General features: G+C 72.9%; 51 protein-coding genes (2 of these 51 running past the window's edge). 23 read left to right on the top strand and 28 right to left on the bottom strand.

The genetic code is table 11. The features are described from left to right. On the bottom strand, window positions 1–189 hold the 5' portion of the coding sequence (locus tag ACGFIE_RS18900; protein ID WP_363683159.1) for a site-2 protease family protein. It extends 609 nt beyond the left edge of the window; the window shows 189 of its 798 coding nt (coding positions 1–189); its start codon is at window positions 187–189; the stop codon falls past the left edge of the window. After that, a complete protein-coding gene (locus ACGFIE_RS18895; protein ID WP_030337978.1) occupies window positions 189–389 on the bottom strand; it encodes a hypothetical protein in 201 nt (66 codons plus the stop codon). Before ACGFIE_RS18895 ends, ACGFIE_RS18900 begins: the two co-directional genes overlap by 1 nt. A 303-nt stretch (window positions 390–692) precedes the next feature. On the opposite strand from ACGFIE_RS18895, the gene ACGFIE_RS18890 reads away from it, so the two are divergent. The 3 genes from ACGFIE_RS18890 (at window position 693) to ACGFIE_RS18880 (ending at window position 4,803) form a co-directional block, all read left to right on the top strand. Beyond that, window positions 693–2,678, top strand: coding sequence for a bifunctional adenosylcobinamide kinase/adenosylcobinamide-phosphate guanylyltransferase (locus tag ACGFIE_RS18890; protein WP_393296206.1), 1,986 nt, complete (start codon window positions 693–695; stop codon window positions 2,676–2,678). Continuing rightward, on the top strand, window positions 2,668–3,441 hold the full coding sequence (gene cobS / locus ACGFIE_RS18885) for an adenosylcobinamide-GDP ribazoletransferase (protein ID WP_393296204.1): 774 nt from the start codon (window positions 2,668–2,670) through the stop codon (window positions 3,439–3,441). Before ACGFIE_RS18890 ends, cobS begins: the two co-directional genes overlap by 11 nt. Window positions 3,442–3,507: 66 nt before the next feature. Further along, window positions 3,508–4,803 (top strand): DUF2314 domain-containing protein, encoded by a 1,296-nt coding sequence (locus ACGFIE_RS18880; RefSeq protein ID WP_393296202.1) that lies wholly within the window; start codon window positions 3,508–3,510, stop codon window positions 4,801–4,803. 179 nt (window positions 4,804–4,982) lie between these two features. Here the strand turns inward: ACGFIE_RS18880 and gcvT are convergent, their stop codons facing one another. After that, window positions 4,983–6,179 carry a glycine cleavage system aminomethyltransferase GcvT gene (gcvT, locus tag ACGFIE_RS18875; protein ID WP_393296200.1) on the bottom strand — a complete coding sequence of 399 codons (1,197 nt, stop codon included), beginning with the start codon at window positions 6,177–6,179 and terminating at the stop codon, window positions 4,983–4,985. Between the two features lie 162 nt (window positions 6,180–6,341). Here gcvT and ACGFIE_RS18870 point away from each other — a divergent pair, with 162 nt between their 5' ends. Then, window positions 6,342–7,916, top strand: coding sequence for a leucyl aminopeptidase (locus ACGFIE_RS18870; protein ID WP_363683169.1), 1,575 nt, complete (start codon window positions 6,342–6,344; stop codon window positions 7,914–7,916). Window positions 7,917–7,963: 47 nt separating this feature from the next. Here the strand turns inward: ACGFIE_RS18870 and ACGFIE_RS18865 are convergent, their stop codons facing one another. Next, window positions 7,964–8,293 (bottom strand): hypothetical protein, encoded by a 330-nt coding sequence (locus ACGFIE_RS18865; protein WP_007463244.1) that lies wholly within the window; start codon window positions 8,291–8,293, stop codon window positions 7,964–7,966. 177 nt (window positions 8,294–8,470) lie between these two features. Here ACGFIE_RS18865 and lpdA point away from each other — a divergent pair, with 177 nt between their 5' ends. Both lpdA and sucB read left to right on the top strand, forming a co-directional pair. Then, window positions 8,471–9,862: a dihydrolipoyl dehydrogenase gene (gene lpdA / locus ACGFIE_RS18860; RefSeq protein ID WP_393296198.1), complete on the top strand. Its 1,392-nt coding sequence runs from the start codon at window positions 8,471–8,473 to the stop codon at window positions 9,860–9,862. Between the two features lie 67 nt (window positions 9,863–9,929). Further along, window positions 9,930–11,774 (top strand): 2-oxoglutarate dehydrogenase, E2 component, dihydrolipoamide succinyltransferase, encoded by a 1,845-nt coding sequence (gene sucB, locus ACGFIE_RS18855; RefSeq protein ID WP_393296197.1) that lies wholly within the window; start codon window positions 9,930–9,932, stop codon window positions 11,772–11,774. 62 nt (window positions 11,775–11,836) lie between these two features. Here sucB and ACGFIE_RS18850 read toward each other — a convergent pair whose 3' ends face one another. After that, window positions 11,837–12,772: an SDR family NAD(P)-dependent oxidoreductase gene (locus tag ACGFIE_RS18850; protein ID WP_393296195.1), complete on the bottom strand. Its 936-nt coding sequence runs from the start codon at window positions 12,770–12,772 to the stop codon at window positions 11,837–11,839. A gap of 153 nt (window positions 12,773–12,925) precedes the next feature. On the opposite strand from ACGFIE_RS18850, the gene ACGFIE_RS18845 reads away from it, so the two are divergent. Continuing rightward, a complete protein-coding gene (locus ACGFIE_RS18845; protein WP_393296193.1) occupies window positions 12,926–14,263 on the top strand; it encodes a low temperature requirement protein A in 1,338 nt (445 codons plus the stop codon). 47 nt (window positions 14,264–14,310) lie between these two features. Here the strand turns inward: ACGFIE_RS18845 and ACGFIE_RS18840 are convergent, their stop codons facing one another. After that, window positions 14,311–14,724 (bottom strand): MerR family transcriptional regulator, encoded by a 414-nt coding sequence (locus ACGFIE_RS18840; RefSeq protein WP_393296191.1) that lies wholly within the window; start codon window positions 14,722–14,724, stop codon window positions 14,311–14,313. A 60-nt stretch (window positions 14,725–14,784) separates the two neighbouring features. Here ACGFIE_RS18840 and ACGFIE_RS18835 point away from each other — a divergent pair, with 60 nt between their 5' ends. Together ACGFIE_RS18835 and ACGFIE_RS18830 are read left to right on the top strand one after the other, a co-directional pair. Further along, the gene (locus ACGFIE_RS18835) at window positions 14,785–15,783 is read left to right on the top strand and encodes an aldo/keto reductase (protein WP_393296189.1); all 999 of its coding nucleotides are present in this window, start codon (window positions 14,785–14,787) and stop codon (window positions 15,781–15,783) included. Between the two features lie 122 nt (window positions 15,784–15,905). Then, on the top strand, window positions 15,906–16,805 hold the full coding sequence (locus ACGFIE_RS18830) for a TIGR01777 family oxidoreductase (protein ID WP_393296187.1): 900 nt from the start codon (window positions 15,906–15,908) through the stop codon (window positions 16,803–16,805). Between the two features lie 88 nt (window positions 16,806–16,893). Here ACGFIE_RS18830 and ACGFIE_RS18825 read toward each other — a convergent pair whose 3' ends face one another. Continuing rightward, on the bottom strand, window positions 16,894–18,141 hold the full coding sequence (locus ACGFIE_RS18825; RefSeq protein WP_393296185.1) for a PHB depolymerase family esterase: 1,248 nt from the start codon (window positions 18,139–18,141) through the stop codon (window positions 16,894–16,896). Window positions 18,142–18,353: 212 nt separating this feature from the next. On the opposite strand from ACGFIE_RS18825, the gene ACGFIE_RS18820 reads away from it, so the two are divergent. From ACGFIE_RS18820 to ACGFIE_RS18800, 5 genes are all read left to right on the top strand, one after another. Then, entirely contained in the window at window positions 18,354–20,180 is a 1,827-nt protein-coding gene (locus tag ACGFIE_RS18820; RefSeq protein WP_393296183.1) for a DUF2079 domain-containing protein, read from the top strand. A gap of 61 nt (window positions 20,181–20,241) precedes the next feature. Then, a complete protein-coding gene (lipB, locus tag ACGFIE_RS18815) occupies window positions 20,242–20,883 on the top strand; it encodes a lipoyl(octanoyl) transferase LipB (protein ID WP_393296181.1) in 642 nt (213 codons plus the stop codon). Window positions 20,884–20,928: 45 nt separating this feature from the next. Further along, window positions 20,929–22,035 carry a pyridoxal-phosphate dependent enzyme gene (locus ACGFIE_RS18810; protein WP_393296179.1) on the top strand — a complete coding sequence of 369 codons (1,107 nt, stop codon included), beginning with the start codon at window positions 20,929–20,931 and terminating at the stop codon, window positions 22,033–22,035. 151 nt (window positions 22,036–22,186) lie between these two features. Further along, complete coding sequence (locus tag ACGFIE_RS18805) at window positions 22,187–22,531, top strand: YciI family protein (protein WP_393296177.1); 345 nt, start codon at window positions 22,187–22,189, stop codon at window positions 22,529–22,531. A gap of 4 nt (window positions 22,532–22,535) precedes the next feature. Continuing rightward, window positions 22,536–23,828: an RNA polymerase sigma factor gene (locus ACGFIE_RS18800; RefSeq protein WP_393296175.1), complete on the top strand. Its 1,293-nt coding sequence runs from the start codon at window positions 22,536–22,538 to the stop codon at window positions 23,826–23,828. A gap of 50 nt (window positions 23,829–23,878) precedes the next feature. On the opposite strand, the gene aspS is transcribed toward ACGFIE_RS18800, so the two are convergent. Next, window positions 23,879–25,165 carry an aspartate--tRNA(Asn) ligase gene (aspS, locus tag ACGFIE_RS18795; protein ID WP_393296173.1) on the bottom strand — a complete coding sequence of 429 codons (1,287 nt, stop codon included), beginning with the start codon at window positions 25,163–25,165 and terminating at the stop codon, window positions 23,879–23,881. Between the two features lie 409 nt (window positions 25,166–25,574). Between aspS and lipA the strand changes: the two genes are divergently transcribed. Further along, window positions 25,575–26,600, top strand: a complete 1,026-nt coding sequence (lipA, locus tag ACGFIE_RS18790) for a lipoyl synthase (protein WP_393296171.1) — start codon at window positions 25,575–25,577, stop codon at window positions 26,598–26,600. A gap of 60 nt (window positions 26,601–26,660) precedes the next feature. Here lipA and ACGFIE_RS18785 read toward each other — a convergent pair whose 3' ends face one another. Next, a complete protein-coding gene (locus tag ACGFIE_RS18785) occupies window positions 26,661–29,552 on the bottom strand; it encodes an AAA family ATPase (protein WP_393296169.1) in 2,892 nt (963 codons plus the stop codon). A 206-nt stretch (window positions 29,553–29,758) separates the two neighbouring features. Beyond that, the gene (locus ACGFIE_RS18780) at window positions 29,759–29,929 is read right to left on the bottom strand and encodes a hypothetical protein (RefSeq protein WP_393296167.1); all 171 of its coding nucleotides are present in this window, start codon (window positions 29,927–29,929) and stop codon (window positions 29,759–29,761) included. Between the two features lie 206 nt (window positions 29,930–30,135). On the opposite strand from ACGFIE_RS18780, the gene ACGFIE_RS18775 reads away from it, so the two are divergent. Then, complete coding sequence (locus ACGFIE_RS18775) at window positions 30,136–30,822, top strand: DUF4191 domain-containing protein (protein WP_393296165.1); 687 nt, start codon at window positions 30,136–30,138, stop codon at window positions 30,820–30,822. Between the two features lie 158 nt (window positions 30,823–30,980). Here ACGFIE_RS18775 and ACGFIE_RS18770 read toward each other — a convergent pair whose 3' ends face one another. Further along, a complete protein-coding gene (locus ACGFIE_RS18770) occupies window positions 30,981–31,379 on the bottom strand; it encodes an RDD family protein (RefSeq protein WP_393296163.1) in 399 nt (132 codons plus the stop codon). A gap of 261 nt (window positions 31,380–31,640) precedes the next feature. Between ACGFIE_RS18770 and glnA (ACGFIE_RS18765) the strand changes: the two genes are divergently transcribed. Further along, complete coding sequence (gene glnA / locus ACGFIE_RS18765; protein ID WP_007463290.1) at window positions 31,641–33,065, top strand: type I glutamate--ammonia ligase; 1,425 nt, start codon at window positions 31,641–31,643, stop codon at window positions 33,063–33,065. Between the two features lie 81 nt (window positions 33,066–33,146). Here glnA (ACGFIE_RS18765) and ACGFIE_RS18760 read toward each other — a convergent pair whose 3' ends face one another. From ACGFIE_RS18760 to ACGFIE_RS18745, 4 genes are all read right to left on the bottom strand, one after another. Further along, entirely contained in the window at window positions 33,147–33,461 is a 315-nt protein-coding gene (locus tag ACGFIE_RS18760; protein ID WP_393296406.1) for a tyrosine-type recombinase/integrase, read from the bottom strand. A 105-nt stretch (window positions 33,462–33,566) separates the two neighbouring features. Beyond that, complete coding sequence (locus ACGFIE_RS18755) at window positions 33,567–33,794, bottom strand: hypothetical protein (RefSeq protein WP_393296161.1); 228 nt, start codon at window positions 33,792–33,794, stop codon at window positions 33,567–33,569. 59 nt (window positions 33,795–33,853) lie between these two features. Further along, window positions 33,854–34,051 carry a helix-turn-helix domain-containing protein gene (locus tag ACGFIE_RS18750; protein WP_306273756.1) on the bottom strand — a complete coding sequence of 66 codons (198 nt, stop codon included), beginning with the start codon at window positions 34,049–34,051 and terminating at the stop codon, window positions 33,854–33,856. Window positions 34,052–34,087: 36 nt separating this feature from the next. Continuing rightward, window positions 34,088–34,579 carry a hypothetical protein gene (locus ACGFIE_RS18745; RefSeq protein ID WP_393296159.1) on the bottom strand — a complete coding sequence of 164 codons (492 nt, stop codon included), beginning with the start codon at window positions 34,577–34,579 and terminating at the stop codon, window positions 34,088–34,090. Window positions 34,580–35,180: 601 nt separating this feature from the next. On the opposite strand from ACGFIE_RS18745, the gene ACGFIE_RS18740 reads away from it, so the two are divergent. Further along, window positions 35,181–35,546, top strand: coding sequence for a PadR family transcriptional regulator (locus ACGFIE_RS18740; protein ID WP_393296157.1), 366 nt, complete (start codon window positions 35,181–35,183; stop codon window positions 35,544–35,546). After that, a complete protein-coding gene (locus ACGFIE_RS18735; RefSeq protein WP_393296156.1) occupies window positions 35,543–36,517 on the top strand; it encodes a hypothetical protein in 975 nt (324 codons plus the stop codon). The genes ACGFIE_RS18740 and ACGFIE_RS18735 overlap by 4 nt, the downstream gene beginning before the upstream one ends. 73 nt (window positions 36,518–36,590) lie before the next feature. Here ACGFIE_RS18735 and mptB (ACGFIE_RS18730) read toward each other — a convergent pair whose 3' ends face one another. The 5 genes from mptB (ACGFIE_RS18730) to ACGFIE_RS18710 are packed head-to-tail and all read right to left on the bottom strand — an operon-like array spanning window position 36,591 to window position 44,987. Further along, window positions 36,591–38,054 carry a polyprenol phosphomannose-dependent alpha 1,6 mannosyltransferase MptB gene (gene mptB, locus ACGFIE_RS18730; RefSeq protein WP_393296154.1) on the bottom strand — a complete coding sequence of 488 codons (1,464 nt, stop codon included), beginning with the start codon at window positions 38,052–38,054 and terminating at the stop codon, window positions 36,591–36,593. Between the two features lie 14 nt (window positions 38,055–38,068). Beyond that, window positions 38,069–39,478 (bottom strand): polyprenol phosphomannose-dependent alpha 1,6 mannosyltransferase MptB, encoded by a 1,410-nt coding sequence (gene mptB / locus ACGFIE_RS18725; protein ID WP_393296152.1) that lies wholly within the window; start codon window positions 39,476–39,478, stop codon window positions 38,069–38,071. 37 nt (window positions 39,479–39,515) lie between these two features. Then, window positions 39,516–41,135, bottom strand: a complete 1,620-nt coding sequence (locus ACGFIE_RS18720; RefSeq protein ID WP_393296150.1) for a hypothetical protein — start codon at window positions 41,133–41,135, stop codon at window positions 39,516–39,518. Next, window positions 41,128–44,220, bottom strand: coding sequence for a bifunctional [glutamine synthetase] adenylyltransferase/[glutamine synthetase]-adenylyl-L-tyrosine phosphorylase (locus ACGFIE_RS18715; protein ID WP_393296148.1), 3,093 nt, complete (start codon window positions 44,218–44,220; stop codon window positions 41,128–41,130). The genes ACGFIE_RS18720 and ACGFIE_RS18715 overlap by 8 nt, the downstream gene beginning before the upstream one ends. After that, window positions 44,220–44,987, bottom strand: a complete 768-nt coding sequence (locus ACGFIE_RS18710) for a type 1 glutamine amidotransferase (protein WP_393296146.1) — start codon at window positions 44,985–44,987, stop codon at window positions 44,220–44,222. Before ACGFIE_RS18710 ends, ACGFIE_RS18715 begins: the two co-directional genes overlap by 1 nt. 123 nt (window positions 44,988–45,110) lie before the next feature. Between ACGFIE_RS18710 and ACGFIE_RS18705 the strand changes: the two genes are divergently transcribed. Further along, on the top strand, window positions 45,111–46,046 hold the full coding sequence (locus ACGFIE_RS18705; protein ID WP_393296144.1) for an LD-carboxypeptidase: 936 nt from the start codon (window positions 45,111–45,113) through the stop codon (window positions 46,044–46,046). 82 nt (window positions 46,047–46,128) lie between these two features. Here ACGFIE_RS18705 and ACGFIE_RS18700 read toward each other — a convergent pair whose 3' ends face one another. Continuing rightward, window positions 46,129–47,049 carry a virginiamycin B lyase gene (locus ACGFIE_RS18700; RefSeq protein WP_393296142.1) on the bottom strand — a complete coding sequence of 307 codons (921 nt, stop codon included), beginning with the start codon at window positions 47,047–47,049 and terminating at the stop codon, window positions 46,129–46,131. A 155-nt stretch (window positions 47,050–47,204) separates the two neighbouring features. On the opposite strand from ACGFIE_RS18700, the gene ACGFIE_RS18695 reads away from it, so the two are divergent. After that, window positions 47,205–47,669: a hypothetical protein gene (locus tag ACGFIE_RS18695; RefSeq protein WP_393296140.1), complete on the top strand. Its 465-nt coding sequence runs from the start codon at window positions 47,205–47,207 to the stop codon at window positions 47,667–47,669. A 136-nt stretch (window positions 47,670–47,805) separates the two neighbouring features. On the opposite strand, the gene ACGFIE_RS18690 is transcribed toward ACGFIE_RS18695, so the two are convergent. The 4 genes from ACGFIE_RS18690 to glnA (ACGFIE_RS18675) all read right to left on the bottom strand — a co-directional run bounded on the left by ACGFIE_RS18690 (window position 47,806) and on the right by glnA (ACGFIE_RS18675) (window position 50,913). Then, complete coding sequence (locus ACGFIE_RS18690) at window positions 47,806–48,183, bottom strand: VOC family protein (protein WP_393296138.1); 378 nt, start codon at window positions 48,181–48,183, stop codon at window positions 47,806–47,808. 127 nt (window positions 48,184–48,310) lie between these two features. Next, window positions 48,311–49,003 carry a helix-turn-helix transcriptional regulator gene (locus ACGFIE_RS18685; RefSeq protein ID WP_393296136.1) on the bottom strand — a complete coding sequence of 231 codons (693 nt, stop codon included), beginning with the start codon at window positions 49,001–49,003 and terminating at the stop codon, window positions 48,311–48,313. Window positions 49,004–49,050: 47 nt separating this feature from the next. Then, window positions 49,051–49,476 (bottom strand): DUF350 domain-containing protein, encoded by a 426-nt coding sequence (locus tag ACGFIE_RS18680; RefSeq protein WP_393296134.1) that lies wholly within the window; start codon window positions 49,474–49,476, stop codon window positions 49,051–49,053. 87 nt (window positions 49,477–49,563) lie between these two features. Beyond that, complete coding sequence (gene glnA / locus ACGFIE_RS18675) at window positions 49,564–50,913, bottom strand: type I glutamate--ammonia ligase (RefSeq protein ID WP_007463316.1); 1,350 nt, start codon at window positions 50,911–50,913, stop codon at window positions 49,564–49,566. 239 nt (window positions 50,914–51,152) lie between these two features. Between glnA (ACGFIE_RS18675) and ACGFIE_RS18670 the strand changes: the two genes are divergently transcribed. Together ACGFIE_RS18670 and panB are read left to right on the top strand one after the other, a co-directional pair. Then, a complete protein-coding gene (locus tag ACGFIE_RS18670) occupies window positions 51,153–52,910 on the top strand; it encodes an NAD+ synthase (protein WP_393296132.1) in 1,758 nt (585 codons plus the stop codon). 150 nt (window positions 52,911–53,060) lie between these two features. Next, window positions 53,061–53,906: a 3-methyl-2-oxobutanoate hydroxymethyltransferase gene (gene panB / locus ACGFIE_RS18665; protein WP_363683229.1), complete on the top strand. Its 846-nt coding sequence runs from the start codon at window positions 53,061–53,063 to the stop codon at window positions 53,904–53,906. Window positions 53,907–54,020: 114 nt separating this feature from the next. On the opposite strand, the gene npdG is transcribed toward panB, so the two are convergent. The 3 genes from npdG to ACGFIE_RS18650 form a co-directional block, all read right to left on the bottom strand. After that, window positions 54,021–54,719 carry an NADPH-dependent F420 reductase gene (npdG, locus tag ACGFIE_RS18660; RefSeq protein ID WP_393296130.1) on the bottom strand — a complete coding sequence of 233 codons (699 nt, stop codon included), beginning with the start codon at window positions 54,717–54,719 and terminating at the stop codon, window positions 54,021–54,023. Between the two features lie 147 nt (window positions 54,720–54,866). Continuing rightward, window positions 54,867–56,297: an RNB domain-containing ribonuclease gene (locus tag ACGFIE_RS18655; protein ID WP_393296128.1), complete on the bottom strand. Its 1,431-nt coding sequence runs from the start codon at window positions 56,295–56,297 to the stop codon at window positions 54,867–54,869. 182 nt (window positions 56,298–56,479) lie between these two features. Continuing rightward, window positions 56,480–56,707, bottom strand: the 3' portion of a protein-coding gene (locus ACGFIE_RS18650; protein WP_393296126.1) for a histone. The gene runs 681 nt beyond the window's last position; only the last 228 of its 909 coding nucleotides appear in the window; the start codon falls outside the window, past its right edge — the gene reads right to left on this strand; its stop codon occupies window positions 56,480–56,482.

Raw genomic sequence — 56,707 nt, 5'->3', positions numbered from 1 at the left:
GAGCGACACCAGCCAGCCGGAAACCACGAACAGGAACACGTCGAAGCGGACGCTGCCGTAGCCGTTCCAGGCCAGCACCCCGCTGACCGCGAAGAGCGCGACCAGGCCGAGGAAGACCGGGCTGGGCCGGAACGCCGCCTTGGGCACGCCGAGCACCAGCCCGTCGGCGCCCGGCCGGTCGTACGCCATCACTCGGCCGTGGGCAGCAGGCTCATCCGGTACTCCACCCGGTCGTCCTCGACGAGTGCGACCGAGGTGACGCCGGACGCCGCGAGCTCACGCCAGGTCTGACCGATCCAGGATTCGGCGTCGGCCTGGCTGCCGAACGACTCCGCCGGGCCCTCGACCGTCTGACCGTCCGTGCCCTCGTACCGCCAGCTCCACGCCATGCCGCGTCTCCCCTCGCCGCTGAAGTCCCCGTGGGACGAACCCCCGCCAGCGTAGTCGGCCCGGCGCGCAACGGCCGCTCGCTCGCCCCCCGCGGCAACCCACGGGTTGATCAACCCACGTCACGCCGGGCTTCCGAGCCTGCTCGGGACAGCACAGTTCCTCGCCGACGGAGACTGTCCACGATTGCCAGCGATCGCGGGGAAGCGGACGCTTGACCGCAAGGGACGCGGATCGGACTCCCGATCTCCGTCGGGGCTGGGGCGACGTGCCCAACCCCGAAGGATGCGAACTAAGGTACGGACATGTCCGTTGACGGGTGGAACACGGTCCTGGTGCTCGGCGGTATCCGGTCCGGCAAGTCCGAGTTCGCCGAGTCCCTGGTCGCCGACGCGCCGGTGGTCCGTTACGTCGCCACGGCACCCGAGGGCGACCCGGAGGACACCGAGTGGGCGACCCGGCTGGCGACGCACCGCGCCCGACGACCGGGCAGCTGGACCACCGAGGAGACCGCCGGGGAGCCGCGCCGGCTGGCGGACGTGCTCGAGTCCGCCGAGCCCAACGAGACACTCCTCGTGGACGACCTGGGCGGCTGGGTGACGGTGCTGCTCGACCCGGAGTACCAGCCCGCCGACGACGTGGCGACGATCGCCGAGCTGGCCGAGGCGATCCGCACCTGCTCGGCGCGGGTCGTGGTGGTGAGCCCCGAGGTGGGGCTGTCGCTGGTGCCGACCACCCCGTTGGGTCGGGCGTTCACCGACGCGCTCGGCGCGGCCAACCGCGCGGTCGCCGACGCCTGCGACGCCGTGGTGCTTGTGGTCGCCGGTCAGCCGGCCTGGCTGAAGCCGACCGCCGCCCTCGCCGCCGCCCCGACCGTGAGCGCGTCGGCGCGGTCTGTGCCGCCGAGCACGAGCCAGGCCACCGCCCAGGACGCGAACCGGACCGGCACGCACCGGGCCGGCACGAGCCTGCTCGACGGCGAGCCCACGCCCGAGGTGCAGCTCCCCGACGTGCTGACCCACACCCCGCCTGTCGCTCCGAACCAGGAGCCCGGCAACCCCTGGGCCGCACCGACAATGGCGCTGCCGATGGTGGCCACCGGGCTGGTCATCCAGCCCGGTATGGAGCTGCCGATGCCCGACGACTACGCCGGGCCGCAGGCGGTGGATCGGCTGGCCACGTTGGACGTACCGGGTGCCGGGCTGGGTGTCCTGGACCGGGTGGTCGGCTTCGCCGCCGCCACGCAGGGCACCTCGACGCCTGTCGCCTGGGGTTCGGTGCGGGTGCTGCTGCTCAACGGCGACCACGCCGGTGGCGCGTCGGCCGGCACCGTCGCGGGCGAGTCGGCGCGTCGGGCCGCCCAGGCACGCTCCGGGCGGGGCGCGCTGGCCCGGTTGGCCGCCGAGAGCGGCGCGAGCCTGCAGGTGGTGGACACCCCCGTCTCCGCGCCGATGGAGACCCAGCCGGCGCTCGCCGGCGAGCAGGTCGAGTCGGCGCTGCGCTACGGCTGGCGGCTGGCCGAGCAGGCGGCCGACGCGGGCGTACAACTGCTGGTCCTGGGGGCGTGCGGCGCCGGCACCGAGGCGGCAGCGGCGGCGGTGCTGGCGGCCACGGCCGGCGCGGAACCACCGGCGGTGCTGGGCCGGGTGATCACCGATTCCGGCGAGATCGACGACGCGGCCTGGATGGTCCGCTGCGCGGCGGTGCGCGACGCCCTGCACCGCACCCGCCGCTCGCCGCGAGCCGCCAAGGACGTGCTGGCCGAATTGGGCGGCGGCGATGTGGCGGTGGCGACCGGCGTGCTGCTGGGCGCGACGGCCCGTCGGGTGCCTGTCCTGCTGGACGGGCCGGTCGGGCTGGCCGCCGGAATGGTCAGCCGTGACCTCGCCGGGCAGGCCCGGCACTGGTGCCTGCTGGCCGACCACGGCGGGCACCCCGCGGTGCGGCTGGCCGCCGACGTGCTCGGCCTCACGCCCCTGCTCGACCTGCGGCTGGACCTCGGCGAGGGCGCCAACGCGCTTGTCGCGCTGCCGCTGCTGCGCTCGGTGCTGGCGCTGGCCGCCGCGCTGCCGGTCCACCCGTCGCTGGCCGGCGGCGCCGACCGGGCCGACGAGCCGCAGACCGACCCGGAGTACGCGGAGCCCGACGACAGCGAACCCGACTACGCCCAGCCGGCCTACACCGGGCCCGACTACACCGACCCGGAGTTCGCCGAGCCGGAGCCTGCCGGACCGGGTCCCACCCGCACGGAGACGGACGAGCAGCCGGCGTCGGGCTGGCGTGCCGGCTGAGTCGCGGTTCGTCGCGGGCGCCCGGCTGGCGGTCACCACCTTCAGCACGTTGCCGGTACGCGCCGGCCGGATCGACCGCCCGGTGGCGGGTACCGCGATGGCGCTCGCCCCGGCCGTCGGCGCGCTGCTGGGCGCGCTGCTGGGCGGCGTCCTGCTGCTGACCGGCACGCTCGCTCCCCCACTGGTCGCCGCCGGCGTGACGGTGGGCGCCGCCGCCCTGCTGACCCGGGGGCTGCACCTCGACGGGCTGGCCGACACGGTGGACGCGCTCGGGTCGTACCGCCGGGGCGCCGCCGCCCTGGAGATCATGAAGAAGCCGGACGTCGGGCCGTTCGGCGTCGTCGCCCTTGTGGTTGTCGTCCTGGTGCAGGCGGCGGCGCTCGCCGAGCTGGCAGGCCGGTCCTGGCCCGCCTGCCTCGCGGCGGTGATCGCGGCCACCGCCGCCGGCCGTCTGGGCGTGACGGTCGCGTGCCGGCGGGGCGTGCCCGCGGCCCGGCCGGACGGGCTGGGAGCCATGGTGGCAGGCACGGTCGGCCCGGTGGCCGTGACCGTCGGCGCGGTCGCCGTCGCGCTGCTGGCGGTGCCCGCGGTGCCGGGCCGCCCCTGGCAGGGGCCGCTCGCCGTCGCCGCCGCGCTCGCCGTCGCGGTGGCGCTGCTGACCCACGTGGTACGCCGCCTCGGCGGGATCACCGGCGACGTGCTCGGCGCGACAGTCGAGGTGGTCACCACGCTTGTCTACCTGGGTGTGGTGCTGTCCGCCTGAAGCCGGCGCGGCGGGCCGGGTAGCGTTCGGCTCGACAGCACCGGCGCGGCCACCGGGGGAACCCACATGCTCATCACGGACGACTTCCTGCCCGTACCGGTGCCGGAGTCGCTCAGCGCGACCTACCTGGTGCCGATGGCGGGGCTGCCGAAGGTCAGTGCGAAGACGGCGGTGGCGGCGCTTACCGGCCGGCTGGCCGAGCCGGTGCACGGGCTCGCCCGGCAGATGCTGGACAGCCCGCTGATGAGCGTGGACACCCGGTCGATCAGCGAGTTTCCCGCGCTGCCACCGGATCTGCTCACCGCGTTCGGCGCCACCGAGGCGCAGTTGGCCCGGCTGGCCGCGGCGACACACCTGGTGGTGGTGCAGGCGGAGTACCGGCCCGGCTGGCCGCCGGCGCACGAGTGGGCGGCCCGGGCGGTGGCGGCTGCGGTGGCCGAGTCCGTCGACGGCGACGTGGTGGACGTCTTCGGCCTGCAGTTCCTCGACCCGGCGACCGCGCTGCGCTCGCTCCCCGACGAGCAGGGCCGGATCCGGCTTGTCGACTGGGTGCTGGTGCCGTACTCCTCGGACACCGAGGGGCTGTGGTTCACCACGAAGGGGCTGCGGCGCTTCGGTCTGCTGGAGTTGCAGACCCAGGGGGTGCCCGACCATCTGACCCGCGCCTGGGGTGCGGTGATGACCGGGGCGGCGCGACGGCTGCTGCGGGACTGGACCGACGGGCTCACCGGCGAGGAGGTGCCGGCGTTCGTGCAACTGCCGGTGCTGGCCACGGTGACCGGGCACGACATCGCGGTGGCGTACGGCAATCCGGAGCAGCACGGCGCGACGGCCCCGGTGCTGCTGCGCCTGGAGCTGGACCCGGCGACCGACCCGGACGCCGACTCGTTCCTGAGCCTGCGCCCGCCGGCCGGGCATCCCGGTCCGGACGGGCGTTACTACGCCGCCGCCTGCGCGACCCTGTTCTCCGGCATCCAGCCGGACGTGCGCTATGCCCGCTCCGGTGACGCGATGAGCCGTGCGGTAGCCACCGCCCGCGCCGCCCTGGACGACGCGCGGGCGCGCTTCGTCGCCGGCCAGTTGCCGGTGGAGTCGCAGTTGGTGGTCAAGTACGGCCTGCCGGGCGACGACGGCCCGGAGTACGTCTGGGCGGGCGTCACCACGTGGGAGACCCCGGAGCGGATCGTCGGCGTCAGCGCCAGCGACGCCAACACCGACCCCAGCGTACGAATCGGCGCCCCCGTGGTGGTGGAGGCGACCGATGTCGTCGACTGGGCCGTCCTGAACGCCACGGGCGTCATCGAAGGCGGCTGGACCCAGGCAGTCCTGGACTCCGGCGAACCCCCAACCCCAACCCCCTAAAAACCCCACCCCCCCCACCCCCCCACCCCCCCACCCCCCCGGCCGCGCGGTCCCCGCCCCAGCCCACGGCGATCATGAAGTTATTGCCACCGCCGTCGGCGTGTCATGGCAATAACTTCATGATCACCGCAGGTCGGGTGGGTGGGTGGGGGGCCGGGGGGTGGGTTGGGTGGGTGGGGTTAGTGGACTGAGGGGGTTACGAAGGGGGGCTTGGTCAGGGTCAGGGGGGCTCGGCGGCCTCGGATGTCGATCTCGACCTGGTCGCCGTCGGCCAGTTGGGCGTCGGTGTCCAGCAGGGCCAGGGCGATGCCCTGCTTGCGGGTCGGGGAGAAGGTGCCGCTGGTCACCGTGCCGACCTGCTTGTCACCCACGTGCAGGGTCATGCCGGGGCGGGGGATGGCGCGGTCGACGGCCACCAGACCGCGCAGCGTACGGCGGGGGCCGGCGGCCTTCTCGGCGAGCAGCGCGTCTCGGCCCCAGAAGGCCGGCTTGTCCCAGCCGACCGCCCAGCCCGAGCGGGCCTGCACCGGCGTGATGTCCAGCGAGAGGTCCTGCCCGTGCAGCGGGTAGCCCATCTCGGTACGCAGGGTGTCCCGGGCGGCCAGCCCGCAGGCGCGCAGGTCGAAAGCCTCGCCGGCGGTGAAGAGCGCGTCCCACACGGCCACCGCGTGCTCGGCAGGCACGACCAGCTCGTAACCCAGCTCCCCGGTGTAGCCGGTCCGGCAGACGGTCAGCTCCACGGCGGCGGAACCAGCGGCGGCAGCGGAACCAGCGACGGAACCAGCGACGGAACCAGCGGCCGGGCCGGCGGCGAGGCTGGCGGCGTCGAAGCTCATGTAGCCGTGCTCGGTGGGCAGGCCGAGGGCGGCGAGCAGTTCACCCGAGCGGGGCCCCTGCACGGCCAGCACCGCGTACGCCTCGTGCTCGTCGGTGACGGTGATCCGTTCCGGGGCGGCGGCGCGCAGCCGGCGCACCACCTCGGCGGTGTTCGCGGCGTTCGGGATGAGGAAGACGTGATCGTCGGCGTACAGGTAGGCGATGATGTCGTCCACCACGCCGCCGGTGGCGTCGTCGCAGCACAGCGTGTACTGCGCTCGGCCGGGGCCGATGCGGCGCAGGTCGTTGCTGAGGCAGGAGTTGACGAACTCGGCCGCGCCGGGGCCCGTCACCCTGGCCTTGCCGAGGTGGGACACGTCGAAGACCCCCACCGCCGTACGCACCGCGGTGTGCTCCTTGAGCACCCCGCCGCCGGCGTACTCCAGCGGCATCTCCCAGCCCCCGAAGGGGGCGAACTTGGCGCCGGCGGCGGTGTGCCGCTCGTGCAGCGGGGAACGACGCAGCCGGGTCGCGGCGGCGTCGGAGGTCACGTCGGTCATGGGTGGCAACTTACCGGGGGTACCCCCGCTGGTTAGCATCGGCGGGACCCCGTTGGCGTGATCGACGGGACAGCCCTGACGTCCGGCGGGTAGGTTCCGCCGGAGACCTTCACCGCTGGTACGCGACGTCGCGACCGGCCCGGCCCGCCCGGAGTAGCTTCAGTGACATCACCCCGCACCACCACCCTGAGCCTGGTCGACACCGACCCGGCCGAGCTCGCCGTCGACGCGATCGTGATCGGCGTGCACAGCCAGACGGGAGAGCAGGCCGCCACCAATGGCCTCGCCGGCGCCCTGTTGCTCGCCAGCGGCGCGGAGAGCATCGCCGTCGCCTTCGACGGCAAGCTGACCGAGACGCTCGCGCTGCTCGGCGCGACCGGTGGGCCGGGTGAGGTCGTCAAGCTGGCCACGCTGGGCACCGTCACCGCCCCGCTTGTCGTCGCGGTCGGGCTCGGCCCGGAACCGACGGGTGCCGCCCCGGCGCCGGAGACGCTGCGTCGCGCTGCCGGCGCGGCGGTCCGGGCCCTGGCCGGCGCCCCGAGAGTGGCGCTGAGCATGCCGCTGCCCGACGACGCGGACGCGCCGGCCGCGCTGCGCGCCGTAGCCGAGGGCGCGCTGCTCGGCGGGTACCGGTTCGCCGGCTACAAGACCCGGCCGCAGCCGACCCGGCGGGAGCCGGTGGCCGAGGTGCTGATCGCCGTTCCGGACGCCGCCGACGCGGGCGCCCAGGCCGAGATCACCCGCGCCCAGGCGGTCGCCGGCGCGGTCCGGCTCAGCCGGGACTGGGTGAACACCGCCCCGAACGAGCTGCGGCCCCCGTCGTTCGCCGACGCCGTGGCCGCCGCCGCCCGTGACGCGGGCCTCGGTGTCGAGGTGCTGGACGAGGCGGCGCTGGCCGCGGGCGGGTACGGCGGCATCATCGCTGTCGGGCAGGGCTCGGAGGCCCCGCCGCGGCTGGTGAAGCTCACCTACACCCCGCAGGACGGCGGCAACGGCAAGCGGGTCGCGCTTGTCGGCAAGGGGATCACCTTCGACACCGGTGGCATCTCGATCAAGCCGGCGGCAGGCATGTGGGAGATGAAGTCCGACATGGCGGGCGCCGCCGCGGTGGGCGCGGCCATGCTGGCGATCGCCGCGCTGAAGCCGGCGGTGGCGGTCAGCGGGTACCTGCCGATGGCCGAGAACATGCCGTCGGGCGCCAGCTACCGACCGGGCGACGTGATCAGCATGTACAGCGGCAAGAAGGTGGAGGTGCTCAACACCGACGCCGAGGGCCGGATGGTCCTGGCCGACGCCATCGCCCGCGCCTGCGAGGACGGCACCGACTACCTGTTCGAGACCTCCACCCTGACCGGCGGTCAGGTGATCGCGCTGGGCAAGCGGGTGGCGGGCGTGATGGGCACCCCCGAGCTGTGCGAGCGGGTCCGTACGGTCGGCGACGCGGTCGGCGAGCCGGCCTGGCCGATGCCGCTGCCGGACGACGTGCGCAAGGGCATGGACTCCGACGTGGCGGACATCTCGCAGATCAACGCCGGAATGGACCGCGCCGGGCACATGCTGCAGGGCGGCGTGTTCCTGCGCGAGTTCGTGGCCGACGACGTGGCGTGGGCGCACATCGACATCGCCGGGCCGGGCTACCACTCGGGTGAGCCGACCGGCTACTGGACCAAGGGCGGCACCGGCGTGCCGGTCCGCACCCTGGTGCAGCTCGTCGAGGACGTCGCCGCCAACGGCTGACGGACGTACGACCGAGGGGCCCCCACCCGGGGGCCCCTCGGCGTTGCTCAGTACCGCTCGGGTCGGCGCTTGCGGCGCTCGTTGAAGTCGCGCATCCGCTGCGGGTAGCCCATCAGCCGGACGTCGTACACCGGAATGCCCATCCGGTACGCGAAGCGCCGCGCGCCGTCCGGGCCGTCGATGCGGCGGCGGGTCCACTCGCCGTCGTCGGCGATCAGGATGACAGTGGTCTCGGTGACAGTCGTCCGGGGCTCGATGAACGCCTCGACGCCGCGCCGACTGCGGATGAAGTTCTCGAGATGGTCCAGATCGCCGCGATCGGCCGCGCGGTCGTGGCTCAGCACACGCGCCTGCTTCCGGCGCCGGAACAACCCCACCGAACGTCTCCCCCGCCTCACGTCATCGACAACGGTGCCAAGGGTACGTGTCGATGACGTGTCGTTGGGCACCTCACTACGCACCCTGTGCCCGGTGGTGACAAGATGACCGAGGTGGGGTGTGTCCGTGTTACACCTCGTGACCCCCGATGCAGCGACGCGACCTGGGAGTTGGACGTGAGCGAGCCGAACGAAGCGACCTTCGACATCGTCATCCTCGGAGGTGGCAGCGGCGGCTACGCGACCGCGCTGCGCGCCGCCCAGCTGGGCCTGTCCGTCGCGCTGATCGAAAAGGGCAAGCTCGGGGGCACCTGCCTGCACAACGGCTGCATCCCGACCAAGGCCCTGCTGCACGCGGCGGAGATCGCCGACCAGGCCCGCGAGTCGGAGCAGTTCGGTGTGAAGGCCGAGCTGATCGGCATCGACATGGCCGGGGTCAACTCGTACAAGGACGGCGTGATCGCCCGGCTGTACAAGGGCCTCCAGGGCATGCTGAAGACCAACAAGGCGATCACCATCGTCGAGGGCCACGGCAAGCTGGTCGGCAAGAACGTGGTCGAGGTGGACGGCAAGCGCTACACCGGCCGCAACATCGTCCTGGCCTCCGGCTCGTACGCGAAGAGCCTGCCCGGCCTGGAGGTCGACGGCGAGCGGATCATCACCAGCGACCACGCCCTCACGATGGACCGGGTGCCGTCGTCGGTGATCGTGCTCGGTGGCGGCGTGATCGGCGTCGAGTTCGCCAGCGTGTGGAAGTCCTTCGGTGTTGACGTGACGATCGTCGAGGCGCTGCCCCGACTGGTCGCCGCCGAGGACGAGGAGTCGTCGAAGGCGCTGGAGCGGGCCTTCCGCAAGCGGAAGATCAACTTCAAGGTCGGCAAGCCGTTCGAGAAGGTCGAGAAGACCGAGAACGGCGTCAAGCTGACCATCTCCGGCGGCGAGACCGTCGAGGCGGAGCTGCTGCTTGTCGCCGTCGGTCGCGGCCCGAACACCGCCAACCTCGGGTACGAGGAGCAGGGCGTGAAGATGGACCGCGGCTACGTGCTGACCGACGAGCGGCTGCGCACCAGCGTGCCGAACGTCTACGCCGTCGGCGACATCGTGCCCGGCCTCCAGCTCGCGCACCGGGGCTTCCAGCAGGGCATCTTCGTCGCCGAGGAGATCGCCGGGCAGACCCCGGCCGTCATCGACGAGGTAGGCATCCCGCGCGTCACCTACTGTGACCCGGAGCTGGCGTCGGTGGGTCTCACCGAGGCGAAGGCCAAGGAGCAGTACGGCGCCGACAAGGTCCAGGCGTACAACTACCCGCTCGGCGGCAACGGCAAGAGCCAGATCCTCAAGACCACCGGCTTCGTGAAGCTGGTCCGGGTCGAGGACGGCCCCGTCGTCGGCGTCCACATGGTCGGCGCCCGGGTGGGTGAGCTGATCGGCGAGGCGCAGCTCATCTACAACTGGGAGGCGTACCCGGCCGAGGTCGCCCAGCTCGTGCACGCCCACCCGACCCAGAACGAGGCCCTGGGCGAGGCGCACCTGGCCCTCGCCGGCAAGCCGCTGCACGCGCACGCCTGATCACCCAAACCGCGGCGTCCGGCGACGGGCGAAGATCCCCCAAGGGGAATGAAGGAGTCTGGAGAACATGCCGGTATCGGTCACCATGCCCCGGCTCGGCGAGAGCGTCACCGAGGGCACCGTCACGCGCTGGCTCAAGCAGGAGGGCGACACGGTCGAGGTCGACGAGCCCCTGCTCGAGGTCTCGACCGACAAGGTCGACACCGAGATCCCGTCGCCCGCGGCGGGCGTGCTGAGCCGGATCGTGGTCGGCGAGGACGAGACCGCCGAGGTCGGCAGCGAGCTGGCCGTCATCGCCGGTGAGGGCGAGTCGACAGGTGGCGGCGAGGCTGCGCCGCAGGAGCAGGCCCCGGCCGAGTCGGTGGAGCCGGCCGCCGAGCCGACCGCCGCCGCCGAGGGCACCGCCGACGAGGTGGCGCAGGACGAGGCCCCGGCCGAGACTCCGGCTCCGGCCGCCGCGTCGTCGGGCGAGGGCACCGCGGTGAAGATGCCGGCCCTGGGTGAGAGCGTCACCGAGGGTACGGTCACCCGCTGGCTCAAGCAGGTCGGCGACACCATCGAGGTGGACGAGCCGCTGCTGGAGGTCTCCACCGACAAGGTGGACACGGAGATCCCGTCGCCGGTCGCCGGCACGGTTCTGGAGATCAAGGTCGCCGAGGACGAGACCGCCGACGTCGGCGCCGACCTGGCGATCATCGGCGCCGCCGGTGGCGCCCCCGCCCAGGCGAAGCCCGAGCCGAAGCCCGCGCCGAAGGCGGAGGCCGCGCCGGCGCCGAAGGCCGAGCCGAAGCCGACGCCGAAGGTCGAGGAGCCCACCCCGGGCATGTCGTACAACGAGCCGGCCGCCGAGGCGGAGACCTCGGCGCAGCCGGCGAAGACCGAGCAGGCTTCGCAGCCGGCCGCGCCGACCGCCGCGCCGCAGCGCCCGTCCGCCCCGGCGCAGGGTGGCGGCGAGGAGGCCGCCGGTTACGTCACTCCGCTGGTCCGCAAGCTCGCCAGTGAGCACGGTGTCGACCTGGGCTCGCTCAACGGCACCGGCGTGGGTGGCCGGATCCGCAAGCAGGACGTCCTCGACGCGGCCGAGAAGGCGAAGGCCGCCAAGGCCGCGCCGGCTCCGGCCGCACAGCCCGCCGCCGCGCCGTCGGCCGCCGCGGCGAAGCCGGCCGCGAAGCCGCAGCCGAGCAACAAGCGGGGCACCACGGAGAAGCTGCCGCGGATCCGTGCGACCATCGCCAAGCGGATGCAGCAGTCGCTGCACGAGACGGCGCAGTTGACCACCGTCGTCGAGGTCGACGTCACCAAGGTCGCCAAGCTGCGGGTCCAGGCCAAGGAGTCGTTCCAGGCCAAGCACGGCGTGAAGCTGTCCTTCCTGCCGTTCTTCGCGCTCGCCGCCATCGAGGCGCTCCAGACCTACCCGATCATCCAGGCCAGCATGGACCTGGAGGGCGGGACGATCAGCTACCCGGCCGCCGAGCACCTCGGCATCGCCGTGGACACCGAGCGCGGGCTGCTCGTGCCGGTCATCCACAACGCCGGTGACCTCAACATGGGCGGCATCGCCAAGCGGATCGCCGACCTGGCCGAGCGCACCCGGGCCAACAAGATCACCCCGGACGAGATGGCCGGGGCGACCTTCACGCTCACCAACACGGGCAGCCGGGGCGCTCTGTTCGACACCCCGATCGTGCCGTCGCCGCAGTCGGCGATGCTCGGCACGGGTGCCGTCGTCAAGCGGCCGGTCGTGGTCAACGACCCGGAGCTGGGCGAGGTCATCGCGGTCCGGTCGATGGTCTACCTGGCCATGTCCTACGACCACCGGCTGATCGACGGCGCCGACGCGGCCCGCTTCCTGACCGCGGTCAAGGAGCGGCTGGAGGGCGGCAACTTCGAGTCGGAGCTGGGCCTGTCCTGATCCAGCTCAACGCGTAGAGGGCGCCCCGGTCGTCGACCGGGGCGCCCTTTCGTCTGCGTCGCTCAGCTCTTGAGCAGCGTTGTCGAGACCTTCCAGAGCCGCTCGGCGGCCTCCGGGTCCAGCGCGTACGCCGCGACTCCCGTCCGCCCGCCGGGCTGGGCCGGAGCGGCCTCCTGACAGTCCTCGAAGTAGCGCCCGCCCACACCGTCGAGCAGCGGCGAGGCCGCGACCAGCACCGAGGTGGCGGCACCCTGCTCCACGGTCTTCCAGGTCGCCGCGTTGCCCGCGCGCAAGCGGTTCAGCTCCTCCTCGCTGACGTAGCGCTGGAGGTTGGTGCGGATCGCGCCGGGCATCAGCGAGTTGGCGAAGATGCCGTCGTCGGCCCAGAGCCGGGACGCCTGCACGGCGAACAGCACGTTTGCCGTCTTCGACTGCCCGTACGCCTGCCACGGCTCGTACTCCCGCTTGTCGTACTGGATGTCGTCGAAGACCACCGGCGAGCGCAGGTGGGCGGCGGAGCTGACCGAGACGATCCGGGCCCCGTCGGCGGCGGCGAGCGCCGGGCGTAGCCCGGTGGCGAGCGCGAAGTGCCCCAGGTGGTTGGTGGCGAACTGCATCTCCCAGCCCTGCGGGGTTCGGCTCAGGGGCGCGGCCATGATGCCGGCGTTGTTGACCAGGATGTGCAGCGGACCGTCCCAGTTGGCGACGAAGTCGGCGACGGACCCCTGGTCGGCGAGATCGAGCGGCGCGACCATGACCCGGTCGTTGCCGGTGCTGGCCGTGATGTCGTCGGCGGCCTGCTGGCCGGCGTCCGGGTTGCGGACGGCCAGGGTGACCTCCGCGCCGGCGCTGGCCAGGGCACGGGCGGTCTCCACGCCGATGCCTGACGAACCGCCGGTGACGATGGCCCGCCGCCGGACGAGGTCCACGCCCCGGATCACGTCCATGGCCGTGGAGGTATGGGCGAACGAGGTGGTGATCGGGTTGTTCGTCGTCATGATCCATCCTTGTCCAGGGTGGCTCGGACCGACCGGCCCGCTGCCGGAGGCCGTGGTCCCGGTGTTTCCCGAGCCGGGCCAGAGGTAACTCCGGACACCGTCGCCATCCCTGTTCGGGCCTCCGAGCAGGCCGGACGCTGCCAGAGTGGGACCGTGGGCGGCTACCGGCGGGGTGGACAACTGGGACCGGCCGTCCCGATTGCTCCCGGTGCCCGGGTGGACAAGTTCGAGGTCTTCTTCGACCTGGTCTTCGTCTTCTCGTTCTTCATCATCACCCGGGCGACCGCCGCCAACATCTCCGGCCGGCAACTGCTGCACGCCGCCCTGGTGCTCGCCGTGCTCTGGTGGATCTGGGTGGTGCACAGCCTGGTCGCCACCCGGGTCCGGCTCGGTGAGGGCTACGTCCCGGTGCTGATGGTGGTTTCGATGGCCGCCCTGTTCTCGTTCGCGCTGGCCCTGCCGCAGGCGTTCAGCGACCCGCAATCCGGCGCCGCCGGCCCGATGCTGGTGGCCGTCAGCTACGTCGTGGTCCGCGGCATCCACTGGATCCTCTATCAGCACGTGGTGCGGGACAGCCCGCAGGAGCGGCGGCAACTGCGGCGCTTCGCCCCGGAACTGGCGGTGAGCATCGTGCTGCTGTTGGCCGCCGCGCTGCTCCCGACCCTGATCGACGACCCCGGCCGGGCTGCGCTGGTCCGCGACGGCCTGTGGATCACCGTTGTGGTGGTGCAGTACGCCACCGGCTTCATCGTCGGCACGTGGGGCTGGGGGGTGACAAGCGCCGAGCACTGGACGGAGCGCTACGACCTCATCCTGATCATCGCGTTGGGCGAGTCCATCATCTCCACCGGCGTGGGTGGCAACCTGCTCGGCAAGCCGGTGACCTGGCCGGCGGTGGCTGCCGCGGCGCTCGGCATCGTGGTCACGGCCGCCCTGTGGTGGGCACACTTCGACTTCATCGGGCCAGCCGCCCGGATCGCCCTGCACGCGGCGGAGGGTGGCCCGCGGGTGGCCATGGCCCGCGACGCGTACGCGTACCTCTACCTGCCGATGATCGCCGGGGTGATCCTCTTCTCCATCGGCAACGAGGAGATCCTGCACAAGATCACTGACCCGGCCGGCGGGATCGCCGAGAAGGCGGAGGGACCAGCCGTGCCGATGCTCTTCGGCGGGTTGATCTGCTACTTCGCCGTCAACATGTTGTTCCAGTTGCGCACCCTGCACACCGTCAGCTGGACCCGCGTCGGCGTGATCGTGGTGCTCACGGCGGCCCTCCCGGTCGGCCAGCACCTGCCGGCGCTGGGCGCGCTCACCCTCGCGACGGTGATCTGCGTGGCACTGGTGGCTGTGGAGGTGATGGTGATGTCGGAATCCCGGCACGCGTTGCGGGCCGCCGTCTTCCAGGAGCGGACCAGCCACGAGGCCCACGAGGCCGCCTGGCGGGCGCGCTGGCACGACGTCCGGGAGACCGACGAGCCGACCACGCCGTGATCGGGTCGGGTTGGACTCCGACGCCGGCCGACCCGTGCCGGGGCAGGTCAGCGGCTGACGGCGGGGCCGGAGCGGGTGGGCTGCGCCGTCTCGGGCGCCGGCCCGGGCAGCCGCTCGTAGAAGCGGATCTTCTCCCGGAGGTGCTCGTACTGGCGGCTCAGCAGGAGCATCTGCTCCTCGACCCGAGCCGCGTGCTGTTCCAGCAGCTCACGGCGCTCGCCGAAGGTGTGCTCACCCTCGCGGGCCAGAGCCGCGTACCGGCACATCTGGGCGATCGGCATCCCGGTGTCGCGCAGGCAGCGGAACAGCACCAGCCAGCTCAGGTCGTCGTCGGTGAAGACACGCTGGCCACCTGCTGTTCGAGTGACGTCGGCCAGCAGGCCGATCTTCTCGTAGTACCGCAGCGTGTCCAGACTGAAGCCGCTGCGCCGAGCGGCCTCCGCGGGGGCGTAACCGGTCATGCCCGCCGATGGTAGCCACCCCTTGACCTGGAGCCCACTCCAGGTTGGAGGCTGGTCCGCATGACGACGACACGAACGCTGGGACGCAGCGGCATCGAGGTGAGCGCGATCGGGATGGGGTGCTGGGCGATCGGCGGCCCGCTCTGGGGTGACGACGGTCAGCCGTTCGGTTGGGGAGAGGTGGACGACGACGAGTCGATCCGTACCATCCATCGGGCTCTCGATCTCGGAGTGACCCTGTTCGACACGGCAAGCAACTACGGCGCCGGGCACAGCGAGCGCATCCTCGGTCGGGCCCTGGCGGGCCGCCGGGCCGAGGCGGTGATCGCCACCAAGTTCGGCAACGTCAGCGACGAGGCCAGCCGGCGCGCGCTCGGCACCGACGCCAGCCCTGCGTTCGCCGTGCGCAGCCTGGAGGACTCGCTGCGGCGGCTCGGCACCGACCACGTGGACCTCTACCAACTGCACATCAACGAACTGCCGGTGCCCGCCGCGCTCGACCTGGTCGGCACGTGTGAGGACCTGGTCGACCAGGGCAAGATCCGGGCGTACGGCTGGAGCACCGACAACCCGGAGTCGGCGGAGGCGTTCGCGGCGGCCGGGGCGCGCTGCTCCGTCATCCAGCACGACGAGTCGGTGCTGAGCGACAACGCGGCGGTCCTCGCCGTCTGCGACAAATTCGACCTGGCCAGCCTCAACCGGGGGCCACTGGCGATGGGGCTGCTCACCGGCTCGACCCGGGCGCTCGGTGCGGACGACGTGCGCGGTCGCGCACCGGAGTGGTTGCAGTGGTTCACCGACGGCCGGCCCACACCCCGCTGGGCGGCACGGGTCGAGCAGGTCCGCGCGGCGCTCACCGCGGACGGCCGGACTCTCGCCCAGGGCGCGCTGGGCTGGCTGCTGGCCCGCAGCCCGCGTACGGTGCCGATTCCCGGCCTCCGCACGGTGGCCCAGGCCGACGAGAACCTGGCAACCCTGACCCTGGGCCCGCTACCCCCCGAGGCGTACGCCGAGGTGGAGCGCCTCCTCACCGACCTGCGCCCCGTGCCCACGGCCTGACCCCACCCAGCTCGCCGATCGCGCCCGTCCTGGCCGGGCAGAACGGCGACACGTTGTGCGGGATCGGCGAGGAGTGGGGCCGGGGTGCGTCCGGAGGCGGCGTTTTCGACGAAGATAAGGACATGCGGATCCTTCTGGCCGGCGCGTCCGGCTTTCTCGGCACCCGGCTGGGTGACCGGCTCTCCGTGGACGGGCACGAGGTCACCCGGCTCGTTCGTCGGGCACCGCGCGACCCGCGGGAGCGACAGTGGGACCCGGCGGCCGGCCAGCTCGACCCGGCTGCGGTCGCCGGGTCGGACGCCGTCATCAACCTGGCCGGCGCGGGCGTCGGCGACAAGCGCTGGAACGACGACTACCGACGGCTCATCCGCACCAGCCGGGTGGACAGCAGCAGCACACTCGCGACGACGATCGCCGGGCTGCCGGCCGCCGACCGTCCCCGAGCCCTGCTCAACTCGTCGGCCGTCGGCTGGTACGGCAACACCGGCGACCGGGTCGTCGAGGAGGACGCGCCCGCCGGCGAGGGTTTCCTGGCCGACGTCTGCCGGGTCTGGGAGGCCGCGACCCGTCCGGCCGAGGACGCCGGCGTACGCGTGGTGCGACTGCGCACCGGCCTGCCCCTGGACCGCGACGGTGGTCTGCTCAAACCGCAGCTGCTGCCGTTCAAGCTGGGCATCGCCGGGCGGCTGGGCAGTGGCCGGCAGTGGCTGCCGTGGATCTCGATGGCCGACTGGCTGGACGCGACAGTCTTCCTGCTGACCCACGACGACATCGCCGGCCCGGTCAACGTGGTGGGTCCACATCCGGTGACCAACGCCGAGTTCACCCGGGAGCTGGCCCGGCAACTGCACCGGCCGGCGATCATCCCGATCCCCGCCCTGGCCCTGAAGGTGGCCCTCGGCGGCTTCGCCCACGAGGCCCTGACCAGTACGAGAGTCCACCCCGCAGTCCTGAAAAGGGCCAACTACCGATACCACCACCCCACCCTCCCCGAAGCCCTCCAAGCAGCCCTGCACGCCTGAGCCCTCCCGCGCTGATCATGAAGTTATTGCCACCCACCTCGGCGTGTCGTGGCAATAACTTCATGATCAACAGGGTGGGAGTGGGGGGTTAGCAGCCGATTGCCCAGTAGTTGGGGGCGGTCTGCTTGAGGGTGCTGGTGTAGAAGGTGTTGTAGAGGCCCATGCGCTGGTTGGAGCCGTTGGCGTAGGCGTAGCCGCCGGACTGGTAGGCCCGCCCGGCCACCACGTGCGCGTAGTTGCTGGCCGTCACGCAGGTCGGCTGGGCGGTGGGAGTCGGCGTCGGGGTCGGGGTGGGCGTCGGGCTTGCGGTCGGTGCGGTGGTGGGGGTGGCCGTGGCCGTGGGAGTGGGAGTGCTGCCGCCGCCGTTCAGGCCGAAGAAGAGCGCGTCGCGGTACGTCGAGCAGATGGTGTCCAGGAAGTACGCGGCAGCGGCGCCGCACTGGTCCGCCGCCGAGCCCGGATCGACAGGGGTGCCGTGGCCCATCCCGGAGACGCGGTAGAGGCGTACCTCGTCGTTGCCGTACACCTCGAGGCTGGTGTTGCCGGGCAGCGACGACGTGCTCGTCGGGGTCTGCGAGATCCCCCGCACGTTTGTCCACTGGTCGCGGGACTCGGTGCCGTTGAGCGGTGTGACGGTGGTGTCCGACGTGCCGTGCCAGATGGCCACCCGGGGGCGCGGGCCGGTGTAGCCGGAGTAGGCGCCACGGACCAGGTCACCCCAGGCGGCCGGGGTCTTGTCGGTGCCCGGGTTCATGCAGCTGAACGCGTTGACCATGCTGGTGGCGCAGCGGTACGGGATGCCGGCGATGATCGATCCGGCGGCGAAGACGTCCGGGTAGGTGGCCAGCATGACGGCGCTCATCGCCCCGCCCGCGGAGAGGCCGCTGACGAAGACCCGGGAGCCGTCGACAGCGAAGTTCGCCTTGGCGTGGTCGACCATCTGCTTGATCGACAGCGCCTCGCCCTGACCCCGGGTGGTGTCGCCGCTCTCGAAGAAGTTGAAGCAGGAGTTGGCGTTGTTGCCGGAGGGCTGCTGGGCGACGATCAGGGCGAACTTCCACTGGTCGGCGTACTTCTGCCAGCCCGAGTTCGCGAAGTAGCCGGAGGCGTTCTGGACGCACCCGTGCAGCAGGACCACGGCCGGGGAGTTGGCCGGCAGGTTGTCCGGTCGGTAGGCGTACATGGCGAGGTTGCCCGGGTTGGAGCCGAACCCGGTGACCTGGGCGAGCGTGGCGGCCTGCGCGGGTGTGGCGAGGGCGAGCGCGCCCGCCGCGGCGAGGACGAGCCCGGCGACCGCACCGATCAGGCGGTTGAGGGTGGATGGGGAGCGGCGCACGGCGGCCTCCTCGGAGGGGCAGACTGTGAACTGGGTCACGGTCGAGTTGCCGAGACGTTACGACGACGTGTCGCCGCTATGACATGGGGCACAGTCACACATTCACGGCAGCCGTTGTGTACGACGAACCGCGCCCATCGCGAGGCCAGCGGAGCCGACAACAACCGCCGGTCTGACCGGCTCGTCCAGGTCCGGTTGGTAACGTCCGCTGCGTGCCCTCCTCCCCGTCGCTGGCCACCGGGCCCGCACCAGCGTCGCCACCGCGCGCCCGTCCGGACCGCCGGGCCGACCTGATCGTCGTGCTCGTGGCGCTCGCGCTCGCCGTCTGGGTGACAAGCGGTCTGTGGCGGGACCCGAACGTACGCACGATCACCGTCAACTCCAGCGACCAGGCGCTCTTCGAGTGGCTGCTGGCCTTCGGCGGGCACGCGGTCACCCACGGGGAGAACCCCTTCTTCACGTACCTGATCAACGTCCCGGACGGCGTGAACCTCGCGGTCAACACCTCGATCACGGTGTACGCGGTGGTCTTCGCCCCGCTCACGTACCTGATCGGGCCACCGGCGACGTTCCTGGTGATCCTCACCCTGAACCTGCTCGCCACCGCGCTGGCCTGGTACTGGCTGCTGTCCCGGCACCTGGTGCGCAGCCGCCTCGCCGCCGGCCTGGGCGGCCTGTTCATCGCCTACTCCCCCGGCATGGTCTCGCACGCCAACGCCCACCTGAACTGGACCGCCGGCTGGCTGGTGCCGCTGCTGATCTGGCGGCTGTTCGCGCTGCGCCGCCCCGGGCACTGGCTGCGCGACGGGGTGATCCTGGGGGTGCTGGTGGCGGTGGCCTTCTCGATCGCCGCCGAGGGCCTGTTCTTCGCCGCTCTCGCGCTCGGCGTGTTCGTCGCCGTCTGGGCACTGCACCCGGCCCACCGCGCCGAGGCCCGAGCCGCCCTGCCCACCTTCGTGCGCGGGCTCGGGGTGACCGCTGTGGTCGCCGGCGTGCTGCTGTCGTACCCGCTGTGGCTGCACTTCGCCGGGCCGCAACGGTTCCACGGCACCGGCTTCGACCCGGTGATCCACTCCGAGGACATCGCCGCGTTCGCCGCGTTCCCGCGCCGCTCCCTGGCCGGGGAGGTCGGACTGGGCACCGCGCTGGCGCCGAACCCCACCGAGGAGAACTCCTTCTTCGGGATTCCGCTGCTCCTGCTCACAGTGGTCTGCTTCGTCGCGCTCTGGCGACGCGCCGACCCCGGCCGCCGCGCCGTCCTCTGGGCGCTGGGCGTCGTCGCGGTGATCTTCACGGTGCTGTCCTTCGGGCCGGTGGCCAAGATCGACGGGCGGCGTACGGACCTGCCCATGCCGTTCGACGTGCTCGGGCAGCTGCCGGTGGTGAACGCCGCGCTGCCCGCCCGGCTGGCCCTGGTGGTGGCGCCGGTGATCGGGGTGCTGCTGGCGTACACCCTGGATCAGTTGCGGGCCGCGCCGCCCCGGCACCGTTCGACGGAGCTGGCCTGGTCGCTGGGGTTCGCGGTGGCCCTGCTACCCCTGCTGCCCACCCCGCTGCTGACCCGCGAGCGGGAGCCCATTCCGCACTTCATCACGGCCGGCACCTGGCGCGAGTACGTCTCGCCGAACGGGGTGCTGACGCCGGTGCCGCTGACCGTGGACATCTACCCGGACGGGCAGCGCTGGCAGGCGTACGCGCTGTCGCACCGGCAGGGCGAGTTCGCGATCCCGGGCGGTTTCTTCCTCGGCCCCGGCGGCCCGGACGGGCGGGGCCGGATCGGCCCGGTGCCGCGCACCCTGAGCGCGCTCATGGACCAGGCCGGCCGCACCGGGCTGGTGCCGATCGTCACCGACGGCACGATCCGGGAGGTCCAAGCGGACCTGCGGCACTGGCGGATCGAGACGGTGGTCCTCGCCGACCAGGTGCACGGCGCGAAGTTCGGTGTCGACGAGGCGGCTGTCCGGCGTACCGCCACCGCCCTGTTCGGCGAGCCGCAACGGATCGACGACGTGTGGCTCTGGCGCATCCCGCCGGCCTGACCGGCCCCGGTGAGGTGGCTCACGAGGGATCTGAGCCGTCGGCGGGACTAGGCTGGACGGCGTGACGACGACGACCTCCGGCCTGACGGCCGTCCGTGCCGGCCTGCTCGACTACCAGGCCGCCTGGGACGAGCAGCGACGCCTGCACGAGTCGGTGGTGGCCGGCGAGCGCGGCGACACCGTGCTGCTGCTGGAGCACCCGAGCGTCTACACCGCGGGCAAGCGCACCGAGCCCTGGGATCGGCCCGCGGACGGCACCCCGGTCGTCGACGTGGACCGGGGCGGCAAGATCACCTGGCACGGGCCGGGGCAGCTCGTCGGCTACCCGATCCTGCGGCTGCCCGACCCGGTGGACGTGGTCGCGTACGTCCGCCGCACCGAGGAGCTGCTCATCGACGTGTGCGCCGAGTTCGGGCTGGCCGCCGGCCGGGTCGAGGGGCGCAGCGGAGTCTGGGTGCCCGAGGACGACCGTGGGCCGGCCCGCAAGGTGGCCGCCATCGGCATCCGGGTGGCCCGGGGCGTCACCCTGCACGGCTTCTCGATCAACTGCGACTGCGACCTGACGTACTTCGACCGGATCGTGCCGTGCGGCATCCGCGACGCGGGCGTCACCTCGCTCACCGCCGAGCTGGGCCGCCCGATCACCGTCGCCGACGTGCTCCCGGTGGTCGAGCGCCGGCTGTCCACCCTCGTCGAGGTCTGACTGCGGCACCGGCCGACGAACGCACCCGCGCGTCGGTGACGTGACATGACGGACGCGGTACGACCGCCGAGCGGTACCGCCGTCACGGCCCTCGAGTGCATCCGATGCGGCACCCGGCATCCGGTGGGCGACTACTCGCTCGGGTGCCCCTCCTGCGCGGCAGCGGGCCACGGCTCGAACCTGTTCTGCAGGTACCCCGCCGAGGCGGTCCGCCAGGACCAACTGCTGCCGTACCCGGTCGTTCCGGATCTGGGCCAGGGGCGCACGCCGCTGTTCCCGCTGCCCTGGCTCGACGGGGTGCTCGTCAAGAACGAGGCGGCGAATCCGACCGGATCCCACAAGGACCGGTTCGCGGCGATGGCGGTGACCCACGCGAAGGCGTCGGGCTACGAGCGCGTCGTCGTCGGATCGTCAGGTAACGCCGGGCTGGCGACCGCCGCCTTCGCCGCCGCCGTCGGCCTCCGGGCCGAGGTGGCCGGCTTCACCTGGCTGCCCGAATCGCTCGCGGCGCCGCTGCGCGGGCTCGGAGCTGACCTGCGCATCTTCGACACCGACGAGGAACGCGTTCGGTACGTCAGGGAGGCGGCCGACCGTCCCGACACGCTCGCCGTCTCCAACGTCGCCGACATCGTCATCGGCAGCAGCTGTTTCGGGATCGAGGGCTACAAGGCCATCGCCTGGGAGATCGCAGCCGCCGTTCCTGCCGGGGTGGACCACGTGGTGATCCCGTCGAGCCGTGGCGATCTGGCGTGGGGCGTCCACCTCGGGTTCGTCCAGTGGTCCGCCCTGACGGGCGGGCCCGTGCCGCGCCTCCATCTGGTCGAACCATTCCCCCGGTTGTCAGCCGTGCTCGCCGGCCGGGACATCACCGCGCGCTTTCCCGACAGCGCCGGAAGCCTCCACTCGATCGCCGGGGACAGCACGACAGTCCAGGCCCACGCCGCGGTGACCCGTAGCGCGGGCAGCGCCGTGGTGGTGCGGCAAGACGTGGCAACCAGGTGGTACGAGCGGGCGAGCCGACACGGGCACACCTGGGAGATCAGCAGCTGCACCGTGTTGGCCGCCTACGATCTCCTGCGGCGACGCGACGTCATCACGGCTGGCGACCGGACCGTCCTGATCACGACCTCCCACCTGTTCAAGGGGCTGTGACAGCGCGCCGAGGGATACGGCAGGCGAGAATTTCCGCTCCGGGTGTCCCCTGGGACGTCTGATCGATCGTCCCTATGGTGGAGTCGGCGAGCAGCGCCGGCTCGACACCTGCGGCCGGCACCCGATGCCGGCCCGGACGCGAGGAGCGGACATGCCCACCTACATCGCGCTCACCTACACGGCGGACGTCGACTGGAGCAGCCCCGAGCAGGCCGACGAGATGGCGGAGTACCGGGAGTTCGGCGCGGCTGCCCGCGCGGTGATCCGAGGCGGCAGCGCCCTCTACCCGACGGCCACCGCGACCACCGTACGGGTCACCGGCGGCAAGGGCGGTGACGTGCTCACCACCGACGGCCCGTACGCCGAGACCAAGGAGGCCCTCACCGGCTTCTACCTGCTGGAATGCGCTGACCTGGACGAGGCCGTGGCGACTGTGGCGCAGATGCCAGCGGCCTGGAACGGCGCGGTCGAGGTCCGCCCGATCATCCCGGTCTGACCCGATGCCTACCGGTGACGCGGACCCCGTTGCCGACGCGGCGGCTCAGCGGGCCCGGGCCGCCGACGTTGCGGCTCAGCAGGCTCAGGCCGCCGACGCGGCGGCGCGGGTGATCCGGACCGAGCGGTCCCGGATTCTCGCCACGCTGATCCGCGTCACCGGCGACGTCGATCTGGCCGAGGACGCCACCCAGGACGCGGTCGTCCGCGCCCTGCAAGCCTGGCCGCGCGACGGCGTGCCGGACAACCCGCGCGGCTGGCTGTTGGTCGTGGCACGGCGGCGGGCCGTCGACGTGATCCGCCGGGAGAGTCGCCGCGTCGGGAAGGAGGCCGAGGCCGTGGCGCTGCTCGATCCCGCATCGGACTCGCCAGAGGCCGTCCGGGACGACCTGCTCCGGCTGGTCTTCACCTGCTGCCATCCGGCGCTGTCGCTGGACGCCCAGGTGGCCCTGGCGCTGCGTACCCTCGGCGGGCTGGCCACCGCCGAGGTGGCCCGCGCCCTGCTGGTGCCCGAGGCGACGATGACCAAGCGCCTCACCCGGGCGAAGCAGAAGATCACCCGCGCCGGCATCCCGTACCGGATACCGGCGGCCGAGGAGCTGCCCGGCCGGCTGGCCGGGGTCGCCGCCACCGTCTACCTGATCTTCAACGAGGGGTACGCGGCCGGCGCCGGCGACGACCTGATCCGGGTCGGGTTGGCGGACGAGGGCCTCCGGCTGGCGCGGCTGCTGGTCGAGCTGATGCCGAACGAGCCGACGGTGCTCGGCCTGCTGGCCCTGGTGCTGTTGCAGGACTCCCGGCGCTCGGCCCGGGTCGGCGTCGACTGTCGACCGCTGCTCCTGGCCGAGCAGGACCGGTCGCGCTGGGACCGGGCCGCGATCGGCGCGGGGGTCGAGCTGGTCGGGCGCGGGCTGCGCCGCACCCCCGACCACCCCGACCGGTACGTCGTCCAGGCCGCCATCGCGGCCTGCCACGCCCTCGCCCCGTCGTACGACCGGACGCCGTGGGACGCGGTGATCTCCTGGTACGACGTGCTGCTCACCGTGCACGACACTCCGGTCGTACGGCTCAACCGGGCGGCGGCTGTCGCCGAACGCGACGGTCCCGCCGCCGGGCTGGCGCTTGTCGACACGGTCGTCGGGTTGGCCGGCTACCCGTGGTTCCACGCCACCCGGGGCGAGCTGCTGTACCGCCTCGGTCGGGCCGACGAGGCCGCCACGGCGTACCGGGCGGCGCTCGCGCTCGACCTCAACGGCCCGCAGGCGGCCCGGCTGCGCGACCGGCTCGCCGAGTGCTGACCGGGCCGCGGCGCGGGCCGGCGTTCCGTGCCGCCGGCCCGCGCCCCCGTTCACGGCGTCAGGCGGTGCAGGTCGCGCGGGAACGCGGTGACCTCCCGGACGTTCGCCGCGCCGACCAGGCGGGCGACGAACCGCTCCAGGCCGATGGCGAAGCCACCGTGCGGCGGCATGCCGTGCCGGAACGCGTCCAGATAACCGGCGTACGGCTCGACGGGCTCACCCCGGGCGGCGAGCGCCGCCAGGTAGTCGGCGTGCCGGTGCAGCCGCTGCCCGCCGGTGACCAGCTCGACACCGCGAAAGAGCAGGTCAAAGCCATTCGAGTACGCGGGCCGCGCCGGGTCGGGGTGGGTGTAGAACGGCCGTTTCGCCATCGGGTAGCCGGTGACGAAGAGGAAGTCGGAGGCGTGTTCGCGGCGGGCCCACTCGCCCAGCGCCCGTTCGTGGGCGGGCGCGAGGTCCGGCTCGTCGGCGGGCGCCCCGGCGATCGTCAACGCCTCGCTGAAGTGCACCGCCGGGATCTCCGCCGGCACCTGCGGCGGTGTGACGTCGAGCGTCGCCAGGGCGCCACCGGCCCGCTCACCCACCGTGCCCAGCATCCCGGCCAGTGTGTCGCGCAGCACCCGCATCACGTCGGAGTGGTCGGCGACGAAGCCCAACTCCGCGTCGAGCGACGTGTACTGCGCCAGGTGCCGGACGGTGTCGTGCGGCTCGGCCCGGAAGACCGGCCCCACCTCGTAGACCCGTTCGAAGACGCCGACCATCAACTGCTTGTAGAACTGCGGCGACTGCGCCAGGTACGCGGGCCGGCCGAACCAGTCCAGCGCGAAGACGTTCGCCCCGCTCTCGGTGGACGAGCTGACCACCTTCGGAGTGTGGATCTCCACGAAGTCCCGGGCGTCGAGGGCGTCCCGGAACCCGGCCACCGCCGCCGCAGAGACGCGCAGCGCGGCGGATCTCCTCGGGTGGCGCAGGGCCGTCGGGGCGTTGTCGAGCTGGGTGGGCAGGCTCGCGGTGAGCGCCGGCCGGTACAGGTCGAACGGCGGCGGCACGGCGAGCGGGCCGAGGGGACGTACCGTCGGGTCGGTCAGCTCGACCCCGGCGGGCGCGGTGCCGTTCGACGTGACCGTCGCGGTGACCTCGACGACCGTCTCCTCGGTGAGTTTCTCCAGCTCGGCGCGGACGGCCGGGTCGGTGACGACCACCTGGGCCAGGCCGGCGGCGTCCCGCACGATCAGGAACGCCACCGACTTGAGCAGGCGGCGGCGGTGTACCCAGCCGGCGATCCGCACGGTTTCGCCGACGTGGGCGGGCAGGTGCTGGGACAGGGTTCGTTGCATGGCGCGTTGCTCCTCGGTCGATCGCGACGCCGCCACCGGGGCGGCGACATCGCATCAGCCCCAGGCAGGTGTGGGCGAGCGGGAACCTCGCGGTGCCACCACACCTTCGTCCCCGCCGGAGCGGGGACCTCGTTCGTCGCCTGATGACCGGGGCCAGCCGGGCGGGCTCTACTGGGCTTCTCAGCCGTTCTTCCCGCAGCTCGGGAGGGTCTTCGCGCACCCGTCGCCAGACCGCCTCTCAGCACCGGCGGCTCTCTGCACTGGCGGGTCGGGGCGCTACTCGGCTCCGTCGTCACTGTTGGCGGCGACGGTAACACCCGCGCCCCGTCCGTGTGACGCCAATTTTCGGCTCGCCGGTGTCCGGCGTCACAACGTTCGGGGCGTGACGCCGGTCGCCTGACGCACATAGATGGTGGCCGTCCGGCGTAGGCTCGTTTTCGTGACGATCGAGCACTCCGCACCGACGACCGGCCAGGCAGCGCGTACCGCAACGGCCGCCCCCGAGGGGCGTCGCCTGCTGCGGATCGAGGCGCGCAACGCCGAGACGCCGATCGAGCGCAAACCGCCGTGGATCAAGGTCAAGGCCAAGATGGGTCCGGAGTACACCCAGCTGCGCGGGCTCGTCACGCGCGAAGGGCTGCACACCGTGTGCCAGGAGGCCGGCTGCCCCAACATCTACGAGTGCTGGGAAGACCGCGAGGCCACCTTCCTCATCGGCGGCGACCAGTGCACGCGGCGCTGCGACTTCTGCCAGATCGACACCGGCAAGCCGGCCGAGTTCGACGCCGACGAGCCGCGCCGGGTCGCCGAGTCGGTCGTCTCGATGGGGCTGCGCTACGCCACCATCACCGGCGTCGCCCGCGACGACCTGCCCGACGGCGGCGCCTGGCTGTACGCGGAGACCGTCCGGCAGATCCACGCCCTGCAGCCCGGCTGCGGCGTCGAGCTGCTGATCCCCGACTTCAATGCCGTCCCCGAGCAGCTGGCCGAGGTCTTCGGCTCCCGCCCCGAGGTGCTGGCCCACAACGTGGAGACGGTGCCGCGCATCTTCAAGCGCATCCGGCCGGCGTTCCGCTACGACCGGTCGCTGGACGTGATCCGGCAGGCCCGCGCCGACGGCCTGGTCACCAAGAGCAACCTCATCCTGGGCATGGGCGAGGAGCGGGCCGAGGTCTCCCAGGCGCTGCGCGACCTGCACGAGGCGGGCTGCGAGCTGATCACCATCACGCAGTACCTGCGCCCCTCCCCCCGGCACCACCCGGTGACCCGCTGGGTCAAGCCGGAGGAGTTCGTGGAGCTGCGCGAGGAGGCCGAAGAGATCGGCTTCGCCGGGGTGATGAGCGGGCCGCTGGTGCGCTCGTCGTACCGGGCCGGCCGGCTCTACAAGCAGGCACTCGACGCCCGCGCCGCCACCCCTGTCGTTCCCGCCGGCTGACCCGCCGACAGCGCCACCCGGGCCCGGCGGTCACGTGCAGTGGCCTCGGGCCCGCTGGCGTCAGAGCCCGGCGGCGGGCTCGGCGAGCAGACCGAGACGGCGGGCCAGCGCGGCGGCTTCCCCGCGGTTGGTCACGTCCAGCTTGGCGATGATCCGGGAGACGTGCACGCTTGCCGTCTTCGGGGAGATGAACAACCGCTCGGCGATCCGGCTGTTGCTGTGCCCCTCGGCGACCAGCCGCAGCACCTCCCGTTCCCGGGCCGTCAGCAGATCGGCCCCGGCCCCGCCGGTGCCCGCCCCGCGCAGGCCTACCCGCCGCGCCAGGGTGGCTGCCGTCTCGGCCAGCGGCGTCGCGCCGAGCAGCCGGGCGATCTCCGCGGCCTCGGTGACCGCCGCCGACACCTCGTCCCGCTCGCCGGCCGCGGCGGCAGCCTCGGCCAGCGCCAGCAACGCCCGGCCGAGCGGGTACGGCTGCCCGTCGGTGCGCCACGCCAGCACCGCCGCCCGCCACGCCGGCAACGCCTCGTCGTCGGGCGCCAGCAGCGCGCTGACCTGGGCGGCGTGCGCCCGCGCGGCCGGGTGCCGCGTCGGTAGGTCGGCGGCGAGCGCCGCGACGGCGGCGGCCAGCTCCCCGTCACCCACCCGGGCAGCGGTACGCGCCCCGGCGCTCAGCACCGGCCAACCCTCGCGGGGCAGGTGCGGCAGGCTGTCGTCGGCCACCGCGACGCGGGCCGCGCGGACGGCCTCGATCTTGTCGTCGGCGGCCAGCGCCGCCTCGATGCCCAGCTCGTGCAGGGGCAGTCGGTGGTTCGGCCACAGGTAGGGCCGGCCGAGGAAGGCCAACGCCCGGTCGACCATCTCGTCGGCGCCCGGGTGCGCCCGCGCCAGCCGCAGACCGGCGCTCAACTGCAGCCAGTGCAGCCCGGTGACGCCGGACAGGTCGATGCGGGCGGCCTCCGCGCAGACCTTCTCGGCCTCGTCCCACCGACCCAGCGCGATGAGCGCCTCGGCCCGGTTGGACAGCAGGTACGCCCCGGTCGAGCGGCCGATCCCCACCCGCCGCGCCTCGGTCAGCCCAGCCTCGGCCGCCTGCGCGGACTCGGCGTAGCGGCCCAGCTCGCAGAGCACGTCCGACTGGAGCACCTTGACCAGCACGAGAGCCGCCGTGTCCCCGGCTGCCTGGGCCACGGTCTCGGCCCTGCCCAACTCGGCCAGCCGTTCCCCCTGCTGCTGGTGGCAGAGCAGGGCGATCCGCGTGGGCAGCAGGAGCAGCTCCTCGCCGAGCGCCTCGGCGTCCGTGCTCGCCTCGGCGGCGACCCGGGCCGCCTGCTCAGGATCGATCTTGACCAGGTGGGCGGCGATGTCGGCCAGCAGCCGGACGCGCTCCACCCCGAAGGGCCCGCCGGCCGCCAGGTGGTACGCCTCGTCCAGCTCCCGCCTGCCGTCGCTCTTGCCGAGCAGGGCCATCAGTCGGCCCCGCTGGTCCAGCAGACGGGCGGCGCGCAGCGGCTCGGCGTCGGCGTCCACCTCGGCCAGTCCGGCGCGGGTCAACGTGATGGCCCGACTGAAGTCGCCGGCCGTCACCGCCGCGTCCAGGGTCTGCTCCAGCAACGCCAGGTGGTCCATGCCGAGCAGGTCGGCCGCGTCGGGCACCAGTTCCCACAGCTCCAACACCCGCTCCAGCAGTCGACGCTGCTCGGCGTAGGCGTACCTGTCGGCGGCGGCACAGGCCGCGACCCGCGCGGCGACCAGGGCACGGGGGTGGTCGTGCGCCGCGTGCCAGTGGTGGGCGATCTCGGCCGGGGCGCGGCCGGCGACGACCAGGTGCGGCTGGGCCTCGATCGCGGCGGCGAACCGCGCGTGCAGCCGGGCGTGCTCACCGGGCAGCAACTCGTCGTGCACGGCCTCGCGGACCAGCGCGTGCCGGAACTCGTAGTCGCCGTCGTGGTCGGCCACCACCAGTTGGGCGGCGACGGCGGCGCGCAACGCGTCCTCCAACTCGGCCTCGGGCAGGCCGGCGACCTCGGCGAGCAGACCGTGGGCGAAGCGGGTGCCGCCGGCCGCGGCGATCCGCAGCACCCGCTGGGCCGGCTCGGGCAACCGGTCCACCCGGGCCAGCAGCAGGTCACGCAGCGTCTCGGGCAGCGCCGCGCAGCCCAGCGGGGAGCCGGCGACGGCCAGCTCCTCGATGAAGAAGGGGTTGCCCTGCGTACGGTCGTGGATGTCGTCGACGGCACGGGGCGCCGGTTCGCCGCCGAGCAGGTCGGCGAGGATCGCGCCGGTGCCGTCGCGGTCCAGCCGACCCAGCTCGACCCGCTCGACACCGCGTGCCCGGTCCAGCTCGGCGAGGAACGGGCGCAGCGGATGGCCACGCTGCAACTCGTCGGTACGGTAGGTGCAGACCAGCAGCAGCCGGCCCGGTCGCACGGCCCGGACCAGGAAACCGATCAGGTCGCGGGTGGAGCGGTCCGCCCAGTGCAGGTCCTCGATGATCAGCAGCAGTGGCCGGGCGTCGGCGAGCCGCTGGAACAGCTCGGCGACCAGGTCGAACAGGTAGCCACGGGGGGCGTCGGTAAGTGGCCGTACGCTCGGCGCGGCCAGCCCCGCCGGCATCCGGCCCAGCTCCGGCAGCAGGCGGGCGAACTCCGCCTCGTACCCGGCGAAGACCTCGGCCCCGTCGGCCCGCAGCACCGCGCGCAGGGCCGCGGCGAACGGCGCGAACGGCAGGCCCGCCTCGCCCAGCTCCAGGCACTGGCCGACAAGCACCCGGGCGCCCCCGGCGGTGGCCGCGACCGCGAACTCCTCCAGCAGCCGGGTCTTGCCCACTCCCGCCTCGCCACCGACCAGCACGGTGGCCGGCTCGCCCCTGCCGGCCCGGCCCAGGGCGTCCCGCAGCGTCGCGATCTCACGCTGACGGCCGACGAGGACGGAACTGGCGGCGCGTACGGTCACGGCACCGAGCATGCCATGACCGGACGCACCACTCGCCCCACCGATCGACCGGCGACGCGACGGCAGGGCCGCCAGGGACCCGGGCCGGCCGGCCGGCGTCTCGGGTCCGTCGGCTGTCGGCCTGGACCCGGGCCCCCGTTCGTCGTGCCGGTCGACCGGCGGCTCGGATCCGGGCCCGCTGGGCGCGGTGGGTGCGGCGGTCGAGGTCACCGGTGGTCGTCACCAGTGCGGCGGGCCGGCTGCCGGCGGCCGAGCCAGCTTCGACCGGCGCGGCGGGGCACCGACCGGGCCAGTCGTTCCGCCGCGGCCTCGGCACGCAGCTCAGCGGCGTGGGTACGGTGCAGGGAGAGCAGGAAATCTGCGTCGTTGCCGAACATGTCGGGCTCCTTCGTCGCGTCGTCGTCCTCTGCTGACGACTCTTCGCGCGAAGGCCCCGGCCCGGCATGGGCACACCGCCTCATCTTCCCCGGCCGTACCCTCCTTACCCGCCCGATCGGGGCGGGTAAGGCGACGTAAGGTACTCAGCCGGCCGGCACCCGGACGCGGATCAACGGGGCCGGCGGGGACCACTAGACTCTGCGGCATGGCAAAGCCCCAGGAGAAGGTCTCGTTCGGCCAGCGGCTGAAGCAGATCGGGATGGTGTTCTCGTTCACCGCCAAGCAGGATCGGTGGTTCGCGCCGCTGGTCGCCGCAGCGGTGCTCATCCCGCTCGCGCTCACCGTGGTCGCGGTGATCCTCTGGAGCTGGATCTGGCTGCCGTTGGGCATCCTGTTCGCCCTGCTCGCGGTGCTTATCGTGCTGAACCTGCGGTCCAACGCGGCGATGATGAACGCCGCCGAGGGGCAACCCGGCGCGGCGGCGCAGATCATGGACAACATGCGCGGCGACTGGCGGGTGACCCCGGCCGTCAGCTCCACCACCCAGATGGACATGGTCCACCTGGTGATCGGCCGGCCGGGCGTGATCCTGCTGGCCGAGGGCAACCCGCAGCGGGTGCGTGGCCTGCTCGGGCAGGAGAAGCGGCGGCTGTCCAAGGTGATCGGCTCCGCCCCGCTGCACGACTACGTGATCGGCCAGGACGAGGGCGAACTGCCCATCCGCAAACTGCGCACGACGCTGTTGCGGCTGCCCCGTTCGCTCAGCGGCAAGGACGTCAACGCGCTGGACAAGCGACTCAAGGCGCTCACCGCCCGTCCGCAGATGCCCAAGGGCGCGATCCCGAAGAACATGCGGCCGCCGGGCGCCTCCCGCCAGTCGCGGGGCCGCTGACCCCAGGTGTACGCGTGAAGAGCCGGACCCACACGGGTCCGGCTCTTTCCCGTCCGCGTCCCGCCACGGCGGGCGGCGGCGGGCGCGGCAAGACCGTTGCCCCGGGGACGGAGGGGCCGAGGGCGCGGAAGGGCCCTCGGGGCGTCGTTGGCCGGGGCTCAGCCTCGGGGGGCGTCGACGACTACCGAGTCGACGAGGCGGTCGTGCACGCCGCGACGGTGCCCGTCCATGATCAGCGCGGGAACGACGAGCGCCAGCAGCACGCCCCGGGCCAGCGCGCGGGGCAGGCCGATCCGGCCCCCGTCGTGCCAGTTCACGCAGCGGACCTTGGTGATGTACATGCCCGGCGTCTGGGCGAACAGGCCGAGGAAGATGCCGTACTCCAGGATCAGCACCAGCACCGGCGCCCAGCCGTCGCGTACCGGATCGGCGAAGATGTTGGCCACCAGCAGGCAGAGCACCCAGTCGATGATCAGCGCGCCGAAGCGCCGACCGAGGCTCGGCGGGGCGAAGGTGGGATCGGTGGCCGGCGCTGCCGGGACGTGCGGACTGGTCACAGCGATCAAGGGTATCCGCGACCCGATCGTGGCCTCGGAGCGCCGTCACCGCTGCGTGCCGATTCGGGCGAATGACATCAAGTGTCATTACACTGGAACAGCCGATACGACGTTTGCGCAGCCTGAGTGCGTAGACAGGAGCGTCGCTGACGCTCCGCGAGGGACGTAACACGGCAGAAACACCGGAGACATGGCCGGGCAACCCCCCGGCCCTAGCGTCGCCAGAAGCCTAGCCACCCCGTGGACGTGCCAGGAGGATGTGTGTTCGCCAATCCCGAGGAACTGCTGCGATACCTCAAGAACGAGGACGTGAAGTTCGTCGACGTTCGATTCTGTGACCTGCCCGGCGTGATGCAGCACTTCAACCTGCCGGTCGAGTCCGTCAACGACGACCTCTTCACCGACGGCCTCGCGTTCGACGGTTCGTCGATCCGCGGTTTCCAGGCGATCCACGAGTCGGACATGCTCCTGCTCCCGGATGTCGCCACCGCGTTCATCGACCCGTTCCGGGCGCAGAAGACCCTCGCGCTCAACTTCTTCATCCACGACCCGTTCACCCGCGAGGCCTACAGCCGCGACCCGCGCAACGTCGCGAAGAAGGCCGAGGCGTACCTCGCGGCCAGCGGCATCGCCGACACCGCCTACTTCGGCGCCGAGGCGGAGTTCTACATCTTCGACTCGATCCGCCACGAGACCTCGGCGCACCAGTCGTTCTACTACATCGACTCGGTCGAGGGCGCCTGGAACACCGGCCGCGAAGAGGCGGGCGGCAACCTGGGCTACAAGACGGCGTACAAGGGCGGCTACTTCCCGGTTCCGCCGGTCGACCACTACGCCGACCTGCGCGACTCGATCGTGCGCCGGCTCGTCGACACCGGCTTCAACGTGGAGCGCTCGCACCACGAGGTGGGCACCGCCGGCCAGTCCGAGATCAACTACCGGTTCTCCACCCTGCTGCACGCCGGTGACCAGCTCCAGCTCTTCAAGTACATCGTGAAGAACGAGGCCTGGGCCAACGGCAAGACCGCGACCTTCATGCCCAAGCCGCTCTTCGGTGACAACGGCTCCGGCATGCACACCCACCAGAGCCTCTGGCTCAACGGTGAGCCGCTGTTCTACGACGAGACCGGCTACGCCGGCCTGTCCGACATGGCCCGCTGGTACATCGGCGGTCTGCTGCACCACGCGCCGTCGCTGCTGGCGTTCACCAACCCGACGGTCAACTCGTACCGTCGCCTGGTGCCCGGTTACGAGGCGCCGGTCAACCTGGTCTACTCGCAGCGCAACCGCTCCGCCTGCACCCGCATCCCGGTAACCGGCAGCAACGCCAAGGCCAAGCGCGTCGAGTTCCGCGTTCCGGACCCGTCGGCAAACGTCTACCTGGCCTTCTCGGCCATGATGATGGCCGGCCTGGACGGCATCAAGAGCAAGATCGAGCCGCCGACGCCCATCGACAAGGACCTCTACGACCTCCCGCCGGAGGAGTGGGGCGACGTCAAGCAGGTGCCGGGCTCGCTGCCGGCCGTGCTCGACTCGCTGGAGGCCGACCACGACTATTTGCTCGACGGTGGTGTCTTCACCCCCGACCTGATCTCCACCTGGGTCGACTGGAAGCGCGCCAACGAGGTCGACCCGGTGCGTCTGCGCCCGACCCCGCACGAGTTCGCCATGTACTACGACTGCTGAGCCTGATCAAGGCTCTGACCTGCACCAACAAGATCGCTACTGATCTTGGGTACAGGTTGGGTGCAACCTCGCGGACGGCGGTCATGCCCGGCTCACAGCCGGCGTGGCCGCCGTTTCGTGTTGACCGAGCGCACCGTCGATGAGCAGCCGCGTCCGGTCGAGCACGTCCGGCCACTCGTGGACGTAGGTGTTGAGCGTGATGGTCGGTGTGCTGTGGCCCAACGCGAGCTGCACCGTCTTCACCGACGCGCCCGCGTGGATCAGGACTGTCGCGTAGTAGTGCCGCAGTCCGTGTATCCCCCACCGCGCCGGCAGGCCGACGGCTTCCCGGGCGCTCGCCCACGTCCGCGAGAAGGTCGCCGCGTTGACTGGCTCGCCGCCGACACCCCGGAACAGCAGGCGTGCGGCCCGGCGGACCGGCCGGCGACGGTCCGTGTCGTCATCGACCTCGACCGCGTCGCACCCGTCGCCAGGTGGTGCCGCAACGCCACCGCCACGACGTCAGGCGGCGAAGTCGATGTCGTCCACCTCCAAGCCCAGGATCTCGCCCATGCGCAGCCCGCAACCGGCCGCGAGATAGACCGTCGCGGCCAACCGGGCCGGCAGCAGAAGCGCCAGGTCGTGCACCTGCTCCGCCGTGGGAAGGACCCGGCTCCCCCGGCCGACCGACGGAAGCCGAATGCCCTTGTCGCACGGGCTGGCCGAGATCAGCCGGTCCCGTACCGCCATGGCGAACATCGAACTGAGGTACGTGTAGACAGGTACCACAGGTCATCGATTGGCATGGCCTACGCCGCCTGCTCCGCGACCCAGGACCGCACATCCTGCGGGTCGTACCTCAGGTGCCGTCCGACCTTGGCCGCCGGTGGCCCGAAACGGCGGTGCCGCCATTGGTACAGGGTGCCCACCGGCACGCCGAGGAAGGCGGAGACATCCTCCACCGTCCACAGCCGGTCGACAGCGCTTGTCTGCCCCTGTGTGCTCATCGGTCCAGCGGCCACCACCAGGGCGACGGATGCCGATCAGGGCAGGAGTCGTAGCTGCGGCGCTTCGTGGCTCTGTGCAATCGGCGCGGAGCAGTGTTGGCAGGCAGCGGATTGTGGTCGGACGAGGTTCGTCTGAGTGGAGAACTCGCCAGGTTGGTCTTGCTCGGGGCAGTAGTACCCGAGGTAGTGGCGGACCCAAGGTTCGCGGGTCAGGACATGGGCTGGCTGGTCTCGCTTGGCGTCGTGGAAGGGTGCCCACCAGTAGTCCACCACCGCCCGAAGGGTTGTTCGGTCGCGCGCGTCGGTGTGGTCGAACGCCGCGATTCTGGCGGCGGTGTGGTGCTTGCCGGTCCCGCGGCCACTGAAGCAGACCGCCTGTTCTGCGCCCAGCTCGAAGCCTGTGGTGCGTCCGGTGCGTTCGCAGATGAAGCAGTCCAGGCTGAGCTCGAGCTTGCCGCGCCAGTGCAGGTTGTGGAACGGCGATTCTGGGACGGTGAGCGCGGTCCTGATTTCAACGGATCTCAGCACGGCTCAATCTTGTCAGGCATCCCGACTCACCAACACTCGGCGGAGTGTCACGCAGGTCGTGATACCGATCTGTCACGCAGGTCCTGAGGCCGGACACAGCGTCCTGCTGCTCCTCGGTGCAACCGCGATCCTCTGGTTCCAGACGAAGCCGCCGGATGGCCGATAGCTGACTCGGCAGGCGGAAACAGCCGTCGGGACCAACGCGAGGGCGATGCCTCCGGCGGGCAGGGCCTCCGGCCCTACGACCCGGGGATGGCCTCCGGCGGCCGGGGCTACTCGCCCCGGACCCTGGCGACTCTGGGATGCCTCGGCCGCGACCGGGTACCCGTCGCACACCGGAGGCCACCAGACCGCGCCGGGCGGAGCCTGCGCGACGGGATGCCGCACCGGTCACCATCGGAACCGCTCGCACACAACCCCACCCCATGATCGCTAGGAAGACGAGGGGTGCAGATGCCGTCTGGAAACAGTGGATGACGATGCAAGGTTATATGCGGCGTACAACCTGCTCAGCAGCTTGATCGATGCCATTCCCCCAGGTCAGCCGCCACGCTGACCTACCGGCCACCGACATACCTTCGCGTCCGTTATATTGTCCGGCATGGACACACCTCTGCGGGAACCCACGTTCCTCATCCTCACCGCGCTCGCCGGCGGGCCGCTGCACGGCTACGGGCTGATCGGCGAGGTCACCGCCCTGTCCGACGGGCGGGTGACGCTCCGCCCGGGAACCCTCTACGGCGCGCTCGACCGGCTTGTCGACGCCGGCCTCGTCGAGGTCGACCGGGAGGAGGTGGTGGACGGGCGGCTGCGCCGCTACTACCGGCTCTCCCCCGCCGGCGACGCCACGCTGACCGCCGAGACGGAGCGGCTCCGGCGCAACGTCGAGGCCGCCACCGCCCGGCTGGCCGCACGGGCTCGCGCCGCCCGACCGGCCACCCCGCGCCTCGCCGGAGGGCTCGCATGACCGACCTGGAGCGCCGCTACCTGCGCCTGCTGCACGCGTACCCCGCCGAGTACCGGCGTTCCCGCGGGGCCGAGATCGTCGGCACCTACCTGGACCTGGCCGCGCCGGGTCGCCGCTGGCCCTCCCTCGCGGACGCCGCGGACCTCCTGCGCGGCGGGCTCCGCCAGCGGGTACGCGCCGCCGGAGCAACAGACCTGATGCCGGGCGTACGCCTCGCGGCCGCCGTGGCCCTGCTCACCGCCAGCACGCTCGCCGGCATGTGGACGGTTCTCGAACTGCGCCCCGCTCCGCCGGGCTTCGGTGAACCGTCGGTCGGGCCGTTCGTGTCGCTCGGCATGGTGACGTGGGTCGGCTGGCTGCTCGCCGCGGTGGCGCAGGCGCTGACACCCGGCCGGTGGCATCGACGCGCGGTCGCGGTCGCGGTGCTCCTCACGGTCGCGCTCGTTCCCGCCGCCGCGCTCACCGGTCTGCCCCGCCCGCCGCTGTTCGTGCTGCTCCCCCAGGTCGGGCTGGGTCTGGTGGCGCTCGGCGTACCCGGCGATCGGCCGGTGTCGCTGCGGGTGACGCCGCTGGTCGCCGCCGTCGCCGGCCTGGCATTCGCGGTGAGCTCGGCGTGGGACAGTTTCGCCTGGACCTACCGCTCGGATAGTGCGGTGATGTTGCAGAGCGCCGCCGTGGCGATGCTCGTGGTGGCGGTGCTGCTCGCCGTCGGACTGGCGCTGCGCGGCGACCTCCGGGGTGTCTGGGCGACTCTGATCCTGCTCACCCCGGTGGGTCTGCTGGCCCTGCACCCGCTGGCCGGGGCGGCGGACGGCGTGCCGGCCGCGTTCGCTCCGAGCTGGACGGCGCTGGCCGTGACGGCTGGCCTGGTCGCACTGGTCGGCCCCGCCCTGCTGCCGGTGGCACTCGCCGCACGCGCCCGGCTGGTCCGCACCTCCACCCCCGGCCCGACCTGGAACACCCACCGCTGAACCGCCCGCGCGCACACCCTGGATGATCGTGCTCGATCCTGGATGTAGTGGCCTCGGCGCCACGACGGGGCCACTACAACCATGTTCGAGCGGGATCTTGAGCAGCGGGCGGGCGCTTCTGTCGGTGCCAGACCGGCAGGATGAGCGCGGTCAGGAGCAGGGCGGTCATCGCCAGGGCGCCGGGGGCCTTGGTGAAGCGCGCGAGATTCGTGCCGTCGGGCAGGGCGAGGAAGGCCGCCATCGCCGTCGGCAGCACGAACCACGTGGTCCGGGTGGCGGTGAGCGCGAGCAGCGCCAGCGGCCAGGTCGCGTACCAGGGATGGAAGACCGGGGACAGGGCCACCGTGGCGGCCAGGGCCAGGCCGGCGCCGTGCAGCGTGACCCGGGCGCGGACCGAGGCCGGATCACCCGAGGCCCGCAGGGCCCGCCAGGCCCTGCACCACAGGACCACCACCACGGCCGCGAGCAGCAGCAGCGCCACCGCCCGGACCACAGGCACCGCGTGCGGATCCCGCCCGACCAGCGCGCCGGCGTAGTCCGCCACCAGGCCGACGGCGGTCGGCGGCGACGTCCACTGCTCGGAGTCCCCGCTGCGGGTAAGCCCGGCCACCCAGCCGAAGCCGAGACCGGACAGCGCCGAGGTGACCAGCAGCGCGGCCAGCAGCCCGCCGACCAGAGCGCCGCCGTCGCGCAGCAGCGCCCGTACGGTGTGCCGGCCGTGCACCGCGGCCAGCGCGGCGAACGGCGTCACCACCACGGCGGTGGCCTTCACCGTCACGGCCAGGCCGAGCAGCGCACCCGCGACGAGCAGCGCCGCCGGTCGGCCCGGCCGCCTGACCACCACCAGCAGCCCGCACAGCAGCAGGCCCAGCATCACGGCGTCGTTGTGCGCTCCGGCCACCAGGTGGACGCCGACCAGCGGGGTGGCCAGCGCCAGCCAGACGGCCCGCCGGGTCGGCACGCCAGCCGCCCGCGCGAGGCCGGGCAGGCAGAGCGCGGCCAGCAGCAGCCCCGCCACGGCGATGACCCGCAGCGCCACGATCGTGCCGGTGAGCCCACCGCCGAGTGTGACCGCGAGGGCCGCGAGCAGGACGAAGACCGGCCCGTACGGAGCGGGTGTGTCCCGCCAGATCGGCGCCACCGCGTCCACCCACGGGCAGCCGGCCGCCGCCACGCCAACCGCGTACGGGTCGGCGCCGTGCGCGTACGTCCAGCCCTGACAGGCGTACGAGTAGACGTCCCGGCTGCCCAGCGGGGGCGCGACAAGCAGCGGCAGCGTCCACAGTCCGGCGGTGACGTACGCCCACCGGCCCGACGGCGCACCGGCGCGCAGTGACCACCAGGCCCCGACCAGCACCGCCGTGCCGATGAGCCAGCAGGTGAACGTGGCCGGGCCGTTCGGGGCTCGCCAGATCGACACCGGCGTCGCGCCCAGCGGGGCGTCGGGCAGCGCCCCACCGAGATACCCGGCGACGGTGAGCAGGGCCGAGCCGGCCAGTCCCGCGTACCGGGCGAGGCGCGCGCCGGGTTCGGTCACCGGCGCACCTTCCCTCAGTCGGCGGCGACCGGCTGACGGGCCGCCCGAGCCGACCGTACCAACCGGATGACCAGCACGATCACCAACAGCGTCATCAGCGGCGCCCCGACCGTCTTGGTGTACCGGGGCAGGCCGGTGCCGTCCGGCAGCACCAGGAACGACGCGACAAGCGCGACCACTATGAACCATCTGGTCCGCTGTGCGGTGGCCGCCAGCACGAACAGCGGCCAGGTCCAGTACCAGGGGTGCACCACGGGGGCGAGCGCGACGGTGAGGGTGAGCGCCAGACCGGCGTGATACAGCGGGTCGCGGGTGCGGGCGCGCCACCACAGCCAGACAAGCAGTACGGCCAGGAGGACCACGGCGATCCCGCGAGTTACCGGCAACGCGTCGATGTGACCGCCGAACAGCGCCGCCAGGTAACCGACCGTCTGCCCGACAGCGGTCGACGGGGATGTCCAGGCGATGGCGGCGCCGCCCCCGGACAGGCCGCCGACCCAGCCGAAGTCCAGCCCACCGGCGACGGTCGCACCGACCACGGCGGCGACCGCGCCGCCGACCACCCAGCCGCCGTCGCGGATCAGCGTCCGGAGCCGGTACGGCCCGGCGGTGGCCGCCAACGCGGCGAACGGCACCACCACCACCGCGGTCACCTTGATCGCCACGGCGACGCCGAGGAGCAGACCGCCGACCAGCAGCAGGCCCCGCCGACCGGGGTGTGCCGCCACCACGGCCAGCCCACCGACAAGCGCGGCGAGCATCAGCACGTCGTTGTGGGGACCACCGATCAGGTGCGCGGCGACCAGCGGGGAACCCAACGCCAGCCACACCGCCCGCTTCGCCGGCACACCGGCCCGACGGGCCAACGCCGGTAAGGCCCACGCGGTGAGCAGCACGCCGACCAGCGACAGCGCACGGAACAGCACGATGCTGGCGGTCAGCGAACCGGTGACCTCCACCACGGCGCCCGCGATGAGCACGAAGAGCGGCCCGTACGGCGCCGGGGTGTCGCGCCAGATGACCGAGACCGAGTCCAGCCAGGGGCAGGGCAGCGCGGAGACGCCCTGCTCGTACGGGCTGATGCCGCCGACGAAGCTGGCGCCCTGGCAGGCGTAGGCGTACACGTCGCGGCTGCCGAAGGGCGGCGCGATCAGCAGTGGCAGCAGCCAGAGCCCGACGGTGACGAGGGCCCACCGTGTCGAGGGTCCCCCGTCGCGCAACGCCCACCAGGCGTACGCCATCAGGCCGGTGCCGACCGCCCAGGCGGCCAGGATCAGCGGGCCGTTGGGCCCCTGCCAGATGCTGACCGGGGTGCTGCGCAGGGGGCCGCTGGGGAACGCGCCGCCGAGAAACGCGGAGAACGCGAGCAGCGTCGAGCCGGCCAGGCCGGTCCAGCGCGCGAGGTGGGAAGGCACGCCCGACATGCTGCCAGCAGGTCGGCGGAGCGCTGACGGCAGGCAGTCAGCAGTGGTTCGCCGGCTTGAGCCCGCTGGTGATCGAGTAGTCGCCGGCCTCGCGGACCCGCAGCTCGGTCCACCCGTCCGCGCCGGGGCGCAGACAGCCCTTCGGGCCGTTCAGGGTCAACCAGCGCGACCAGCGCACCCGAACCGGCACGTCACCGGGCACGGCAGTCAGCCGGACCATGCCCCGGTCGGCGGTGACGAGCTGTCCTGGAGTGCCCACCAGTGGTGTCGGGTCGACCACGGCGTACATCTGCCAGGTCTTGTCGCGCCAGACCTCGCGCAGGTACGGCAGGCCGGTGCGGATCAGCGCGGCCTCGTCGCGCCCCCACCGGTCGGCGGGAGTGTTCGCGAGTGCCACGTAGGTCACCGCCTCGTGACGTAGCCACTGCTCGTACGTCTGCGCGTTCAGGGTGCCGTCGTAGAACAGCGCGTTGCGGTCGCTGTCGACCTGGCGTTCCCAGCCACGGGCCAGCGGCACGCTAGGTGGAAGGTATGCCGATTCCCAGTGGTCCCGCAGGGGCACCACCTCGACCCGCCCGACGGGCTGCCGTCGGTCGAGTTCCGCGACGAGCGGGCGGTGGAACGCCTGGGCGCTCTCGGCGGCGCCGGCCCGGGTGACGTCGCTCAACATCACCGGGGACTGCCACCAGACCGTCGCAGCGAGCAGCCCGGCAAGCCACGTGCCGGGCAGCGGCGCGTACCCGGCCAGCACGGGCAGGGCGAACAGCATCGGCAGTCGTAGCGCGTTGGACCCGATCGGGCTGGGGACGTAGTAGGCCCCGACCAGGAGCAGCACCGTGAGCGCCGCCCCGATGCGCAACACCCGGCGTCGGCGTGGCAGCACGGCCGCCACCAGCACCGCGAGCGCGACGTTGATCCGCATCGACTCTGCCGAGTACGGCTGGGTGCCGCCGTTGCCGAAGAGGAATGCGATCGGGGCGAGGGTGGCGGCGGGCGCCACGGCCAGGACGAACCCCTCCCCCAGTGGTCGTTCCGCCCGCAAGCCTCGCGGTAGGGAACGGCCCGGTCCGCCACCGGTGCGCAGCGCGGACAGCAGCAATGCCGCGCCGGCCAGTCCGGTGAACAGACCGGCGACCGGGCTCGCCGCGGTCGCCAGGGCCGCGCAGACTGCGGCGAGCGTCAACCGGATCCAGCGCGACGGGCGGTCCACGCTTACCGCGCAGAGCGCCAGCAGCCCGAACGCCAACCCCACCGCGAAGGTGATGCGACCGCTCGCCAGGTTTCCGACCAGCACCACGGCGCCGAGGACGCCGGCCAGCAGCGGCCGACGGGCCCGGTTACGGGTGAACAGCCAACCCAGCGCGGCAGCGCCGACCACGGCGGCGACCGCGCCCAGCGGACGCACCCCGATCAGCGCACCCAACCGCGCCGTGAAGAGGCTGTAGCCGTATTGGTTGACGCCGCCGTACCAGCCGAGGTCGAGCGGCGTGGCACCGTACCGGTCGGCGAACTCGGCGCGGGCCACCTGGGCTGCGAGGTCGGTGCCCATCCGCGGCGCGAGCAGGAACGCGACGGCGAGCACGAGCGCGGCCCCGGTCGCCGCCGCCCAGGCCGCCTGCGGGGACCGCGTGGCCGGGCGGGTCGACGCTTCAGGCATTCAGGACCCGTTCCGTCGCGGCGCGGGAGCGCCGGCCGGTGCGCAGGTACTCGTCGAGGAACTCCCCCGGGTCGTCGCGGCCGAGCAGCCGGACCACCCCGGCCAGCTCCACCCCATGCCGGGGCAGCTGGTCACCGGGCCGGCCCCGGACCAGCATCAACGCGTTGCGGACCTGCGCGGCCAGGGACCAGCCGGCGGCCATCTCCGCGGCGTCCGCCGGGTCGATCAGGCCGGCCCGCTCGGCCGCCGCGAGGGCATCGAGGGTACGCGTGCCGCGCAGCGCCGGAACCGCGCCCGCGTGCCGGAGCTGAACGAGCTGGACCGCCCACTCCACGTCGGCCAGCCCGCCCCGGCCCAGCTTGGTGTGGGTTGCCGGGTCGGCGCCGCGCGGCAGCCGCTCGGTCTCCACCCGGGCCTTGATCCGGCGGATCTCCACTACCTGCTCGCGGGTCAACCCGTCCGCCGGGTAGCGCACCGGCTCGATCATCGCCTCGAATTCGGCGCCCAGGTCGGCGTCACCGCAGACGAACCGGGCGCGCAGCAGCGCCTGCGCCTCCCACACCCGCGACCAGCGGGCGTAGTACTGCGCGTACGCGGCGAGGCTGCGCACCAGCGGCCCCTGCCGGCCCTCCGGACGCAGGTCGGCGTCGACGCCGAGCGGCGGGTCGGGCGCGGGCACCCCGAGCAGTCGACGCAGCTCCTCGGCGATCGCGTGCGCGGCGGCGCTGGCGGCGCTCTCGCTGGCCCCGGCGGGCGGGTCGTAGACGAATAGCACGTCGGCGTCGGAGAGGTAGTTCGACTCGTACCCGCCCAGCCGGCCCATCCCGATCACGGCGAACCGCAGCCCCTCCGGGGCCGGCTGGCTGGCCCGGGCGGCGCGTAGCGCGGCGGCGAGGGTGGCGTCGGTGACGTCGGAGAGCGCCGTACCGACCTCGGTGATGTCGGCCAGGCCCGGGGCCGGCCGGTTCGTGCCGTCCGGCCGGGTCGGGGTGGGGGCGAGCGCGCCCGCGCGGCAGAGCAGGTCGGCACAGGCCACCCGGACCAGTTCCCGGCGGCGCAGCGCCCGCACCGCGCTTGTCGCCTCGACCGGGTCGGTGTGTCGGGCCGCCGCCGCCAGGAAGCCCTCCCGGAGGATCTCGCGGGGGCGCGGCGCCAGCTCGTTCTCCTCGGCCAGCAGTCGCAGCGCCTCGGGGTCGCGGGCGAGCAGGTCGGCGACGTACCGGGAGAGGGCCAGGACCCGGGCCAGCCGCCGGGCGACGGGACCGCCGTCGCGCAGCAGCCGCAGGTACCAGGGGGTGCTGCCCAGCTTGTCGGAGACCCTGCGGTAGTTGAGCAGCCCCCGGTCCGGCTCCGGCGCGTCGGCGAACTCGCTCAGCAGCACCGGCAGCAGGGTCCGCTGGATGGCCGCCGTGCGGCTCACCCCGCCGGTGAGCGCCTGGAGGTGACGCAGCGCCCCGGCCGGGTCGGCGAAGCCGAGGATCTCCAACCGGTGTCGGGCCGCCTCCGGGGTGAGTCGCAGCCCGTCGGCAGGCACCCGGGCCACCGACTCCAGCAGTGGCCGGTAGAGCAGCTTGGCGTGCAGCCGGCGTACCTCGGTGGCGTGGGTGACCCACTCGGCCCGGAAGCTCTCCACGGCGCTGCGTCCCGGCGTGGCAGTGAAACCCAGCGCGGCGGCCAGCCAACGCAGCGCGGACGGCTCGGTGGGCACGGTGTGCGTACGGCGCAGGCCCTGCAACTGGAGCCGGTGCTCGACGCTGCGCAGGAAGCGGTAGCCGCGCAGCAGCGACTCGCCGTCGGCGCGGCCGACGTAGCCGCCGGCGACAAGCGCGCGCAGCGCCGGGATGGTGCCCGGGGCCCGCAGCGTCTCGTCGCCGCGGCCGTGCACGAGTTGCAGGAGCTGGACGGCGAACTCGATGTCGCGCAGCCCGCCGGGACCGCGTTTGATCTCGCGTTCCAGCTCCTTCGGCGGGACGTTGTCGATGATCCGGCGGCGCATGGCGCGGACGTCCTCGACCGCCTCGGGTCGTTCGGCGGCCCGCCACACCAGCGGAGCGAGCTGGTCGATCCACTCCTGGGCCAGCGGCAGGTCCCCGGCGGCCGGACGGGCCTTGAGCAGCGCCTGGAACTCCCAGGTGCGCGCCCACCGCCGGTAGTAGGCCAGGTGGCTGGCGAGGGTACGCACCAGCGGACCCCTGTTGCCCTCGGGCCGCAGCGCGGCGTCGACCGGCCAGGCGACCATCCCGCAGATGTTGATCAGCCGGGCCGCCACCAGTGTCGCGGCGGGCAGGTCGGCGTCCTCGGCCGCCACGAAGATCACGTCCACGTCGGAGACGTAGTTCAACTCGCCGCCGCCGCACTTGCCCATCGCCACCACGGCCAACCGGGGTCGCTCGGTGCCCTCCGCCAGCTCGTCGACGGCGATCTCGTACGCCGCGGCAAGCGTCGCGTCGGCAAGCGCCGACAGCGCCGCCATGGTCTGCTCCAGGGCCCGGCCGCCGGTGAGGTCGGCCGCCGCGATCCGCAGCAACGCCAGCCGGTACGCGGCCCGCAGCACCGCCACCGGGTTGCCGTCGCCTGCCGGTTCCAGGCGACCCTCGGCGATCGGCGCGAGCCCGTCCGGGGCGGTGCGCAGCGACAGACAGTGCTCCGGGTTGGCCACCAGGTGGTCACCGAGCGCCGACGACGCGCCCAGGACGGCGATCAGCCGACGCCGCAGCCCGGGATCGGCGTGCAGCTCGGCGATCAGCGGCGAGCCGCCGCTCGCGCCGGCCGTCGTGCCGCCGGTCGTGCCGGCCGCGGTACCGGCCGTCGTGCTGCCCCCGGCCGCGGTGCTGCCGGCGTGGGCTCGGCGTTCGGCCTCGACGACGCGGTGCAGTTGGCGCAGCGCCAGGTCCGGGTCGGCGGCCCGGGACAGCGCGGCGAGCAGCTCCGCGGCCGTCTCGTCGACCGGCTCCTGTTCGACAGGCTGCCAGAGTCCCAGCCCGTCCGGGCCGAGCAGGTCGGCGGCGCGGGCTCCCCCGTCGCCGTCGGCGACGCCGAAGCCGTAGCGGGCGAGCCGGCCCGGTGCCCTCGTCGGCCGGCCCATCAGTGCCCGAGCAGCGGCAGGCCACGCCGCGTCGTGCTGTCGTCCAGCTCGCCGAGGGCCAGCGCCGCGAACCGGGCGGCGAACGGCTGCCAGACCTCCTCGACGTCGACCATCACCGAGTCGCACGCCGCCACGACCAGCTCCGGGTCGTAGCCCAGCTCGGCGAGCTGGGCCGAGTCGGTGGCCCAGTCGGCGATCATCGCGGTGTCGCACTCGATGTGGAACTGCAGCCCCCAGGCTCGGTCGCCGAGCCGGAACGCCTGGTGCGGATAGCGGGTGGAGGCCGCCAGCAGGGTGGCGCCCCGGGGCAGCTCGGTGATCTCGTCGGAGTGCCACTGGAGCACGTCCGGGATCAGCGGCACGTACCGGAACAGCGGGTCGCCCTCGGCGGCGTCCCGCCGACCGACCACGCCGGGGCCAATCTCCGGCCCGGACGGGCTCCGCTCGACCAGCCCGGCGTGCGCGGTGGCGAGCAACTGCGCGCCCAGGCAGACGGCCAGGGTGGGCACCCGGTACCGGACCGCCTTGCGCAGCAACCCCTCCACGGCCGGGAACCACTGTGCGCCGGGCGAACCGTCCGGCAGCGGGTACGCCTGCTGGTCGCCGCCGAGCACCACAAGCGCCGCGTACCCCTCCAGGTCGGCGGGGAGTTCCTCACCGGCGTGCGGGCGGACCACCCGCAGCTCCAGCCCAGCCTCGGTCAGCCACTCGCCCAGCCGGCGTGCGTCGTCGGTCGGGTCGTTCTCGATCACCAGCGCGGTTGCCACGCGTCGAGGCTAGCCGGTACGTCCCACAACGCCACGGCCCGCCACGGTCCACGTCGCTCGGGCGCTCCCATCCGTGCGTCGGCGTTCGCGGCCGGGGTTCGGGGCTCGTTAGGCTCTGCGGTTGTGATCAGCGAGGATTCCGCAGTCGTCCGCCCGCCCGTCCTGCGCCCCGGGGACACGGTGCTGCTGGTGTCGCCGTCCGGGCCGACCTCGCCGGAGCGGGTCGCGCGGGGCATGGAGTTGCTCACCGGGTGGGGCCTGCGGCCGGTACCGGCGCCGAACGCGTACGCCCGGCACGGCTACCTCGCCGGCACCGACGACCTGCGGGCCGCCGACCTGAACGCGGCGTTCGCCGACCCGCAGGTGCGCGGGGTGATCTGCACCCGAGGCGGGTACGGCGCCCAGCGGATCGTGGACGCCGTCGACATGGCCGCCGTCCGCCGCGACCCGAAGGTGGTCGCCGGCTTCTCGGACATCACCGCGTTGCAGCTCGCCCTGTGGCGGGGTGCCCGGCTGACCGGCGTGCACGGGCCGGGGGCCGCCTGGCGGGACGAGCGGACGTCGCTGCGCTCCGCCGAGTCCCTGCACGCGGCGCTGATGACCACCGAGCCGGTGACCGTGGAGGCGGTGCCCACCGAGGAGACCTTCGGCGTACGCGTGCCGGGTCGCGCCACCGGCACCCTGCTGGGCGGCAACCTGTGCCTGATCGCCGCGTCGATCGGTACGCCGGACCTGCCCGATCTGACCGGTGCGGTGCTGTTGATCGAGGACGTGCAGGAGCCCCCGTACAAGGTCGACCGGATGCTCACCCACCTGCGCCGGGCCGGCGCGCTGGACGGGCTGGCCGGGGTGGCGGTCGGGCAGTTCACCGACTGCGGTGACGGCTGGGACACCACGATCGTCGACGTGCTCGGCGAACGCCTCGGCGACCTGGGCGTACCGGTCCTCGGCGGCCTCCCCATCGGCCACGGCCCCGGCCAGCTGACCGTCCCGGTGGGCACCCGGGCAACCCTGGACACCGCCACCGGAACCCTGACGGTCTCCCCCGCCGTCCGGTAACCCCCGCCCCTTCTCCTCCGGTGGTCTAGAGGTTTGGGTCATCTTCGGGCCGGATCGTGCACGAACCTCCTGAGCACCAGGGTCAGGCGGTGGGGTTCGGGGTCAGGTGGGCCACCGCGCCGACCTCCAGTGCCGCCCAGACCCCGTCGGGGGTCCTTGCGATGCCGTGGGGTTCCGCCCCGGGGGTGGGCAGGTCGTAGCTCTCGATCCGGCCGGCGGGATCGAGGTGGCCGATCCGGTTGGCGCCCCACTCGGTGAACCAGGCGCCGCCCGCCGGATCGGCCACGATGGCGTGCGGACGAGCCGCCCGGTCCGGCAGCGGGAACTCGACGATCCTCCCGTCCGGGTCGATCCGGCCGAGTTGACCGGCCGCGATCTCCACGAACCAGACGGACCCGTCCGCGTCGAGGGTGATGCCGACCGGTCCGGCGTCCGGGGTGGGCAAGGGGTGCAGCGTCACCCGGCCGGCGAGGTCGATTCGGCCTATCGCGTTCGCCCGGTTGAGGGTGAACCAGAGGGCATCGTCCGCGCCTGCGGTGATCATCGAGGCGAAGCCGCCGGTCACGGGCAGCGGGAATCCGGTGACCGTACCGTCGGTGTCCACCCGGCCGATCGTGTCGGAGGTCATCCCGGCGTACCAGAGCGCGCCGTCGGGCCCGGCCGCGATGCCGCCCGGCCCGGTGCCGGCCGGCAGGACGATCGTGCGCTGTTCGCCGTCGACGGCGAGTCGACCGATCCGGTCGTCCCCGGACCGGGTGAACCAGAGCGCGCCGTCCGACCCCGTCGTAATGATCAAGGGGCGGCCGCCGGCCGGCTCCAACGGGTAGGTCCGGACGTCGCCGTCGGGCCCCAGGCGGGCGATGCCGCCGGCCTGGACCAGCGTCAGCCACAACGCGCCGTCGGGCCCAACAGTGATGCCGTACGGGCCGGTGTCCGGCCCCACGAGCGGAATCTCCCGGATCTCGACTGTCATCTCGCGGTACGTCCCTTCGTTGGCGACCACCAACCCTGACGTCCCGACCGACGACGACACAACCGATTTCACCGGGCGCCGGCCTCGATTGCCAGCTCGCTGACAGGGTCGCCACGGGTCGCGCCCAGGATCGCCGGTCACCGTCGAGGACGAATCGCCGCACCACCGACCTTCTGGAGGACAGCATGTCCCGCACCATCCGTAGGAAGCACCTGCTGGCCGGCCTGGCCACCGCTGGTGTCCTCGGCGTGGGGATCGCCGCCCCGACGATCGCCTTCGCCGCGGACAGCCCGACGCCGTCCCCGAGCGGCAACGCCGCCTCCGCTCCCGGTCCCGGCGCGAAGGCCGACCGGCAGGGTGAGTTCGCCGAGGCGCTCGCCAAGGAGCTGGGCGTCCCCACCGACAAGGTGACCGCCGCGCTCGAGAAGGTCCGCGAGCAGCACCGGCCCGCCGATCGTCCGGCACGCCCGTCGGCCGAGGACCGGCAGGCCGCGCTCAAGGAGCGCCTGGACCAGGCGGTCAAGGACGGCAAGCTCACCCAGGAGCAGGCCGACGCCATCACCAAGGCCGTCGAGGCAGGCGTCTTCCCCGGCCCCGGCGGCCACCGCGGACCCGGCGCCCCCCACGGCGAAGGTACGCCCAGCAAGTAATCCAGCGGGCCCGAACCCGGCCGGTCGCGGCTTGATCCACTCGACTTCCGTGAAGTCGCGGTGTCCCACGCACTCGGACACCGCGACTTCATGGAAAGCGAGTCGATCATCAGCCGGGCCGGGAAAGGCCGGAGGGTCAGCCCTGGGCGGGTGGGGGTGCGAAGACGCCGAGGCGATTTCCCGTCGGGTCGAGCAGGTGGGCGAGCGTGAGCCCGCTCGGGGCGGTCCGCGCCGGCACCAACACCTTGCCGCCGGCTGCCTCGGCTCGCCGGCAGGTCTCCGCCACGTCGTCTACCTCGGCGTAGAACACCGCGTAGTTCGGGGACGTCCCGTCGGTCGCTCGGATCGCCCCGCCGATCCCGGTGTCACCGCCGGCCCCGGTCACACGGTAGGACCCGCCACTACCCGCGCCCTCCTCCTCGAAGGTCCAGCCGAACAGCTCGCCGTAGAAACGTTCCGCCTCCTCCGGCCGGTCGGTGCCGATCTCGAACCAGGTGATGGGCGTCGTGGACACGTGCTGCCTCCAGAGTTGCCGGGACGGCGGTTCGCCGTCGTCCAGAGCAGTTTCGGGGCCGTCCGCGACAGCGTCCTGTCGGTGTTTCCGCATCACCCGACGGAGATCGCCGCGTGCCTGACCCGACTCAGACGAGGCTCAGCGGGCGGACGCGTTCGTGGGGGATGTCGAGATCCGTCAGGCGGAGCTCCCGGACCACCACCTCGGGCAGCGCCCGGACGTCGGCGATCCGGTCGGTACGGAAGCAGCGCAGCTCGTCGCGCAGCCGGCACCAGGCGAGCAGATACCAGTGTCGGGGGTTGCCGAGGTAGCCCAGCGGCTCGACGTCGCGCATCGAGTCGGTGCCGGCGCGGTCGGCGTACCGGATGCGCAGCACCCGCCGCGCGGTGACCGCGTCGGCGACGGTGGCCGGGACGGGCGTGGCCGGCTCGTCGCCGATCAGGTGCACCCGGCCGGCGAGGCGGTGCGCCTCGGCGGCGTCGGCGGCCGGCAGTACCGCCACCAGCTTGCGCAGCGCGCTGGCGCCCGGCCCGGCGAACGGGGTCCCGGCGAGCCGGTGCAGCGCGACGGCCATCGCCACCGCCTCGGCCGCGGTCAGGTTGACCGGCGGCAGCGTGCGGCTGCGGTCCAGGACGTAGCCGCCGGTGCGCCCGGGCTCGGCCCAGATCGGCACGCCGGCCTCCTGGAGCGCGCCGATGTCCCGCTCGATGGTCCGGCTGCTCACCTCGAAGTGGGCGGCCAGCCAGCGGGCGCTGCGCGGCCGGGGCGACACCGCCCGCAACTCCTCGACCAGGGCGTAGAGCCGGTCCGTGCGGTTCATGCCCGGCACGCTACGGCCGGGGTACGACGCCCCGCAGCGGGCCGGGCTCAGGCGATGCAGGCGCAGACGATCAGTGCCGCGCCGAAGTGCGTGGCGGCGCTGACCCGGGCGGCCGGGTGCGGCTCGGGCGAGCAGATGACCTCACCGAGCTTGCCGGGGGTGAGCAGGTCGAGCACGAAGAAGGCCAGCGCCATGATGGCCAGCCCGACCAGCCCGAACAGCACAGTGGAGGCCAGCCCACGGCCGAAGTCGCTGTAGCTGGTCAGGATCGCCGTGAAGACGATCCCGGCGATGCCGAGCTGGTTGGCGGCGAGCAGCAACCCCGCGTTGGCGTTGCGCTCGACCCAGATCAGCTCCCGCAACCGCCCCGGGGTCAGCAGGTCGACAAGCCCGAACCCGGCCGCCATGAGCCCGACGCCCACGACACCGAACACGACGCTCTGCCAGGCACCGCTGAGCAGGTCCTCCAGCACCGACTGCCTCCCGACTCTCCGCCCGGCGGGGTACCGGCGCGGTGATCGAGACGATAGCGGCAGCGCGCCACCGCGTCAGCCCCGCGACTACAGCGCCAGGTAACGCTGCCGCTCGTACGGGGTGACCTCACGGCGGTACTGCTCCCACTCGGCCCGCTTGTTACGCAGGAAGAAGTCGAAGACGTGCTCGCCGAGCACCTCGGCGACCAGTTCGGATTCGGCCATCACGTCGATCGCCTCGGCCAGGTTCTCCGGGAGAGCCTCGTACCCCATGGCGCGGCGCTCGGCGCTGCTCAGCGACCAGACGTCGTCCTCGGCGCCCGGCGGCAGCTCGTAGCCCTCCTCGATGCCCTTCAGGCCGGCGCCGAGCAGCACCGCGAAGGCGAGGTACGGGTTGGTCGCCGAGTCCAGCGAACGGACCTCGACACGGGCGGAGTTCGGCTTGCCGTACGCCGGGACGCGGACCAGCGCGGACCGGTTCAGGTGACCCCAGCAGACGTACGCCGGGCTCTCGGTGATCCGGTCCGGCAGGGCCTGCGGGAAGAGCCGCTTGTACGAGTTGACCCACTGGTTGGTGACCGCCGTGTACTCCCGGGCGTGCACCAGCAGGCCGGCGATGAAGGACTTCGCCACCTTGGAGAGCTTCATCGGGTCGCCACCGTCGTGGAAGGCGTTGCGCTCGCCCTCGAACAGCGACAGGTGGGTGTGCATGCCGCTGCCCGGCTGGTCGGTGAACGGCTTCGGCATGAAGCTGGCCTGCACACCTGTGGAGAGGGCGACCTCCTTCACCACGTGGCGGAAGGTCATGATGTTGTCGGCGGTGGTCAGCGCGTCGGCGTAGCGCAGGTCGATCTCCTGCTGGCCGGGCGCGACCTCGTGGTGGCTGAACTCCACCGAGATGCCGATCCGCTCCAGGGCCAGCACGCCCTGGCGGCGGAAGTCGCGGGCCACCGCGTGGGTGGTGTGCTCGAAGTAGCCGCCGGTGTCCACCGGGGTGGGCACCGAGCCGTCCTGCGGGCCGTTCTCCAGCAGGAAGAACTCGATCTCGGGGTGGGTGTAGAAGGTGAAGCCCTTCTCGGCCGCCTTGGACAGCGCGCGGCGCAGCACGTGCCGCGGGTCGGCCCAGGAGGGGCCGCCGTCGGGCAGCAGGATGTCGCAGAACATCCGTGCGCTCTCGCCGCTGACCCCGCCCTCGAACGGGAAGACCTGGAAGGTGGTCGGGTCGGGCATGGCCACCATGTCCGATTCGAAGACCCGGGCGAAGCCCTCGATCGCCGATCCGTCGAAGCCGATGCCCTCCTCGAAGGCCGCTTCCAGCTCCGCGGGCGCCACCGAGACACTCTTGAGCGTGCCCAGCACGTCCGTGAACCACAGCCGGACGAACCGGATGTCCCGCTCTTCCAGCGTACGGAGGACGAACTCCTGCTGACGGTCCACTTCCCCAACCCCTCGCGACAACTCTTTTGTCCGCCTTGGTCGGGCTGTACCCGACCTGACCGCCCAGTGTTCCCGGGCCTGGTTACGCAGACGTTACGCGAACTGCCGCCGCCCGTCCCCTCGTGTCCCGCCCGCCGAGCGGTACCGATCCGGCCGGACCGCCGCGTGGCGCCCGAGCGTGGCCGCCATCTCGTCCGACGGTGCGGATTGCTCCGGCCGTGCTGGGGCAAGATGAGGACATGCCCACCCTGCGTCTCGCCCTGTCCCAGGTCAATCCGAGCGTCGGCGACATCGCCGGCAATGCCGACCTGGTCCGCAGCTGGACCCGCCAGGCCGCCGACGCCGGCGCCCAGCTCGTGCTCTTCCCGGAGATGATGCTGACCGGCTACCCGGTCGAGGATCTGGTCTTCCGGCGTTCCTTCGTCGCCGCGTCCCAGGCGGCCGTCCAGCGGCTCGCCGCCGACCTCGCCGAGGACGGCCTCGGTGACCTGCCGGTGGTGGTCGGCTACCTGGACGCCGACGGGCCACCGCAGGTGAGCGGGGACGCCGAGCCGGGCCGGGGTGCCCGCAACGCCGCCGCGCTGCTGCACCGGGGTGCTGTGGTCGCCCGCTACTTCAAGCACCACCTGCCCAACTACGGCGTCTTCGACGAGGACCGCTACTTCGTCTCCGGCGACCAGCTGACAGTGGTGCGGATCGGCGGGGTGGACGTCGCGCTGACCATCTGCGAGGACCTGTGGCAGGCCGGCGGGCCGTTCGCCGCCGCCCGGCAGGCAGGCGTCGGCCTGGTGGTCAACATCAACGGCTCGCCGTACGAGCTGAACAAGGACGACATCCGGCTGCCGCTGGTGCGCCGCCGGGCCGCCGAGGCGGGCGCCGCCATCGCGTACGTCAACATGATCGGCGGGCAGGACGAGCTGGTCTTCGAGGGCGACTCGATGATCGTCACCTCGGACGGTGAGCTGCTCACCCGCGCACCGCAGTTCGTCGAGCACCTGCTCGTGCACGACCTCGAGTTGCCGGCCGCGACGATGGCCCCGGGCAGCCGCGACGTCGCGGACGGCATGCGGGTGGCGCACCACACGCTTGACGTGATTCCGCCCGCGCCGTCCGGCCCGGCCGTCGCGGGTGGGCTGATCGAGCCGGTGGCCGACGAGGCCGAGGTGTGGCACGCGCTGGTGCTCGGCCTGCGCGACTACGTCAACAAGAACCGGTTCGCGTCGGTGGTGCTCGGCCTCTCCGGCGGCATCGACTCGGCGGTGGTGGCAGCCCTCGCCGTCGACGCGCTCGGCCCGGACCGGGTGGTCGGGGTGTCGCTGCCCAGCCAGCACTCCTCCGAGCACTCCCGCGAGGACGCCGCCGACCTGGCCAAGCGCACCGGGCTGGACTACCGCGTCGAGCCGATCCAGCCGATGGTGGACGCCTTCCTGGCCAACCTGTCGCTGTCCGGGATCGCCGTGGAGAACCTCCAGGCCCGGGTACGCGGTGTCATCCTGATGGCGCTGTCGAACCAGGAGGGCCACCTGGTGCTCACCACGGGCAACAAGAGCGAATTGGCGGTCGGCTACTCCACCCTGTACGGCGACTCGGTGGGCGGCTTCAACCCGATCAAGGACGTCTGGAAGACGCTCGTGTGGCGGCTGGCGAAGTGGCGCAACGCGGACGCGGCCCGCCGCGGCGAGACCGCCCCGATCCCGGAGAACTCGATCGGCAAGCCGCCGAGCGCCGAGTTGAGCCCGGGCCAGCTCGACAGCGACTCCCTGCCCGACTACGACGTGCTGGACCCGATCCTGATCGGCTACGTCGACGGCGACCTGGGCCGCGACGGGCTTGTCGAGTCGGGCCACGACCCGGCCGTCGTCGACAAGGTGCTGCGGCTGGTGGATACCGCCGAGTACAAGCGACGCCAGTCGGCGCCCGGCGCGAAGATCTCCATGAAGGCGTTCGGCCGGGACCGCCGCCTGCCGATCACCAACCGGTGGCGCGAGAACGGCTGAGCCCGTACGTCCGGGCCGGGTCGCGGGACTCGGCCTGGCGCGGTCGTGAGTGACATCTTCCACTGCGCCCTGCCGTCACCCGGTCTTCCGGTGCGACGATCGCGACGGAACCCGGGGACCGCGCAGGCGGCCTCGAGGAAGGAGACAGTCATGACCGAGTCCACTCCGAACGAGGTGACCGCGCTGTACGGCGGACCGGCCACCCGTCGGATCCGTACCCGCGACCTGATCGCCGCCAAGGAACGCGGCGAGCGGTGGCCGATGCTCACCTCGTACGACCAGTACACGGCGGGGATCTTCGACCGGGCCGGCGTGCCGGTGCTGCTGGTCGGCGACTCGGCCGCGAACAACGTGTTCGGCTACGAGACCACCCTGCCGGTCACCACCGACGACCTGCTTCCGCTGGTACGGGCCGTGGTGCGCTCGACCCGGCAGGCCCTCGTCGTCGGTGACCTGCCGTTCGGCTCGTACGAGGAGGGGCCGACCCAGGCGCTGCGCACCGCCGTCCGGTTCATGAAGGAGGGTGGCTGCCACGCGGTGAAGCTGGAGGGTGGCCGCCGCAACGCCGCGCAGATCGCCGCGATCGTCGGGGCCGGCATCCCGGTGATGGCGCACATCGGCTTCACCCCGCAGAGCGAGCACACCCTGGGCGGCTACCGCGTGCAGGGCCGGGGCGACACGGCCGACGAGGTGCGGGCCGACGCGCGTGCGGTGGCCGAGGCGGGCGCGTTCGCGGTGGTGCTGGAGATGGTGCCGGGCGAGGTGGCCAAGCAGATCACCCACGAACTGGCGATCCCCACTGTCGGCATCGGCGCGGGCCCGGACACCGACGCCCAGGTGCTGGTCTGGCAGGACATGGCCGGCCTGCGTACCGGCAAGGCCCCGCGCTTCGTGAAGCGCTACGCCGACCTGGCCGACGTCCTCACCGACGCGACCCGCCGCTTCGCCGACGAGGTCCGCGGCGGCGAGTTCCCGGCCGCCGAGCACACCTTCTAGCACAGCCAGTGTGATCGACTCGGTTTCGCGGAAATCGGGGTATCCCTGGCACCGGGACACCCCGATTTCAGCGAACCCGAGACGATCACGCCGCTGGTCGCCCCGGGGACCTGGTCAGAGGTCGGTGACGCGGATGCCTGCGTGCGCCTTGTAGCGCTTGTTGATGGCGATCAGATTCGCGGTGAACGCCTCGATCTGGTGGGCGTTGCGCAGCCGGCCGGCGTAGATGCCGCGCATCCCCGGGATCCGGGCGGCGAGCGCTCCGACGATGTCGACGAGCTCCCGGTCCTCGGTGCAGATCAGCACGTCGAGGTCGATCCGGTCGACCTCGGGGTCGGCCAGCAGCGGGGCGCTGACGTGGTTGAACGCGGCGCAGACGCGGGAGTCGGGCAGCAGCGCGGCGGCCTGCTGGACGGCGCTGCCCTCGGCGACGGTGAGGGCGTGCGGGCCCTGCTTGTCGAAGCCCAGCGGGTTGACGCAGTCGACGACTATCGTTCCGGCGAGCGGCTCGGCGAGGGCGGCGACGGTGGCGGCGTGCCCGTCCCACGGCACCGCGATGATCACGACGTCGCTGCGGCGGGCCACCTCGTCGTTGGCCGCGCCGGTGACGCTGACATCGGCAGGCATCCGGGGCAGAGCGGCGATCTCGGCTGCCGACTCGGCGGCCCGCTCCGCCGATCGGGAGCCGATCAGCACCGTCTGCCCGGCCCGGGCGAGCCGATAGGCGAGGCCACGGCCCTGGTCGCCGGTGCCGCCGATGATGCCTACCGTCAGCCCGGACACGTCGGGCAGCGTGCTCGCGTCGTATGCCATGGGCTCATCCTCGCAAACCGCCCGGTCCGTCAGCAGCGCCGGCCGCTGTGACAATCCCCGCTACGCGCCGGTCCGCCGACGACGACCGCCGACATCGCCCCGCCGGTCCCGCAGGGCCAGCGGACCGGCTCGGCACGGACAGCCAGCTCAGGCCAGCTCGAACAGCACCGTGCGGGCCGCCGGGTCGGCGGTGACCAGGCGGACCCGGACCCGTTCGCCGAGCGGCAGCGCACCGAGGCAGCGGCCGCGTACCGGTGGGGCGTCCAACGCCACCGTTCCGCCGGGCGGGCGGGGCCGGGACTTGCCGTTGGGTGGGGCGTCGACGTCGAGTACCGCCGCGTCGAAGGTCTCCCCCACCCGGTGCTCCAGCAGCACCGCCTCGGTCAGTTCGACGGCGCCGCGGCTGGCGGCCGAGGCGGTCCGGTCGGTGCTGGCCATCACCTCGGGCAGCCGGGGCAGCGCCGCGCGGGCCCAGTCGGGCACCTCCCGGCCCGCGTGCAGGGCCAGGCAGACCTCGGTGGCGTACCTGTCGGCCAGGCGTCGCAACGGCGCCGTGACATGGGCGTACGCGGCGGCCACACCGCCGTGCTCGGGCTGCTCCGGAACAGTGCCGTCGAAGGCGGTGTACGCGGCGCCGCGCATCAGCTCGGCCGCCTGGTCGATGAACGCGGCGGAACGCGGCTGCGCGGCGTCCAGGCCGGCGATCACCTCACCGGGGCCCACGCCGTCCGGCCAGTGCACGCCCAGCGGAGCGGCGGCCGCCCGCAGGCGTTGCACCGCCTCCGGCTTCGGTGCCGGCATCGTGCGCAGCAGACCCACTCGGCCGGCCAGCATGATGTCGGCGGCGGCCATCCCCGTCAGCAGTGAGATCTGTGCGTTGTGCTCCTCCATCGGCACCGGCCCGCGCAGCACCAGCCGCCAGCCGTCACCGTCGGGCTCCACGTCCTGCTCGGGCAGCGGCAGGTTGATGGCGCCTCGGCGCAGGCCCCGGGCGGTCAGTCGGTCGCCGATCTCGGGCAGCAACGCGATCGGCTCGGGCAGCCGGCCGGCCTCGGCCGCCGCCTGCACTCCGGTGTAGTCGAGTTTGGCCCGGCTGCGCACCAGAGCGCGCTCCAGTTCGACGGCCACGGTGCCGCCGTCGGCGTCCAGGTCGATGGTCCAGACCACGGCGGCCCGGTCGTCGTCGGGCAGCAGACTGGCCGCGCCCTCGCTGAGCGTCAGCGGGTGCAGCGGCACGTGGCCGTCGGGCAGGTAGACCGTCTCCCCCCTCCGCCAGGTCTCCTCCTCGAGCGCGCCGCCCGGCGTGACGTGCGCGGCGACGTCCGCGATGGCGTAGCGCACCCGGTAGCCGCCGCCCGGCCGACGGGCGAGGTGCATCGCCTGGTCCAGGTCACGTGAACTGGCCGGGTCGAGCGTCACGAACGGGATGTCGGTACGGTCGACCGACGGCCGGGGCGGCGCGGCAGCCGCTGCGTCGGCCTCCCGTTGGGCGGCAGCCGGGAAGCCCTCGGGCAGGCCGAGTTCGCGGCGCAGCGCGCCGAAGTCGATGCGGGGCGCGAGTACGCGTCGGATGACCACGGGTCAATCCTGACAGCGCCGCCGGTGATCCGCTTCCGGTGACCGGCCGAGATCTCCGTCGCCCTCCGACGAACCGCCCCGCGCTGCGTGCGGACCCGCCAGCTCGGACCGCCGTGTCGGTCTGTCGCGCCGGACACGGCAGGCCCGTGGAACGAACCGGTGCCTCGCCGAGGCGCTTGCGCTCAGCCGGTCGCCTTTCGGGCGGTGCTGCGCGTACCCCGGGGGGTGGTGGCTCGTGCGGCGACCGGACGGGCGGGCGACGTGCGGGCGGTCACCTTGCGGGCCGGTGCCTTGGCGGCGGTGGTCTTCTTCGCCGGGGCCTTCTTCGCCGCCGCCTTGCGGGCGGTGATCGCCGAGGTGCCGGTCGCCTTCGCGGCCGGGGCCTTCTTCGCCGGGGCGTTGCGGGCGCC

The sequence above is a fragment of the Micromonospora sp. NPDC049275 genome, assembly GCF_043197115.1.
Lineage (GTDB): Bacteria > Actinomycetota > Actinomycetes > Mycobacteriales > Micromonosporaceae > Micromonospora.
This window is presented reverse-complemented; position numbering and strand designations above follow the sequence as displayed.

Excerpts from the sequence above, each read along its gene's own strand:
- ACGFIE_RS18880 (WP_393296202.1), top strand. The coding sequence starts at position 3,508 with ATGCTCATCACGGACGACTTCCTGCCCGTACCGGTGCCGGAGTCGCTC.
- ACGFIE_RS18890 (WP_393296206.1), top strand. The coding sequence starts at position 693 with ATGTCCGTTGACGGGTGGAACACGGTCCTGGTGCTCGGCGGTATCCGG.
- ACGFIE_RS18735 (WP_393296156.1), top strand. The coding sequence starts at position 35,543 with ATGACCGACCTGGAGCGCCGCTACCTGCGCCTGCTGCACGCGTACCCC.
- ACGFIE_RS18835 (WP_393296189.1), top strand. The coding sequence starts at position 14,785 with ATGACGACGACACGAACGCTGGGACGCAGCGGCATCGAGGTGAGCGCG.
- ACGFIE_RS18830 (WP_393296187.1), top strand. The coding sequence starts at position 15,906 with ATGCGGATCCTTCTGGCCGGCGCGTCCGGCTTTCTCGGCACCCGGCTG.
- gcvT (WP_393296200.1), bottom strand. The coding sequence starts at position 6,179 with ATGACCGACGTGACCTCCGACGCCGCCGCGACCCGGCTGCGTCGTTCC.
- ACGFIE_RS18695 (WP_393296140.1), top strand. The coding sequence starts at position 47,205 with ATGTCCCGCACCATCCGTAGGAAGCACCTGCTGGCCGGCCTGGCCACC.
- ACGFIE_RS18850 (WP_393296195.1), bottom strand. The coding sequence starts at position 12,772 with ATGACGACGAACAACCCGATCACCACCTCGTTCGCCCATACCTCCACG.
- ACGFIE_RS18805 (WP_393296177.1), top strand. The coding sequence starts at position 22,187 with ATGCCCACCTACATCGCGCTCACCTACACGGCGGACGTCGACTGGAGC.
- ACGFIE_RS18780 (WP_393296167.1), bottom strand. The coding sequence starts at position 29,929 with ATGTTCGGCAACGACGCAGATTTCCTGCTCTCCCTGCACCGTACCCAC.
- ACGFIE_RS18800 (WP_393296175.1), top strand. The coding sequence starts at position 22,536 with ATGCCTACCGGTGACGCGGACCCCGTTGCCGACGCGGCGGCTCAGCGG.
- ACGFIE_RS18715 (WP_393296148.1), bottom strand. The coding sequence starts at position 44,220 with ATGGGCCGGCCGACGAGGGCACCGGGCCGGCTCGCCCGCTACGGCTTC.
- panB (WP_363683229.1), top strand. The coding sequence starts at position 53,061 with ATGACCGAGTCCACTCCGAACGAGGTGACCGCGCTGTACGGCGGACCG.
- ACGFIE_RS18670 (WP_393296132.1), top strand. The coding sequence starts at position 51,153 with ATGCCCACCCTGCGTCTCGCCCTGTCCCAGGTCAATCCGAGCGTCGGC.
- ACGFIE_RS18810 (WP_393296179.1), top strand. The coding sequence starts at position 20,929 with ATGACGGACGCGGTACGACCGCCGAGCGGTACCGCCGTCACGGCCCTC.
- sucB (WP_393296197.1), top strand. The coding sequence starts at position 9,930 with ATGCCGGTATCGGTCACCATGCCCCGGCTCGGCGAGAGCGTCACCGAG.
- ACGFIE_RS18740 (WP_393296157.1), top strand. The coding sequence starts at position 35,181 with ATGGACACACCTCTGCGGGAACCCACGTTCCTCATCCTCACCGCGCTC.
- ACGFIE_RS18750 (WP_306273756.1), bottom strand. The coding sequence starts at position 34,051 with ATGAGCACACAGGGGCAGACAAGCGCTGTCGACCGGCTGTGGACGGTG.
- aspS (WP_393296173.1), bottom strand. The coding sequence starts at position 25,165 with ATGCAACGAACCCTGTCCCAGCACCTGCCCGCCCACGTCGGCGAAACC.
- ACGFIE_RS18720 (WP_393296150.1), bottom strand. The coding sequence starts at position 41,135 with ATGCCTGAAGCGTCGACCCGCCCGGCCACGCGGTCCCCGCAGGCGGCC.
- mptB (WP_393296152.1), bottom strand. The coding sequence starts at position 39,478 with ATGTCGGGCGTGCCTTCCCACCTCGCGCGCTGGACCGGCCTGGCCGGC.
- ACGFIE_RS18775 (WP_393296165.1), top strand. The coding sequence starts at position 30,136 with ATGGCAAAGCCCCAGGAGAAGGTCTCGTTCGGCCAGCGGCTGAAGCAG.
- ACGFIE_RS18840 (WP_393296191.1), bottom strand. The coding sequence starts at position 14,724 with ATGACCGGTTACGCCCCCGCGGAGGCCGCTCGGCGCAGCGGCTTCAGT.
- ACGFIE_RS18685 (WP_393296136.1), bottom strand. The coding sequence starts at position 49,003 with ATGAACCGCACGGACCGGCTCTACGCCCTGGTCGAGGAGTTGCGGGCG.
- ACGFIE_RS18895 (WP_030337978.1), bottom strand. The coding sequence starts at position 389 with ATGGCGTGGAGCTGGCGGTACGAGGGCACGGACGGTCAGACGGTCGAG.
- lipA (WP_393296171.1), top strand. The coding sequence starts at position 25,575 with ATGGTGGCCGTCCGGCGTAGGCTCGTTTTCGTGACGATCGAGCACTCC.
- ACGFIE_RS18755 (WP_393296161.1), bottom strand. The coding sequence starts at position 33,794 with ATGGCGGTACGGGACCGGCTGATCTCGGCCAGCCCGTGCGACAAGGGC.
- npdG (WP_393296130.1), bottom strand. The coding sequence starts at position 54,719 with ATGGCATACGACGCGAGCACGCTGCCCGACGTGTCCGGGCTGACGGTA.